The organism is Paraburkholderia atlantica (genome assembly GCF_009362785.1).
Taxonomy (GTDB): domain Bacteria; phylum Pseudomonadota; class Gammaproteobacteria; order Burkholderiales; family Burkholderiaceae; genus Paraburkholderia; species Paraburkholderia atlantica.
Genome location: NZ_WHNQ01000044.1, coordinates 1 through 42758, shown reverse-complemented (window position 1 = coordinate 42758; position 42758 = coordinate 1). Strand labels below are relative to the sequence as shown.

Sequence of the window (42758 nt, the reverse complement as noted above, 5' to 3'; positions counted from 1 at the left end):
CATGCGTTGCTCTATGAGCCGCAAAGGAAATTGCTGGGACAACGCGCCGACGGAGAGCTTCTTCAACAGCCTGAAAAATGAACGGGTTCATGCAGCGCGCTATCGCACGCATCGCGAAGCCGCAGCGGACTTGTTCGAATACATCGAAGTGTTTTACAACCGCAGTCGTCGTCATTCGTCGCTCGGCTTTGTGTCGCCGGCCCAGTTCATGCGAGACTGGCTCGTGGCTCAGCAGGCAACGGATGTAGCTGCATAACCCCGGGCCTCTGGAAGGCGAAAAACAGAGGGAAGGTCAGGCATCTTGCAATCCAATTGCCTATCCTCACGCCGCGGCAACCTTCGGTGCTCGAGCAATATGTCGCCAGCGCGCGCGCAATGGACATCAGGATCGCAGCCCCCTACAACCGACGTTGCGAATTAACGCGAGACCCCACGCGTTTCACGCTTGCCAAGACAGATTGCGGATCATAGTGCAGCGAAGAAGATGCGCATCAATTTCAGACAGAGATAATTTGTCGCTACACGCCTCGTGGTTGCGCTTTCGACAACGCAGATGCGGTGGGATGGGCCGCGTTCGTTGATCCTGTAGCGTCGTAGCTCGGGAAGAAACAAAGGCTCAATTGTCTCAAGCGTCCGACTGATGCCGCTGGCCCTCAATGACCGACCAGCCTACGCATGTCGAGCTCTATTCGACGCAGACAGGCTCCGACGCGCGAACGGCTACCCAAAGCGCATCATATTGCGCCAACTGCGGACCTAACCGCATCAACGCCTTAATTCATTGGATGACTCATATCGGCCAGGAACCCGCCTCGCACACCTCGTTGCCCACGGTGATTGGGCTACGGGAGATGTCAAATTTGGCCCTTCAGCGGTCCGCTTCCAAGTGCTAGCGGCATTTCACCTTGCCAGCAGCCGCCAATCTTTGCCATGCAGAAAGCAGCGACGAAGGGTGTTGAACCAGTCCGCGAGGAATCCGCCTAATGGTAGCCGTCAAAGAGATGGTCCGGATCGCTGCTCGGAACGAATATTGGGGGATATGCTACCTGACCACCGTCGGGAATCGGGTCATTGTTCCCGCGCGTTCTATTTCGGAACTAATGACCGCCCGACGAACGGGTGGGCGACTGGCAAGGACAGCCGGGACACAGAAAAAAAGTGACCCATCGGAGTCATCTATACTCTGACGGGTCGTCTAAAGTCCCCACAGTAGGTCGAGCGAGACGGTTCGACCCGCTGCAACACAAGTGTACGGGACGAACGCACGGCAACCCTTGATCAAGGTCAGACCTTTCTTGCATCAGGTAAGTAGCCAACATGGTCATCAATTGCTGGCAGCATAGGCTACGCGATGGAACGAATTCAGTGAGGACGCCCCGCCCAAATTGCCAACCGGCGCTGACGCCGTTGAAAGATTTCGTCTCTGACTGTTATCCGGGCGGTTTGAAGGATACGGAAAAGGATTTTTACTTAGAGTTGCCTCCTGTCATGAGCCACTTTTGTCATAGCGTCAAAGTGCCAGCCAATCTTTAGCAAGCCTGGCATTCGACGAAGAACGTCATTGGCACGGTTGCGCGGGGATGTGCCCTACCGCCCTCCTCAAACGCAAATTGAATATTTTCATCGCAACCGCTCGATTCATGAATACAAAATCAGCGTAACCCACGACCCACAGCGTTGAGCAATATTCACCCCTTGCCGTGATAGATATGAACGACGGCCTCAATAGAATGGGCTGTAGAATCATTGCAGCGTGAGAGGCGCCGCACCGCACCGGGCAAAGGGGCGCCGGTTCGACGGCTTTCCGGTTCTGTCACTTGGCCACGAAGACATCGACAAGCGGGGAGCTTGCTCCTCGTGCGCGAATGCCATTGTCATGCGCTGTGTCTGACAAGGGATACCTTCGAGGCTCAAATGCATGATCACGTGATCAAGAAAAGTTGACATGCATTAAGGCGAAAGACGAAAGTCGTGAATAGTATGAAAGGACAATATCCGACGAGCGCACGCATGCGCCCGGCCCGTTCGCCTCTTTTGCCGACGCGACGGCTTCGGTGCGCATCAACTGGCGAGCGATCCGCAAACGTCGGTCGACCCCAATCCCAGCCATGAGTGGATACGTCGATACACGTTGCTTGCCTCGATTTCACATGTCAATTTTTCTGCAATATCGTGAGCATGACAAATTACGACCTACCGAAAGACATAGCAAACCGTCTGGTTGATCCGCAGTCGTATACAAACCTCGACGGGCTCCATGAGATATACGCGTGGGCGCGTGCAAACAACCCAGTTGGACGAGCAATGGCGGACGCGCATGACCCATTCTGGGTGGTAACAAAACACGCCGACGTCTCAATGATTTCCCGGAACAATGCCCTGTTTCGCAACGGCGATTATTCCGTCGTCTGCCGTCCGCAAGCATCTATCTCGCATGTTATAGGGGCCACCGGTAGTCCAAACATCGTCCGTTCGCTCGTCCACGTCGACGGCGACGAACACAAGAGTTTGCGCGCACTGACACAGTCGTGGTTTATGCCGAACAGTATCGTTAAGCTTGAGGCTCGCATCCGATCATTGGCACATTTGATGATCGGGGAACTTCTGCAAAAGAGCGGCTCCGTAATTGACTTTGCGAACGATTTCGCCTCGCACTATCCGCTGAACGTGATCATGGATATTCTCGGAGTTCCGCAGGAAGAATCTCCCCGTATGTTGAGACTCACACAGGAGATGTTTGGAAGCGAGGATGCCGAATACAAGCGCGATATCAGCCGCCAGGGCGACGCCGGAAGAGCGATCGGCAAGGCGCTGCTGTCAGTTGTAGCAGACTTCAAGGGTTACTTTGATCGCCTGACCGAAGATCGCCGCAAAAAACCGCGTAACGACATCGCCACCTTGCTCGCCAACGCGGTTGTCGATGGACAGCCTATTGATGAGGCAACCCGACTCGGCTACTACGTGATTATCGCGGCCGCCGGACATGACACCGTCTCGTCTTCCATATCGGTTGCGATGTGGGCATTGTGTCAATTCCCCCAATTGCTGCCGCGGCTTAAGGCTGACCCGTCGCTCATTCCGCAATTCATCGATGAGAGCCTCCGCTACGCATCGCCAGTGCGTCATTTCATGCGTACGGCGGCAGCCGACACGAATTTGCGAGGCAGGACTATCCGCAAGGGCGATTGGCTGATGCTCTGCTACGGGTCGGCCAATCGCGATGAGGAAGTTTTCCCCGACCCTTTCATATTCGATATCGACCGAAGGCCGAATCGGCACATTGCGTTTGGGGCAGGTGCTCACGTATGTCTTGGTCAGCATCTCGCAAACATGGAGATGCGGGTCCTGTTCGAGGAACTGGTCCCGAAGTTGCAGTTCGTCGAACCGGTGGGAGATATCGAATTCACGACGTCTAATTTCGTAAGTGGGCCAAAGCACCTCCCAATACGTTGCGTGTTGCAATGATCGCATCTATGTAAAATTCGAACGCCACAAAATGACCTTGATCGGGACCGTGCTTTCGTCTACAAACTCACACATGTAACATGTGACTGCCAAACATTTCCCCGGTTGCAGCCCCCAGTTACTATCTTCCCGCCTCGATAATTGAAGCTTTGGCCAGCCAGGCCCGGCATGATTCTCGCCCCCAGTCGCAGTTTCTGATCCGGGGGGTGTTGTCACCGGGCCTGGTGGGTGGCAGGTGATCGCTAATAGGGACTCGGCTGGGATATTCCAAGGCCGTCCGTAACGTGGATGCCGAGATTTGCCACCGTTGTCGCAGGCCCACTCGAATTCAAGACCCATGGCCGTCTTCTCTTCGTTGTCGACCAGCCCGCCACCATCGGCGCATTGCCGCTGGCCGTCGCACGCGATGAAGGCGTTCTGCTTGCCGATCTGCCCGGACTGGCGATGCGCCGCATTGCCGACCTGCATGCCGGTGAGGCCAAGACAGACGCCCGCGACGCCGCAATCATCGCCGAGGCCGCCGGTTCGATGCCGCATACGCTGCGCTCGCTTCGGTTAGCTGATGAACCGCTCGCCGAGCTGCCCATGCTGTGCGGCTTCGACGACGATCTCGCCGCTCAAATTACCCAAACCAGTAACGGGATTCGCGGCCTGCTCACCCAGATCCATCCCGCGCTTGAGCGCGTTCTCGGACCGCGCCTCGAGCATCCCGCCGTGCTCGATCTACTCGAGCGCTACCCGTCTCCAGCCGCGCTTGCAGCGACCGACGAGAAGACGCTTGCGAACCGCCTGACCAAGCTCGCGCCACGCATCGGCACGGGATTGGGGCCGAAATCGTTCAAGCGCTGGGCGAACAGGCCGTGAGGGTGCCCGGCACGCAAACCGCCACCATCGTCATGCCGGGCCTGGCTCAGCAGCTCGCCGCCTTACGCAGGCAGCGCGACGAAATCGCCGCCGAAGTAGAGCGGCTGGGCTTGCTCACCCTCTTTGGCCGGTCCTGACCAGCATGGCGGGGAGTCGGCGTCAGGACCGCAGCCAGACTCCTCACCGAGGTCGCGCACCACGCCTTCGCTTCGTCAGGTCACCTGGCGGCCTACGCTGGCCTCGCACCAGTTACCCGGCGCTCAGGCTCATCTATCCGTGGCGAGCACCCGTCCAAGCGCGGCAACAAGGTACTCAAGCGCGCCTTGTTCCTATCGCCTTCGCGGCCTCGCGAGACCCCCCGATTCGCGAGCGTATTACGCACGCAAGGTCCAGCACGGCAAGCGACATAACCAGGCACTCATCGCGCTGGCACGGCGACGCTGTGATGTCCTGTTCGCCATCCTGCGCGATGGCACCTTTTACGAACCCAAGTCAGCTCCAAACCCAAGTCAGCCCCTAACGCTTGACGAATTAGATAGGGGCCCCCATATGATGGCGTGCCGGAACCGGCCGAGGAACTCTCGAATTGGGCTCACGTTTCAGGATGAGCCCCAAAAAAAGCAGTACCAGGTGTGTGGACCGCAGGTCAACGCCGACGTGGTCTTCGCATGCCCGTGCATTGTGGGCGTCCCCATGATCACTTTAGAACTTTCAATCTACCTTCGATAGCCCTTCTGGCAGCGATCCGCAGCCGCTACAAGCATCTCAGTTGCGGTCTCGCATAGCATGCGTGACCGATTTCACCGATGCATGAAACCCCCGCCCCGCATTCGTCGTCTTATCGAGCTTGCCGCCGGAGTGGCAACGACAATAGTTGCGCTGGCCGCTCCACACGGCGCACGTCATCATGTCGTGGCTTCATTTATCTTAGGGCGCCGTGCCGACGGCACCGGCCTTCGGTGTCACGTCGCGACGGCAGTGCACTTTGAGTGCAGTGCATGCTATGCCTTCGACCACCTCTTGAGTCTGTATTGAGAAAGTCATTTGTGACGCGAATGCGTCTTATCCAAACAATTGATTTTTGCGATTTCAGAAAATGGCGGATAGTGATGATGCTGCCGCGGCACAGTCACCGTGTTGGGGCGCCCTCAATAGACACCTTGCACGATCTTGTGGCGTGCAACGCCCATCGCCACGGATATCGATTGGCCCCCCGAGTTACTACATTGGTGTCCTTCTTAAGTCACGTAACTGCATGACACCCATGAAGAAGCCGGCCATTTTGACAAGCAGCTTTTCGACCCGAGATCTCCGAATTCGATCGGCTCACCGGAGCAAACAATGAATGCTGTCGATATCCACCAGATGGTCCAGTTCGCCGTCCAATCGTTCAAACTGCTTGCGATTTTTGCCACGATATGTGCAGCTCTTGAGATCGCCGTTCCGGCTTATCGATACAGCTTCGCATCGTACCTTCGCGGCGCACGGAACTGGGCGATTCGGATTGGATGCGGCGCGCTAATCTGGCACTTGTACGCTGTGGGCTTGCAATGGTTAGGCGTCAAGCCGCTCCTGACGGTCAATCTTTCAACAGTGTTTCACTCTGGCAACGCAGTTATCAAGACGGCTTTCGCCATCCTTTCAGGCGTTTTGGTCGCAATTGCCGGTGACTTCTTTTACTACTGGATGCACCGAGCACAGCACGCCGTGCCATTCCTGTGGCGCTTGCACGCTACACATCACTCGATTCGCGAACTGACAGCGTGGAATTGCAATCATCACATTTCCGAGCCGGTTATCTACGCCTTGTTTGTAGCATTACCGCTCGCGCTGATCCACTTCGAGTCTGGCGTGGTGCCGGCTGCTGCCATGACCCTCATTACCTTTCAGGCGCACCTCTCACACTCCAGCACGCGCATCAACCTTGGGCCTCTGCGATATATCATCGGAGACGGTCAGTTCCACCGAATTCATCACTCAACTCAGTCGCATCACCGGCACCGGAACTATGGGTTCTTTACGACCATCTGGGACACGATCTTCAGCACGGCATACTGGCCGAAACGGGACGAATGGCCCGAAGTTGGCCTTCGCAATCAACCCGAGCCCCTCACCGTGCGCGACTACTTTATGTTTCCGTTGGAACAAAATCGCTGGTCCAAAGCGAAATCTGACAGCATAACGCAGGAGAGTTGACGAGGATTGGGCGGGGCATTCGCTTGAATTGAGCGGCACCGCTAGACAAAACATTTGCCAATACAACGTCGCATGAAACCATCGACGGTGAAGGCGAATCGCGGGTCGTCGAACTATAGCGGTAACGCTGAGATCGGTATCACTTGGCCGTCTCGTGCGGCCTAACGGCGCAAGATTTTATGCTCGTGTTCAAGGACGGTCCGTGTACATGCGCTCTCTCGGCAGTGCTATGGAGATACCTGACATGAGCACCCACAGACGAGATGAACCCGCCCCAGTCTAAGAGTACGTCGCCCCACGCACGGTTTCTCTCTCGATCGGAAGGTTGCCAAAGCCGCTGACCTTCACCGATGCCCACCAACCCTACCACCTGACAGGAGATCAGAAGACCATGCCTCGAATCTTGATCCGCGCGACCCGTGCTGCCACTGCCACCGCCGTGCTGATGCTTTGGACTGCCAGTGCGCAGGCCCAGACGTGGTCTGCTACTTCCCCCGAGACCTCATCCTGCTCTCCGGAAAAAAACCTCTTCGCTTCGCGGATCTACGGTAGGTACACGATCAACAACGACGTCTGGTCACCCTGCAGTAATGTCACCGCGGGTCCCCAGACAATATGGGCTAACAGCGCGCTCGACTGGGGCGTTACTTCAGATCAACCCAACACCAGTGGCATCAAATCCTATCCGCACATCGGATACAAAGTCAACAAGACCATCGGCTCACTGAACTCGCTTTCCGCCATCATCTCGGCTACTACGCCTTCTGGCGGCGCTTGGGAGTCAGCGTTTGATATCTGGGCCGGTGGTAAGGCGCATGAAATCATGATATGGCTTAACTACACCGGAACTGCGGAAGGTTGCGGCAATGTCAAGCCCATCTCCTACAACTGGACGCAAGCCGGATGCGCAATTCCACTTTATCGAAATGTATCGCTGTCCAACGGAAGTTGGAACGTGTACGTGGGCACCAACCGCAGCAATATCGTCTACACGTTCGTCAGCACGACGAAGACTGACAACGCCGCGATCGATGTGCTGGCGTTCATGAAATATCTGCGGTCGCTCAACTATTTTGATGATAATCTTGAAATCGGCGACCTGCAATACGGGTTCGAAATTACCTCTTCGCGTGGCAACCTGAGCTTTGCGTCCAAAAATTTCACTGTGACTGCCGAGTGATCCCTTTCATCGCGTCGGGTAGAGAGCCGTCCATGAAGGTGCCCTTAAATGCTCCGCCCACATCACGAAAGGCCAACCGAAGAAAATGCGCCGCATGAGGGTACGCGTGATCAGTTGCTCAAGGAAAATGAGCATCTGCGCGCGGGCGTGGGGTACCTAAAAAAATCTCGACCCGTCTTCAGGCGAAGAAACGGGCGGCGCAAGAGAAAAACGCAAATAGTGCTGCAACTGCGGCGGCATCACCGGCTACCCGCGCTGCTCGAGGCGGCGGAGTTGGCGCGCAGTACGTTCTACTATCAGTCGAAAGCTACGGGGATCTTATTGTGCGGATCGAGACAGTGCGGACTTCATTACGCGGTCCAACTCGACTTTCGTGGCAGCGCGCCTGCGCCACCGATCGCATTTCAAATCGCGTCACATCGATCATTCTCTGGGGGGCGCCATCAATTGCGCGGCGCACTTTTATGTTAGGGTTCGGCCGAGGCAGCCTAGTCTCCAATTCAGCTTCGAGTGCCCGTTGATACTTAGACTTTCCGTGCTGGTGCGAGGGATTTGGCGAAAAGCATCACGCACCGAATAACAGTCGGCCGCATGCAACCGCTGCCAATAGCTGTCTTTAATTCTCCATGGCGACGAAATCCTCTACATCCAAGACTGCATTGACGAACTATCTCATGATTTCTCGGAGGTCCTCCAGAACCTTTTCTGCTTCGAGGCGATCGGTGTACATGTCAGTCCGGTACTCTTCTGTTACAGCGTTTCCTGCCCACGTGGCGCCCTTCTCCGGCAAGGCGCCCTCAAGCAGATAGTCTGCGAAATAGCCGCCAATGCATTCGCTGCCAGAAAAGAATGCACCATGGTCGTACGTCGTCTCCTGAACTACAAGTCTTGAATTTTTCAATGTGGCTGCAGTGGCGCGCGCTCCAGGCAGAGGGGTTGGACCATCGTCCTCATCCTGCAGCATGAGAATAGGTAGCGTCGCGGCACTGTCGAACGACGGCAGCCTGCGCGTGCTAAACGGCCGGTAAAGACAGGGCTGACCGGAAGATAACCCCCCCCCCACCAAGCGGCGCAGACATGGCGAGCGAATTTCCATGATCTGCCCAGTACTCCTCGCTTGAGTGGATCAAGGCTCCATCATTGCAGATCACGGACACTTGGGCCGCCTCCGGGTCCTCCAGGGACCTTGTGCTACCGGAAACTACTTCAGCATATCTTGCGACCGCCTCTCCGGCAATCTTTTGCGTGGCATTTTCCACGGCTCTGTTCCAACTCGGAAAGAAAGGCAGCGAGACTACCTCGCGATGAAGGTCATTAGGGGAAATCTGCGGGTTTTCTGCCAAAACCCTCTCTATTCTTTTGGCCACTGCCAACTTTTCTACCACAGCATCAATTTGCCATTGAGCATACAGTGAATCAAATGGTTCGGCCAAGCCAACTTGTGAGCCAAGGGGACCGTTCCTAGTAATCTCTTTGACATCGTCCGCGTTCGAACCGAGGCCGAAAAGCTCGTTTTGTGCGGCGACATAAGGAGCAATGATGCCATCAAATGTGCGCTGAAATGCTGGAGCCTGAGGGCCGACCTCGGCAAACGGAAGGGTGATATCTACGACGCTATCGAGAACCAGACGACCTGTGCGACCGGGAAACAGGCTGGCATAGCGAGCCCCAAGAGCCGTACCATAGTAGTTCAATTTGTCGTATCCAAGCGCCGCACGTATCACCTCCATGTCACGAGCTGTGTATTCGGTGTTAATGTAGGGCGTCATGGGCGTGCCACCACAAGCTGATGCGAGGTCGCGGCTTTCGATCATCTGTGCCCTGACTCCAGCGGGGGACCTGTCGGTGAAAGAAATTGCTCTCGCCGGGGCGCTAGAACTGCATACCAACTGGGCGCTTGAACCGACGCCGCGTGGATCGAATCCGATCAGATCGTAGGCATCCGACAATTGCAAGAGCTTTGACCTACAGGATTTGCCGAATTCACAAGCAGCCATAGCGTCGACAAGCCCAAAGGCATCGCCAGCCCTCTCCGACCGGGCCCACCAGGATTCATCCATATGCCACCAGCCGGTTTGCAGGCTTACCGGCAATCACTCGCAGTACGCCAATGCCGACGCTACCTTTGGAAGCATCATCGTAATCCAACGGCACCTTTCCCGTCGTACAACTAGCCCTAGTCGATAGCGGACCCAGCAGGTCTTTGTTGACAATTTGAAAATTGTCAGATCCGCAGGTATGCCAAGTTATTGACTGGACGTAGTATGGCGTTAGTTCATCATCCGCGCTGGAACCAACCGACGCGTGAGTCGGGTCGGTGACTGAACCGCCGTCCGAGCCACCGCAACCATTCAGCGCGACCGCAATCAAAAGAGCCCCTAAAACGCGAATCTTTTTTAATGTTTTCGTCATCATGTCTATGTTCAACAAATGTATCGATTCTTCATCGTCCGGCTAGCAGAATGGTGCGGCTGTCATTTAGGAATTTGAATCAGATTGACATTGATCAGGAATCAATACTCGCAGCAATAAAAGCGCAGATACTCGCAAAGGTTCCATCAACCTTCCTTATGCACACTTAAACAATATCGAGTCATATCGCGCGTACGAATGCCGTTATCATCTCCCCGACAGCAGAGGGATGCGCAGACGAGCTGGATCGTTCTCATGTTAGCCTTTTGGCGACATGCTCGAAAGGTCACACACTCTATTGCAATTGAGCTGAACAACGACCTTGCGATTGCTGTTCCTGCACCGGCGACCAGTCAGCTATTTTCCGTTGAAATAGTCGATGTAAAGGATGCAGACACGCGTTACTGAGGGTAGTTGTGGCCATAACGGTGGCTTAGTTTTGTTGGCCGCAATGAGCCCGACGAGGCTTCGCTGTCGACATCCCCGTTATGCAACAAGATGCGAGAACGAAATGATTCTACCGCTGCCCGCGACAGTCATCGGTGAGCAGTACATGCGGCCAAGCTACGTGTTGGGAATATTGCAGCGATGGACGTTTGAGGACGTCGGCCTTGGTGTACAGTCGACCCGCCGGCACAAGCGAGCAGCAGCAGATTGAGGTCGCCGGGCACAACCGCAACGTCCGAGCTGGTCGACCAGCTCGACGCATTCTCGAAAATAGTGGCACCACTGCCGGATCGCAATGTTCGCCGATGCCTAGTCCACCGTACCGCCGCATCCTACGCCTGATCTTTGCCTACGACGGCGACGCGCTATCGCTCGCCTCAAAGCATCTGGTCGAAATGACCCTGCCACCCTCGCATGAGCTGTGCAGCTCCGAAGGCAAGGCGGGGTTCTGGTTCGAATTGCGCGACCCCCACGGCCGGCCGTTATACCGACGGATCCAGCATGATCCGATGCCGCGGTATCGCGAAGCGCATGCGCCCGGCGCGACCCCAACGCACGTTACAGCTCTGCGGCGCGGCGTTTTCGAAATTCTCGTGCCGGCCTATTGGGAAGCGGCGACACTGGTTCTGTTGGCGACAGAGCACCCGCCGGTCGCACCATTCGGCACGATCCGCGCCGAACGAGCGCGCAGCGGTGGCCCGCGGGTTGGCACGGGTGCGGCGCGCGAAATCGCCCGATTCAGTTTGGATGATATCCTGAAATGACTACCGCAGATGGCGCCGTCATCGGCGTCAGCAAGATCATCGACCACGGTCCTGATGTATCGCGTTGGAATCTTGTGATCCTTGGCGACGGCTACCAGACGGCCGAACTGACGACCTATGCGACCGACGCGCGGAACTTCGCAAACGCTGTCGCCGGTACCGCGCCGTTCAACGAGATGTGGTCGGCCGTCAACGTACACCGCGTCGAGGTTTCCTCGACCGACAGCGGCGCTGACGACCCCGCGGGCGTGTGCAACGGTACCGGCGCGACGGCGCGCACCTATTTCGACGCGACGTTTTGCGAAGGTGGGCAAATACGGCGGCTGCTCAGCGTCGACGCCGCTACAGCGTTGAACGTCGCGCGCACGCAGGTGCCACAGACGAACATGACGGTAGTGATCGTCAACAGCACCATCTACGGCGGTTCCGGCGGGCCGGTCGCGGTGTTTTCGAAAGCAGACGGCGCAGAGCAAATTGGTATCCACGAAATGGGGCACACGGCATTCGGCCTCGCCGACGAATATTCGACGTACGCCGGTTGTTCAAGCGGTGAAACTGGCCACGACACCTATACGGGAACCGAGCCGGCGCAACCCAACATAACCGCCAACACCGACCGCGCGACGATCAAATGGGGCGCACTGATCGCTGCGGCCACTGCGCTACCGACCACCGTCAACGCTAATTGTACGCAATGCGATACCCAAGCATCGCCTGCCCCGGCCGCTACGGTTGGTGCATTCACAGGCGCAGGGTATTTCCATTGCGGATTGTATCGTCCTCAATACGACTGCCAAATGCGTACGCTCGGGAAACCGTTCTGCGCGGTCTGCCTAGAAGTCATCAGGAACACGCTTAAGCCATTCCTGCCGCTGCCGCCTGTCACGAGCCACTTCGCCCCAACTTCTGGCAACCCCGGTGGCGCGAACGTTGATGCAACGACAGCGGATTCGTCGGCCTGACTGCGGTCTGCGCGCGGCGTCGGTAGTAGCGAACTTCGTTATCGAGTCCGGCCCGCGGATCAGCACGCGGTTCCTAATTAATCTGAACCCTGAGACAAACTTGTCCGTTGCCAGAAGAGACCGCCGTATGGAACGTTGCTTGTAGTTCGTACTTCTCCCATCGGGCATGACTGCTTGTCGCTCATTTGGCTCTTGCATCGTCGTTGTAGCGTAGCCAACCACGCCGGCGATGATAGCTCAGGCGGTTACTCCTCAATCGTCCAGCAAGTGCACGCGGCACATCAGCGATCATCTCAAATTGGCACTGACTGCCGAAGTGGAATTGCCGAACACTGGGCATGCTATTTGAGCCACGATTCTGCTGGCGCCTAGAGTCCCATTTGCTGGAAGTAATACAGCGTTGGCCGTGCAGGTTGACGTTCATCAAGGCATATGTGATCGCGCCTGCCACAATAGAAATAAGCGTAGGCCAATTGCAACCAGAAAATTCCATGTGCACTATGAAGTACTATGTGAGAACTTAGCTTGGTGCATCTGCGCGTTACTGCACAACTGGCACCGCGTAGCGCTTCCCAGCGCGGGCAAACACAATGAGGTTGACTTGTCGGCTTCGACCCTATACCGAACATGCCGCCATGGACGGTATCATTGGCCTCCGCCTGGTAGACCTGACGTTCGAGTAGCGCTGATGACTTGTTACTTCTGCCCGCGACGAACGAGGCCTTGGCGCCCCATCCCTTTGCGCTAGTGACTGGTGTACCTACGCCGATAAGGCACAGCACGCTCCCTGCCTAGGGAGCAGTTCGTCTGCGCTTCCGCATCTACACGACGCACGTCTACGACAGAGTAACGTCAGACCATCATTGCGATGTGTGGCTCCTCGCGATCGCGAAACGGCAACCGAAGACTTTCTACCCATTGCTCGAGGACAAGGGCTATGACAATGCTACACGCCGAGCGTTACCACGAGATCTCATGCGGTCACCGACTAGTGGACCATGAAGGCACGTGCAAGAACCTGCATGGGCACAACTACCGCGTTCATTTTGTTTGCGAAGCCTCCTCACTCGACGATCTCGGGCGCGTCATCGACTTCGCGGCGATCAAGACACTGCTTTGCAATTGGGTCGAGGATCACTGGGATCACCGCAACTTGCTATGGATCGAAGATCCGTTCTATGCTGGCTTGCGCGACCTCGATCCGTCGGTGGTCGGCATGCCCTTCAATCCCCACCGCTAAAAACTTGGCGCAGTGGCTGATGACCAAGCTCGGCCCGGAGATCCTTCAGGGAACCGGCGTCCGGTTGGTCGAAGTACGAATCGAGGAGACGCGCAAATGCAGTGTGACGTATCGGCTCTAACTGTGCCGCCCGTTGACATCTATCCCGTCAACGAGATTTTTGAATCGTTGCAGGGCGAAGCCAGCTTCACCGGTACACCGTCGGTGTTCATCCGCCTGCAGGGGTGTCCGGTCGGCTGTCCGTGGTGCGACGCCAAGCATACGTGGAAAATGGTCCCGGAGCGCGCGATCAGCGTGGCCGCGATGCGTCTGAAAGAAGCGTCACCTTGCGACAGCTATGCGTGGTACGGCGTACAGACGCTGGCCGATATAGTGCGGGCGGCAGATGCTGAGCACGTAGTCATCACGGGCGGCGAACCCTGCATCTACGATCTGCGCCCGCTGATCACGAAGCTCGAGGCGTGGCATCACCGGGTCCAGGTCGAAACCTCCGGCACTTACGTACCGCTCGTCACGCCGAGCACCTTCCTCACCGTCAGCCCCAAGTACGCCATGCCCGGCGGCCGCCCGGTGCTAGATGAAGCGCTGTGGCGAGCCAACGAGCTCAAATGCGCGATCGGCAAGCAGCGCGACGTTGGCATCGTGCTCGAGAAACTTGACCCGATCCATCAAGCGCGGGACATACCGATCTGGTTGCAGCCGCTTAGCCTGTCATCTCGAGCCACGGATATCTGCATTCGGGCCGCGCAACACTACGGCTGGCGCGTATCGTTGCAGACGCATAAACTCATCAACGTCAGATAGCATCGCCCTCTTGGTCTGGCAACGTGAGGTGAAGGCCCTCCCAGTTAATCAAGAAAAAGAGGACGTCATCAGTTGCGTAAAGCCAGCCGGAACCTCGTCGGGGCGTTCCGCCATGCTCTCCGGGCATCGCGAGCGCGCCCGTTTGTAATGGCGGAACTTTAGGCTGAAGTGCGCTTACACGCCTGCCACGTCGAGGTAGTTGTCGAGACGCGTTGGCACGCGCGTCGAGAACGCCGCGCAAAGTAGACGTGCGAACGGATCGCGCGCTATCGGACCACTGCGTGACTTACTCGCGCGGCGGGCAGCATGCGGTGAAAACGACAAGCGCATGAAGGGGGGGTGCGGACGAAAACTTGGACTACCTGGAGGTAGTTCATGTTCTCATACGAAGATCGCATTCGAGCGGTCCGACTCTACTTGAAGCTGGGTAAGCGCCTCGGGGCGACCATCCGGCAGTTGGGCTATCCAACAAAGAATTCTCTCAAAGCCTGGCATCGCGAATACGAACAGTGCCATGATCTACGGGCCTGCTATGTCCGTTCGAGGCCGAGGTATTCGGCCGAACAGAAGAAGGCGGCTGTCGGTCATTATTTGAGCCATGACCGCTGTGCTGCCGCAACCTTGAGGGCTTTAGGCTATCCGAGTCGCGAGACGCTTGCAGCCTGGATCGAAGAACTGCATCCCGAAATCAGAAAACGCGTTGTCGGCAGAGCAACTGGCAGTGTTCCGAAATCGCCGGAGGTGAAGCAGGCTGCAGTCATCGAGCTGTGCACCAGAGAGGAAAGCGCGCGCCTGGTTGCCCGGAAAGCAGGTGTGAGCAGGCCGACGCTTTACAATTGGAAGAACCAGCTACTCGGTCGTGACGCCCCAGCATCCATGAAACGCCAGAAGAAGCCAGCACCGGACGACGAGCGTGCGAAACTGGAGCAGGAGGTCGAAACGCTTCGACGCGACATCCGGCAACTGCCGCTCGAGCACGACATCCTGAAGAAGGCGAACGAACTGATAAAAAAAGGAATGGGCATCGACCCGCAACTCCTGAGCAACCGGGAGAAGACGATGCTGGTTGATGCCCTCAAGCAAAGCTATCCGTTCCCAGAGCTGTTAGCGGCTTTGGGGCTTGCCCGCAGTTCCTACTTCTATCATCGTGCACGTCAGCTCGTTGCTGACAGGCACGCTGACGCGCGTCGCGTCATCGCGGATATCTTCAAACTCAATCACCGTTGCTACGGATATCGCCGGATCCACGCGGCGCTGGGCAGGCAGCAGATCGTCATCTCGGAGAAGGTGGTGCGACGTTTGATGCGACAGGAAGGTCTGGCCGTTGCCACGACCAGGCGACGTCGCTACGGCTCCTATTGCGGAGAAATAAGCCCTGCGCCGGAGAACATCATCAATCGTGACTTCCGCGCCGCTGCCCCGAATCAGAAATGGCTCACGGACATTACCGAATTCCAGATTCCGGCCGGCAAGGTGTATCTGTCGCCGGTGATTGACTGCTTCGACGGTCTCGTTGTGAGTTGGTCAATCAGCACGCGGCCGGATGCCGAACTCGTCAACACCATGCTGGATTCGGCGATTGAGTCGCTGGCTGCCTGCGAGGAACGGCCTGTGGTTCACTCCGATCGCGGTGCACACTATCGCTGGCCGGGGTGGCTCTCACGGATGCGTAATGCAAGACTGATTCGTTCGATGTCGCGCAAAGGATGTTCGCCGGATAATGCAGCGTGCGAAGGTTTCTTCGGGCGTCTCAAGACGGAGTTATTCTATCCTCGTGACTGGCGGGCCACGACCGTTGATCAATTCATTGAAGTCGTTGACTCGTATATCCGCTGGTATAACGCGAAGCGTATCAAGGTCTCGCTCGGTGCCCTCAGCCCTATCGAATACCGGCAAAGTCTTGGAATTGCGGCGTAAATCAGTCCAAGAATTTGTCCGCACCCCCTAAAACCCATCTTGCTCTCGCGCTTGGATAACGTGCAACGCAGGCCGGGTTTCGCACCCGCTTCATCACTGCCGCCGATCTGCTGATGCAATTGACGACAGCGTTGCACCGCAACCAGCTCGAGGAAACCATCAAGCGGATCACGAAGCCCTACAAGCTTCTCATCATTGACGAGATGGGATACCTGCCCATGGACCGGGAGCAGGCGAACCTGCTCTTCCAGGTGGTCGCCAAACGATACGAAACCGGCAGTCTCATCCTGACCAGCAATCTGCCGTTCGGCCAGTGGGACCAGACCTTCGCTGACGATGCAACGCTCACGGCGGCGCTCCTCGACCGGCTTCTTCATCACGCACACGTCGTGCCGATCTCCGGCGACTCGTACAGGTTGAAGGAAAAACGTCAGGCCGGCATGATCAACCGCATGCCACCACCGCACCTAAACGACGCAGACGACATCAAACGCAAACGCAATTCGAAGGAGGCAGCCCCTAGTCATTAACCGCATGAGCGGGTGTATCAAATTACGATTGCGTTTGCGTCCGAAGCTGTATCAACTTGAGATTGCGTTTGACAAAATCGCGGAATTCAAAGCGCTGGTCCATCGTCGGCACCTGACGGCGGAATTGCACCTGTACAATCGGTGCGAACTTGGCCCGTGTTACCAACAAGATGTCGACCGCGTGACGGCTTTACGCAAGCACCCTCTCAGTCATCCGCTCAGCGAAGTTGTCTTGGAGCGAGAGCCTGTCCCGGTGCTCCTTCGACGATAGCGACTTTTGCACCAGTTCGAACATATCGGCAAACGTCGTGCAGGTCCATTGATTTTTCAATGCAAGCAGTTTCCCAACGCTCACCACTGCCTTGTTGCCAAGCTCAAAGAGGTAATCAAGCGTTACGTTTTGGATTGCGGCAATCTGTTCCCGGTTCATTATGAAGCTCCAGTGTGCGCGTTCCGGACACGAAGCCGGCGCCTCCAGATCTTGCGACAGAGATCGCACAGTGGGCCACAAACGCGCGCCGGATGTGGTGCGCGTCAGAATTCTCCCAGTCCGGAGACCCGTCGCTCCAGCCAGACCGGCTCTCTTGTCCAGAGCATATCCGGCCCTTCTCGATTGATTTTTATCTGCTTGAATGTGTCTTGACCGCCATCAAGGATCTTAGGTGGAGACTTCTCGGGGCCCACATTCGTCGGTACAGACGACGAAGCGACCGTCCATGGGGACACTTCGCCACACGTGAAGACGAACTTTCGCCTGTCCGCGTGGCCCTCCTTAAAATGGGCCGCCCGACACGTTCTCGATCGCTGTGGGTCCGCTTCCGTGATGAACGTGGGCAGCCCCAAGAGCGGGGACGTTCCGCAACCTCCCTGCGAAAAAGGTGCTCCAAAAACAAGCGACGACGCGCCTTATGGGCGGCCCTAACTCGTCGTCAGGAGAAGAATGGTGATCACAACCGCGCGAACTGCGTGAATCCAGCGTGCCGGTAGCCCGAAGGTCCTAGCCTTCCGATGCCGCAACCGGGAAAGCATCAGGTAGTCTGCGTACCAAGGCCCTTGGTCTGAGCCGGTCAGAGTCCGCTCGTTCTAGAGAATCACTATGTCTTTCAACCCGACTTTTCCGTCGAAGATCGGTTACGTGGCGTCCAGCATCGTTAAAGCCGCCGATGAGGACGTTGCGAATCAAACGCCCGCTAGTCTGGCCGCGTATCCAGTCCTAAGAAACGGTTTCAAAAAGGCTGCGTAGGGGCTGTTAACCCGCAACACAACCTGTAACCTCGATCGTCGTGACAACAGGATCGAGGAGATGGGCAAACCAATCATCGACGACGAACTGTGGACACTGATCGCGCCACTGCTACCACCAGCGAAGCCACGCCGCTTCAAGTATCCGGGCCGCAAGCCGGTTCCGGATCGGGCTGCGCTGACGGGCATCTTGTTTGTGCTCAAGACTGGCATCCGGTGGCGAGATTTGCAAGCAGAGATGGGATGCGGCTCTGGCGTCAGTTGCTGGCGAAGGCTACGCGATTGGCAACAAGCCGGCGCATGGGATCGATTACACGCAATGCTTCTGGCGAGGTTGCGAGCGGTGGACAAGATCGACTTCTCGCGCGTGGTCGTGGATTCGTCCTCGATTCGTGAAATTGGGGCGGGCGAAAAACTGGTCCGAACCCCACCGATCGAGCGCGACCTGGGTCCAAGCACAACCTCGCCACCGACGCCAACGAAACGCCCATCGCGGCAATCCTGACGGGTGCCAATCGTAACGACGTCACCCAACTCGTTCCGCTGATTGAGGCCATCGTGCCGATCGGCGGCAGGCGCGGGCGGCCTTTGAGCCGTCCTCGCCGCGTCTACGCCGACCGGGGTTACGACCACGACAAATACCGACGCGCTCTTCACGAGCGCAGTATTCCCACTAGCATCGCGAGGCGTGGCCACCCGCATGGCAGTGGCCTTGGGAAAGTCCGTTGGGTTGTCGAGCGTACGCATGCCTGACTGCATCATTTCCGTCGTCTACGTATTCGCTTCGAACGTCGCGCTGACATTCACGAAGCGTTCCTCAAACTCGGCTGTTGTTTGATCTGCTGGAACACTCTTCAGCGCGTTCAGCAGTCTTTATGAAACCGTTTCTAAGTGAGCGAAATTGGCGGCATCAGTACTTTGGCGGACTTTCCTTAACAACCGAATCGGACGCTCGCCGGACTCGAACAAGCGCGGTGTGCCCCACGCCCTTCAGCTTTCCGGGTCCGGCAAGCAACGCGCCAAAGATGTGGCAGTCACAATCGCTCGACGCATTTCGCCAAGACCTGTCGATACTCAAGCACGTCCCTTTCGATGCTCCCTAGGTCTGCTCGTGCCGGCACTCATATACCGACCGACCGCCTGAACTCGCGCGTGGCCGCTTTCGCGCGCGCGCTGGCGTCCGGTGCGTCGGGGAGAGCAACACACCACGCCGCGATAGCTTTGTCGGCGAGCGGCTCCCACTTGCTCACCCAAGCCGTCAGCACCGCGCGGTTGTTTTTCTCCTCGAGCGCCATGCGAACGAGTTCGGCAGCCCAACGCCGGTGGCGCTGGGCGTCGATCAACTGCGCATCGGTGATGAGGCCGAGCAGCGTATCGCCGTTGTGCCGCGCAGCCACTCCGAGGCTTCGCAAGACGGTTTCTTCCACCGCGGGGCGCGCGACGAGGTTCAGCGCGGCGAAACTCTCCGCCCAGTCCCATGCTGTGAGTGCGTGCTCGACGAGCTTGCGCCAGCCCTGCCATGCCGGATCGTCCTCCCAGTAGTGCCGCTCGTCAGTACCGAAGCCGAGGTCGGCGAACGTCAGCGACAGTTCTTTGGTGCGATACGCCGTGTGAGTGAGCCAGCGCAGCGTGTCCGCTGTCTGATAAGCGGCGCAGTTTGAGATCGTGGAAGCGGGCGCCATCTGGGTCAGATAAGCCGAGCCCATTTGCAGTGCATGGAACAGGAAGCGCGCGGGCGTGTAGTGGCGCGAGAGTGTACCCGCCCAAGTGCGTGCGAGCATGGTGTCGTGACCGCGTGCTGAGAACTGGTCTAGCAGCCCGAACACATACGTTTCCTGCCCGTCCTGGAGCATGTTGTAGGTGCGGTAGACGAGCTCGTCAGGATCGCGGAACGCATTCCAGTCGGGCTGAGTCAGCGGGGAAGCATTGCGGTTTCGCTTGAACCATTGCGCCATTTCGAAGTTCGGATCGAGCTCGAACGGCGCATCGGGATTGTCGGTCGTGTAGTGCAGATTAGTCGTGACGATCTCGTACTCGCTTGGCTTGCGCCGCCGGGCCGCCAGATGGCTCCATGTTTTCAGTGGCTTGAGTACTTCGGGTCGCGTCATGATTGTCTCCAGTTAAGGAAGGGGCTGCAGAAGTCGCTTTCAGAGCAGGGATCCTCCGCACTCATCGCAGTCTGAACGGCGACGACATTCTTGTGTGGAGATTTCCCGGTAGAGTCACCGGTCAGGCGCCGTGCCGGTGAAAAGTATGGCCGCACCGAACAGATCTTCCGCGTTTCGCAAAGCTCTGCGTATCTTTCATAAATTGCCCAGAGCAGACCGCGTCGTGATCAGGACAGCATTTTTCACCAAACCCATATAGCGGGCCCCCGCATCGCCGAACTGTCGCCTGATGATGGGAAAGGGACTCAACCTTGGCACGGATCTCTGCCTTGAGCCAGTCGATCTGATCGTGAATAGCGTCCAGACGATCGCTCTGCTCCGGTGCACCACGCCGCCGTCAAGACCCTGGAACTCGCGATACAGCACCTCTTCCATTGCAGGGTCCGACAGAGCGAACTCGTGCTGCATAAACCGAATTTTCGGCATCGTCGCGATCGGGAAGAGCGGTCGTCCGTTTTTGCCTAGCGGATAAATGCGGCTCGATCAGCGCAAATCAGCTCCGACCAAGGTACAACACGCCGCATCGCCTCGAGAGATTCGGACTTCCCCTTGGTTGAAAGATCCAAGGAACTGCGACATTACACTTTTACCCAACTAATTCGCGATGCTTCCAAGATAGCTGAACGGGCGTCAATGCCAAGAATTCGGCAGACCTTTGTTAAAGCGTCTTTTCGTAGTAGAAACGCACATACTCGTCGGTCGTCTCGATACGGCCCGCGAACGAACTGAGATTGACTTCGAGTTCGGACATCCTGAACGGCCGACCCAGCGCTTCCTCCAACGTCGCGCGGCATAGGATCAGTTCGCCGTCCGCGTCGATGCGCACATATGCGAGCTTGTCGTCCACGCGGATCGCCTTGCCGGGGTTGTCCTCGTGCGCGGCTTCGATGACGCCGGCCGTGATGCTGCTCGCGCGAAGCACCGGACCCACGCGGTTGTTACGGTAAGCTTCGGCGGTCTTGTCAACGATCATGTTGTGTTCCCCTCCGGACTCAGGAATGGGCAAAGAGCGCATGAACGCCTTCTACGGCAATCAGAACATCGTCGCCTTGGAGCTTCACGAGATATTCGGCGAGACCGCAGTCATCCGGATTGATTCCTTTGCCCGTTTTTGCGTCGAAGGTCCACTGATGAGCCCGGCACGTCAGCACGCGCCCATCGAATTTTCCTTCAACGAGCCTAATGTCGTGGTGCGGACAAATGCCCTGAAAGCCGCGCGGCTCGCCGCCTTCGGGACGTACCAACACTATCACGTGGCCATCCACTTCCACCTCGGCCATCTCCGCTTCCCACAGGTCATCGAGAGTACAAACTCTCCGAAACCTCATGTCGCCCTCAATCATCGCAAAAGATGAATTCCAGCGTTTCCATCGGCTTGATGTCGGTCTCGGCGAGTTTCGCGTTGCGCGGATAGAACTGCTTGCTACCTTGGCGGCGCACGCGGATCACCTTGTCGGGTTGAGGCGCTACTCGCCGGCCCACCGAATGATGAGATGCTGCGGCGGCGATCTCGTCCATGGAATTGTCGGTATCCACGGTTACGAGCTGCAATACAAAGTCATACTGAAAATTGGAAATCAAAGGAACAAGAGCCATATCGCCCTCCATTGAATCGCCGCTTCATGCAGCCTTTTCTTCGTAAAACTTGTCGCAGTACGCCTTGACCCACGCGTAATGGTGCGCGTCATCGCCACATTCGCCCGGGGCGAGTTCCATGTACTTCAACGCACCCTCCAGGTCGGGTGGCTGGATCTGCCCAGCCAGTAAGCGATCAACGAGAGCGAGGTGATTGCGGTAGCGAACGGGATCCTGCTGGAACACCCAGCGATCGATTTCCGAGTTGAAGTGATACGTGCGGCCGTTGTAGTCGAGCGGATGGTCCTTTACATTCCAACCATTGCCAGGAATCGCGCAGATGGGCAGTTGGCTCATGTTGCAGACGATCGGCAGCGTCTCGGAAACGGTGAGCTCAGGCTTGCCGGCCAGCAGGTTATCGATTATGACATCCCAGACTTTGCCGAACGTGTCGTTCCAGCCGGGATATTTTTCTTCAAGCCAGTCGCGGCACTCGGGTGTTATGCCGGCAGCAGGATTCCACCACACGGTAGGCCGCCAGAACCAGATAGCCAATTGATACGCATGGTGCTGGTAGTCGAACTCGCTAACTATCTGTTCCCAGTACCATGGCAGATCGAGTCCGAGGTCGATCAGAGTGCGTTCGAACTGACCTACGATCCACTCCCGCATGAATTCCTTAAACGACTGCTTGCGATGCATGAGTGGCGTGGCGTAATCCATCGAGGAGCCCGTGAGCAGGCAGAACAGACGCCACGCGCGTGCGATGGCGACATCAACGAGCTTTTGAGCTTGCTCTTTACGGCCATTGGCGATCAGGATCTGCAACGCGGGCCCCCCGATTTGCGCATGGCGCGACTCATCTGTCTGAATGCTGGAAATCAGGCTTGCAAAAGTGAAGTCGCCCGCTTCGGCGGCATTGGCCGCGAGGCCAAGAAACTGCATGTTGGTAAAACCCGTTTCGAACGCGAAGGTCAGCATGACCGCGATTTCGATCGCACTGCGCGACATGAACAGGTCATCGAACGCGCTGCGCGCGGCAATCGCACCCCACGCGTTTGTGTGATACGCCTTGTGGGCCCAATCGAACTGACGATCCTTGGGACAGTAGTCGTGAGGGAAGTAAAGCTGCAACTGACCGTGACGATTCTCGTCGAGCATGCCGAAGGTGGCCATATTGCGCATGCCGGGCGCACGGCCGAAACGTACCATTCGGGCCTCGGCGCTCATCGCCGCATATTCGCCGAGCGCAATTGCACCGTAGTGCGCCTTCAGAATGGAGAGCCACCCCGGATCGGCGTCCTCGAACATGCGGCTACGCTCAAGTGCCTCCTTGACCGAATATGCACCAGCATCCTTCTCACGCTGGATGCGCACATACTCGGGATACGACGTCTTGTAGGGCTCGTCGTAGGTTTCCCAACTCGCCATGGGAATGCCTTGCGCACCAGACATGAGATCGGGAAAGAGCTCCGACTCCGTCACATATCTTGAGGTCCAGTTGGTGGCACGTGCAATGTCATACCATGCGGCTCGTTCCAGTAACGCCATCGTGATGCCTCCTTTTGGAATGGGCGATGCGTCTTCCCGGCACGATGCGCACTCCACCGGGCGCCCCTTGAGAACGCAAGATCAATGCCAATCCGCGGCGTTTCTTTCTTAGCGGCCGCCGTCGTCTTCTTGAAACCCTCAAGCTGGGTGAGAAATTGATTGCCGAAGTCGGCCGAGTGGCGAGCGGCATTGAACTCAAGAGCATCACGGTCATGGATGCCGCCATCATCGGTGCGCCAAAATTCGACGAAGAATGAACAGAATTCGCGCTCCCCCAAATGCACCAGACGCGCAAGACTAGCAATGGTACTACGGCGCCAAGCTATACATCGACGAGGATAGCCAGAGTGGCCTGGCGCACGGCGTAGTACCGGCCAACGTGCATGAAAAGCTTCCACTGCCGCAATTGCTGCACGGCGAGGAGCGGACGATCTACGCTGACAGCGCCTACGCCAGCCAGAAGGCTAATCCACAGCAAAGCGGCACACCCACCGCGCGTGTGAAGTCAATACGGTGCAGCGCGGCGAGAACTGCCACAAGTCGAGGATCCGCGCACGCGTGGAGCATGTCTTCGCGGTGGCCAATCGACTGTGGGTTTCACGAAGGTGCCTACCACGGTTGGCGCAGAGTGCGAACCAGGCTTCATAGCTTTGGCGCCCGCCAATCTCTACCTGTCGGGCACGCGATTGATGGCACAAGTGCGTCCGTAATGGACGAAAGGCGGCCCAAAATCCGAGGAGTATGGGGGGTATGGTCGGCGTCACGACCTGGAACACCTCCGCAAGGCCGACACGTCGCAAATTCGGCGACTCTTTCAGCCTAGCCTTAACGTGACAACGCCGACATATGTCGTCGAGAATTGGACAAACAAGACAGGCACTCGAAGAATTTGTCGAGCTTTCTCGGCAATTTTTCTAGTTTCACGCCGTGCGAAAAGGTGGCGCATAGGTTGATTCGTGAACCTCCTCCCAGATATTTTGCTTCGTTCTCTGAAGAACCCGTACTGGCTGACCTCTGTCAAACCAACGGCCCGTCTCCATTACGAGAAGGTTTGTCGGCGCAGCACGTAGTCCTTCCCGCTTCCGCCTCAATTATGGCAAGCGCCGCGGAACATTTTTTTCGTTAGGGATCCGCGACGCAAGGTCGGCACGAATCTTGTTATTTTCAAAACGCTTCACCGACAGTGAGACGCCCGAAGACGCGGTCGCATGTCAGCTTCGCAGGGCCGAACGCCATCAAGGGACCACATAGTGATCGAAACGTTTTATGAAGTCATGCGACGCCAAGGGATCTCGCGCCGTAGCTTCCTCAAATTCTGCTCGCTGACGACAACGTCGCTCGGCCTCGGGCCTGCGTTCATGCCGAAGATTGTCCACGCAATGGAGACCAAACTGCGCACGCCGGTGCTCTGGCTACACGGACTCGAATGCACCTGCTGCTCTGAGTCGTTCATCCGCTCGGCGCACCCGCTGGCGAAGGACGTCGTGCTTTCAATGATCTCGCTCGACTACGACGACCTCTTGATGGCTGCCGCGGGACACCAGGCCGAGGCGATCCTCGAAAACGTGATGACGAAGTACCGTGGCAACTACATCCTCGCCGTCGAAGGCAATCCGCCGCTGAGTCAAGACGGCATGAGCTGCATTATCGGCGGCAAGCCATTCGTCGATCAGTTGCGCCGTGTGTCGAAGGACGCGAAGGCTGTGATCTCGTGGGGGTCGTGCGCGTCGTGGGGCTGCGTGCAGACGGCAAAGCCGAACCCGACGCAGGCGGTGCCAATCCACAAGGTGATCACCGACAAGGCGATCATCAAGGTGCCAGGCTGCCCTCCGATCGCCGAGGTGATGACGGGCGTCGTCACCTACATGCTCACGTTCGACCGGATACCGGAGTTGGATCGCCAAGGCCGTCCGAAGATGTTTTACAGCCAGCGCATTCACGACAAGTGCTACCGCCGTCCGCATTTCGACGCGGGCCAGTTCGTCGAGTCGTGGGACGACGAAGCGGCACGGCGCGGCTACTGCCTCTACAAGGTCGGCTGCAAGGGCCCGACGACCTACAACGCCTGCTCGACCGTGCGTTGGAACGGCGGTACGAGCTTCCCCATTCAGGCGGGCCACGGCTGCATCGGCTGCTCTGAGGAAGGATTCTGGGACAAGGGCTCCTTCTACGATCGGCTCACCCGGATCGATCAGTTCGGAGTCGAAGCGAACGCCGACAAGATCGGCGCTACCGCGGCCGTCGTGGTGGGCGCCGCCACTGCTGCGCATGCAGCCGCTTCGGCAATTCAGCACGCCAGGTCGAAGCAGGGCTCTATGGACGACCGCGACGGCCAATAGCTACACCCGCGTCGGGGTGCAGCCGACAAGCACAGGAAGCCGCAAAAGAAAAGCAACCATGACAGCCATTTCGAACCCAGGATTTCAGCTCGGTAGGAACGGACGCCGGATCGTCGTCGATCCGGTCACACGCATCGAAGGCCATATGCGCGTCGAGGTCAATGTTGATTCGAAGAACGTGATCCGCAACGCCGTTTCCAGCGGCACTATGTGGCGTGGCCTTGAAGTCATTCTCAAGGGGCGCGACCCGCGCGACGCATGGGCGTTCGTCGAGCGTATCTGCGGCGTATGCACGGGATGTCACGCGCTCGCCTCCGTGCGCGCCGTCGAGGACGCGCTCGACATCCGCATTCCGCCCAACGCGCACCTGATCCGCGAGATCATGTCGAAGACATTGCAAGTGCACGACCACGTGGTGCACTTCTATCACCTGCACGCGCTCGACTGGGTCGACGTGTTGTCGGCGCTCAAGGCCGACCCCAAGTTAACGTCCGAGTTGCAACAGCGCATCTCGCCCGCGCATCCGATGTCGTCACAGGGTTATTTCCGCAATGTGCAGACGCGTCTACGCAAGTTCATCGAAAGCGGCCAGCTCGGTCCGTTCATAAACGGCTACTGGGGCAACTCCGCGTACGTGCTGCCGCCGGAAGCGAATCTGATGGCCGTGACGCACTACCTCGAGGCGCTCGACATGCAAAAGGAGTGGGGCAAGATCCACGCGATCTTCGGCGGCAAGAATCCGCACCCGAACTACCTTGTGGGGGGCGTGCCTTGCGCGATCAATATCGGCAGCGACCTAGCGGCCGGCGCACCCATCAACATCGAGCGCCTAAACTTCGTCAAGTCGCTCATCGACGATGCGATCACCTTCTGCCGCAACGTCTATGTGCCCGATCTGCTTGCAATCGGCACGATCTACAAAGCACGCGGCTGGTTGCATGGCGGCGGCCTGGCCGCGACCAACGTGATGGACTACGGCGCGTATCCGCTCGTCAACTACAACCCATCCACCAACCAGATGCCGGGCGGAGCCATCATCAACGGCGACTGGAACAGGCTCCTGCCGGTTGATCCGCGCGACCCCGAGCAAGTGCAGGAATTTGTCGCCCACTCCTGGTATCAATACCCTGACAACTACCGCGGGCTGCATCCTTGGGACGGCATTACCGAACCGCACTACGAGCTCGGACCCAACACGAAGGGCACGCGCACCGCAATCGAGTCGATCGACGAGAGCGCGAAGTACTCGTGGATCAAGTCGCCGCGCTGGCGGGGGCACGCGATGGAAGTCGGACCGCTCGCGCGCTACATCCTCGGCTACGCACACGCGGAGCAGAGCAATCCGCATTGCGGCCGTATGAAGGAACAGATCGAGGCCTCCCTCCTTGCCGTGAACCAAGGCATGCCAAAGCTGCTCGGCTTGCCGGAAAGCTCGCTTGGCGTGAAGCAACTGCTGCCGACCACCATCGGCCGCACACTCGCCCGCGCGCTTGAAGCGGAGTATTGCTCCGAGATGATGGCGGACGACTGGCAAAGCCTCTTACAAAACATCCGCAACGGCGACACCTCGACCGCGAACCTCGACAAGTGGGACCCTTCGACGTGGCCAGCCGAGGCGAAGGGCGTGGGCGCGGTCGCCGCGCCGCGCGGCGCGCTTGGCCACTGGATCAGGATCAGGGACGGTCGCATTGAGAACTACCAGTGCGTCGTTCCGAGCACTTGGAACGGCAGCCCGCGCGACGCGAAAGGGCAGATCGGCGCGTTCGAAGCGAGCCTCATGGACATGCCCGTGGCGAACGTCGAGCAGCCCGTCGAGATCCTGCGCTCGCTGCACTCGTTCGACCCTTGCATGGCTTGCTCGACGCACGTGATGAACGCGGACGGTGCGGAAACGACCGCCGTGACTGTGCGATAACCCCACCAGGCCGCCACAGCGCCTGCGCTCGTCGGCGCCGCGCGGCAGGAAAGGATGATGACAATGCAATCGTATTCTCGACGCGAAAAGGCGGCTGACTTTGTTTCGTCCACCGAGGCAATTTACGTGTACGAAGCGCCGGTACGCGTCTGGCACTGGATCAACGCAGTGTCGATCGTCGTGCTGGCGTTGACCGGCTATCTTATCGGCGCCCCGCTTCTCACACAGCCCGGCGAGGCGAGCACGAATTTTCTGATGGGCTATATCCGCTTTGTGCATTTCACCGCGGCCTACCTGTTCGCAATCGGGCTTGCGGGCCGCGCGTATTGGGCGATTGTCGGCAATCGCCATGCGCGCGAAATGTTCTGGGTCCCGGTATTCTCGCGCGAGTACTGGATGGACATGCTCACCATGCTGCGTTACTACTCGTTCCTCGGGCCCACGCCGCGCCAGTTCAGCGGGCACAATCCGTTATCGCGATTTGCGATGTTTTTCGTGTTCTTGCTGATCTCACTCTTCATGATCGTGACCGGTTTCGCACTGTATGGCGAAGGCGCGCAGGCCGGCTCTTGGCAGCAGATTGCGTTTGGCCAGGTATCCACGTTTATCGGCCAGTCGCAGACCGTGCACACGTGGCATCGCCTCGGCATGTGGGCGATCATGATGTTCCTTATCGTGCATGTCTATATGGCGATCCGCGAAGACATCATGGCCCGCCAGAACATGGTCGGCACGATGATATCGGGCTACCGTACCTTCAGGAAGTGAGGTTGCAATGCTGACTTGCCCACAAACCGGCGTGCCTGCCATCGTCGTACTCGGCATCGGCAACTTGCTGTGGGCCGACGAGGGTTTTGGCGTGCGCTGTATCGAGGCGCTTGAGCAGCACTTCGAGTTCGCCCCGCACGTGAGCCTCATAGACGGCGGCACGCAAGGGCTGTGTCTGGTCCAGTACGTCCAGGCGGCCGACAGTCTGCTCATTTTCGACGCGGTCGATTACGGTCTCGCGCCGGGCACGCTGAAGATCGTTGAGGATGACGACGTACCGGCGTTCCTCGGCGTGCGCAAGATGAGCCTGCACCAGACCGGCTTCCAGGAGGTACTGATGCTCGCGCGCCTGACAGGCCGGTATCCACGCCGCGTGCTGCTGATCGGCTGCCAGCCCGACGAAGTGGCCGATTTCGGTGGCAGCCTGCGACCCGCCATTAAAGCATCGCTCGAGCGCGCGCTCGAACTTGGCCTCGAGCGCCTTGCCGCATGGGGCGGAGAGCCCACGCCGCGCCACACCCCGTTAAATGCCGACGATGCGGTCACGCTGCCGCATCTCGCGCTTTCGCGCTACGAAGGCGAGCGGCCCAGCGAGGCCGATGCGTGCCGCACCGGCGACGTGCGCGTGCTGCTGCGCATGCGCCGCGAGGAGCCGCCGTCGTGTGTATAGGCGTGCCGATGCGGGTGGTCGAGGTGCAGGGCTTGCGGGCGCTGTGCCACGGACGCGGCGGCCACCGCCGGATCGACACTTCGCTAGTTGGTCCATGCAGCGCCGGTGAATGGCTGCTGGTTTTTCTCGACACGGCGCGCGAGAAGCTCGACGGGACACGCGCGGCAGAAATCGACGCGACGCTCTCGCTCGTGGAACTGGCGCTGGAGGGAGATGCCGCCATGGCCCGAGCGAGCCCGAATTTTGAATTGCCGTCTGCGCTCGGCGTGGACGATTTGACCCGGTTGACCTCCAGCGCGCAACCGGCGCATGGCCGTCACGGGTCCTCCGAGGAATCGCCATGACAAATACGAACGGTACCGCGCTTGACGCGACGTCCGTGGCGCAGCGGCTAACTGATGGCAGACACGCCGTGTCCGTGGACGAACGAAAGGTAGACGATTGGATTGCGGACGGCGGCGAATGCGTAGCGCTGCTCACGGCCGACGGGACGCGCTTTCCCGACTTCCTCGACGTGGCCGTGGTGCTGCCCGAGGTCGCGCGCCGCGTGTGGCGGTGGTCGTGGCGGTGGCCGTGGTCCACGTTGCTGTGGCTGCACGCCGGCGCTTATGTCACGAGGATCTCCAGTATGACGGACTGGAATGACTACGTGGCAAACGTCGCACATGCGCTCGGGCAGCCGACTACGCGGACGCCATGGGTCGGCATTCCCGGCCGCACCGTCGGCGCTTCGCCCGGCTGTCACGAATTGTCGATCAATCTTTGGGGTCGTTGATCGTGTCCATGAGTCCATTTGCCATTCCCGTCGCGCCTTTCCGCCCGGGCAACCAAGCCGAGAGCGATGCGGTGCTCGACTATCTGCCGATGCCGCAAGGCATGCGCATCTATCTGGCGCCGACGCTGCGTGAGCGCTGCGATGCGCGGGCACTCGGCGGCGCGCGCGGCGTGCTTCGCAGCGTATTAGGCGTACTGGCGGCATACGAACCTGGTACGCCGTCCGAAGCCATCGATCTGACGCCGTACGATCGAGCAACGCTGCGCGTTCTCAACGACGTGCTGGGCGAGGGCGAGGTCAGCGCGCGCGTCGACGGCGCGCAGCGGAGCGGCGGGCTGATCCAGGAGACTGTGTTTACCGGCCTGTGGCGCGTAGTCGAGCGGAACGGCGCGCGCCCGGTCGACCGGCTCGAGATCGGCGCGGCCCCCGCGATGCTTGCGCCCAAAGACCCGGCGCCGCCGATGATGCCGTTGCCGGACATGCTGCCGCTCGACGTGATGAACGCGCCGTCGATCCTGAGCGAAGTACGCGATTCCGCCGCGCGCTGGCGCGCCGGGCATGCGCCCCACATTGTCAACTTAACGCTCCTGCCATTGTCGCCGGGGGATCAGCAACTGATCGACGCCGTGCTGGGCGAAGGTGCGGTGCAGATCTTGTCGCGCGGCTACGGAAATTGCCGAGTGGGCAGCACGGCGATCGCGAACTGCTGGCGTGTTGCATATTTCAACTCGCAGGACATGCTGATCCTGAACACGATCGAGATCATCGATCTGCCAGAGGTCGTGCGCGCCGCGCCGGAAGACCTCGCGGATTCGCGCGAGCGCTTGACCCAGTTGATCGATTGGATGGGTGAGGCGTGACGATGGACGAGCGAACGAAGCAATTCGAGGGCTGCCATCTCGGCGCCAGCAGCCCAATCGCGACGCACACGTGCCTCGAATGCAAGTTCTGCTGGTGGATCCACCATCCCGAACAAGGCGATCCGGTCTTGCAGATTCCTCCGCACGCGATGTTCGCGGCGCTTCAGGCGCACTGGCGCTGCCGCGTTTATGGCCGCGCGCCGGATCAGGTCATGGTTCTTGTGGGACGCGGATTGACCGTGCGTGCAATCCAGCGAAAGGTCATACACGGCGATCCAAGGATGGCTACGCTTGTAGCGCACTTCGAAACGGCCGCAACCAGTGCGATGCCTGACATACCGGTCGTGAAACTCGCCTTGCGTATCGAGGGGACCGGCTTTGAGCCGGTGCCCGGCGAGACCGGGGCCCGATGCGTTTGGTTCGGGATGCCGATCACGCCATGGTCCATCAGGCCCCTCTCGTTACCCGGCGCGGTGCAGGACTGGGTGGAATGTCCGCGGCCGGCCGGCAAAGCGCACTTGCGCGTTGGCGACGTCGATTTCAAATGGCTCGGCGCGCACGCGCAAGACGTCGGAGCCTATGCGAGCTGCTCGCTCTTTTTGCCGATGCTCGAATTCCCCAGACAGAAGAGCGCCACATCGGGCGGTGTCCCGCGGGTGTCGCGTCATGCGCTCCTGCTGCGGCCGGCCGCGTTCGGGAGCGCTCCATGACCGCGGCGATGCTGGCAGCATTGGCCGCACAATACCGGGTGCGCCCCGGCCGGAACGACAGCATTGCGGGCGGGCGCCCACCACTGGCCGCCGCGCTGCTGCGCGGGCAACCGGTAGCAACCGCTCCGGCGCGGCTGTCGGCGCTGTTCTCGTTGTGCGGACTCGCGCATAGGCTCTGCGCAGAACTTGCCGTCGGCGCAGCGGGCGCTGCAGTGGAGCACAAACGCGACGATGTGACCAACGCCGCTCATGCCGCAATGCTCATGCGTGAGACGCTCGCCGTGCATCTTCGCTGCATGTGGACCGACTGGCCGGTACGGCTGGCCGCCGCCGCGCCGCGTACGCTGCCCGACGTCGAGTCGATTGACTCCTCCGACTGGCTGGAGCGGCATGTTCTGGGCATGCCTGCAAAAAAGTGGCTCGCGCACTGGACGGACGATCCGCGTGGCTGCTTAGCGGCGTGGTGTGCCCGAGCCGCGACTTTCCCGGCCCGGTTGCTGGCAGCCTGCCGCACGCACGCCGATACGATGCGCGCTACGCCGCGGCCGCTCATCATCGACGAAACGCGGTTAAGCGAACTGGCCGTGGCGATTGCCGAGAGTCCGGTCTTCGCGCACGCGCCCGTACAACGCGGCCTGCCCGCAGAGACCGGCGTGTGGACACGTAGCGACGATCCGCGTGCACTGGAATACGACACGCCTTGGCTGCGGATTGGCGCGCGCGTCGCTGAGGTGGCGCGGCTGACAACGGGCGACGGCGGGCCAAGTGCGCTTCGCTTTGGCGCGCGGGCGTCCGCGCCCGGCGAGGCGCTCGGCTGGTGCGAGATGGCGCGCGGCGTGCTGCTCCATTGGGTACGCCTCGCGCCAGACGATGCGGCGCGCATCGAGGACTATCGCGTGGTCGCGCCGACCGAGTGGAATTTCCACGGCCAAGGAACGCTCGCGCGAGCCTTGTCGCGGCTGGACCCGGCGTGCGGCGATGGAACGTTCGCCGCGCGCGTAGGCGCGTGGATGGGCGCGTTCGATCCGTGTGTCGCCTATGTGGTCGACACGGACGGCGCATGAGGACAAGGATGGAGACAAGGCCCCGAATACTGAGCTGAATGGAAGCCAAGGTATGCATGAAGTAAGTCTGGCCGGCGGCGTGCTTGCGTTGGTTGAAGCGGCCGCCGAGCGTGAGAGCTTTGTCCGCGTGAAGGTGCTTAGGCTTGAAGTCGGGCGCCTTGCTGGCGTCGATGTCGAGACGCTGCGCTTCGCCCTCGAAGCGATCGCGCCCGGCACCTGCCTTTGCAGCGCACGCGTCGAGATCGACGAACCTTCGGGAAGCGCGTGGTGCATGAACTGCAACGCGACTGTGGCGCTGGCCACGCGGGGCGCGCCCTGCGCGCACTGCGGCGGCTACTGGCTCCAGCCGAACGGCGGCACGGAGTTGCGCATCGTCGATCTGATCGTCGACGATGCCTGACAATCATCGGATTCGCTCAAGGAGAAGCAACATGTGCATAGTATGCGGGTGCACCACCACCGGCGATCAGCAAAACACCGCTCAGGGGGACGAGTGTGCGCATGCGCAGGGCCAGTCGGACACTCATTCCCACTCCCACCGGACGCCACCGGGCAAAGACCTACACTACGGTCTCGGGCCCGCGGGCCTCACCGTGCCCGGCCTAGACCAGGGCCGCACCATCAAGCTCGAGCACGACGTGCTAGGCGAAAACGATCGCCATGCCGCCGTCAACCGGCGACACTTCGCGCAGCATGGCGTGCGTGCGCTCAATCTTGTGTCGAGCCCGGGCTCGGGGAAAACGACCCTGCTGTGTGCGTCGATCGCCGCGCTGCGCGAGCGCATACCCAGCTTGCCCATCGGTGTGATTGAGGGCGACCAGCAGACGGCAAACGACGCCGAGCGCATCCGCGCGGCCGGTGCGCCCGCGATCCAGGTAAACACGGGAAAGGGCTGCCATCTCAACGCCGCGATGGTCGCCGCGGCCTTCGGACGGCTTCCGTTGCACGATCATCGCCTTTACCATGACCAAAAGCACGAGCGTGAACACGTACCACTCACGCCCGGCGCCCCGTGCAGCGTGCTCTTCATCGAGAACGTAGGCAATCTCGTCTGCCCCGCGCTGTGGGACCTCGGCGAGGAGGCGAAGGTCGTGATCATCTCGGTAACGGAGGGCGAAGATAAGCCGCTCAAGTATCCCGACATGTTCGCCGCCGCGCGCCTCATGATCGTCAACAAGATCGACTTGCTGCCTTATGTACAGTTCGACGTCGAGCAGTGCATCGCGTATGCGCGCCGCGTGAATCCGTCCCTCCAAGTGATCTCGCTCTCGGCCACGACCGGCGAAGGCCTCGATGCGTGGCTCGACTGGATCACGAGTGCGCGCGACTCGATTGCCGAGCGCATTGGCGTGCTGGAGAGCAGCCTTGCGGCGCAGCGTGCGCGAAAGCATCGCGCCGGAGGCGAGGCATGACGGCGCGTGTGCAGAACCTGCCCCATACCCTCGGCGAACAGACGGTGCTCGCCACCGGCGCATGGCTGAAGAACGCTGCGTGCCTGTGCATCGGCGGCGACGTTCACTGGTCGATGCTGCACGGCGATCTCGATGATCCGGAGCACTGTGTGGCGCTCGACACATCGGTGGCGGCGCTTGTTGAGAGCGCCGAGCGCGCGGGGCAGCCCGTGCGCATGATCGCGCACGATCTGCATCCCGACTTCTACAGCACGCGCGTCGCGCTCGAATTGGGTGAGCGGCTCGGCGTGCCGACCGTCGGCGTCCAGCATCATCACGCGCATATTGGCGCGGTTGCGGCCGAGCATGGGCTGCGCGAGCCCGTGATCGGCCTCGTGCTCGACGGCGTAGGCTTCGGCACGGACGGTGCCGCATGGGGCGGTGAGCTGCTGGAGGTGGCGCCCGCCTGCTGGCGGCGCCTCGGCAGTCTCACGCCACTCGCGCTACCCGGCGGCGACGTCGCGGCGCGCGAGCCTTGGCGAATGGCCGCCGCCGCCCTGCACGCGCTCGGGCGCAGCGGCGAAATCGGGCCGCGGCTCTCGGCCGCCGTGGGCGCGACCGCGGCGCGCACGGTCGGCGTCATGCTCGCGCGCGGCCTCAATTGCCCGCCTACCACCGGTGCGGGTCGCTGGTTCGATGCGGCGGCGGGACTGCTCGGCCTGTGCCTGCGCCAGCGCGCCGAATCCGAGGCGGCCATCGCGCTCGAAAGGCTCGCGAGCGGCTACCTCGTCGCGCACGAGGCCCCCGATGTGGCGGGCCTGTGGCGCATCGCAGACAACGGCGAGCTCGACCTTCGTCCGCTCCTTGTCAAGTTGCTCATGCTCGCGGACGCCGGCGAAGCCGCGTGCGGCGCGGCCGTGTTTCATGTTGCGCTGGCCAAGGCGCTCGCCCAATGGGCTGCGCTTGCCGCGCAGGGGCGCGCCGTTCTGTTCGGAGGCGGCTGCTTTGCTAACCGGCTGCTCACTGCACATATAGGGGAGTCGCTCGCCTCGCACGGCGTGCGCACCCTCATGCCCGACACGGTGCCCTGCGGCGACGCCGGACTAGCGCTTGGCCAGGCGTGGGTTGCCGCATATGGTCCGCAGATGTTGTCCATGCCTACGACCGCAAGAGGAGTCAGTCCATGTGTCTAGCCATGCCGGCACAGCTCATCGACCGGTTCGACGCCGAAATGGGCGTCGTCGAGCTCGGGGGCGTTCGAAAGACGGTCTCACTCGCGCTCGTACCCGACGTGCGCCTAGGGGACTTCGTGATCGTGCATGTCGGCTTCGCGCTTGGCATGATCGACCCCGAAGAGGCCGAGCGCACGCTCGCGCTGTTCAGCGAGGTCGCTCGGTCGCTTGGCGACGCACCCATCGTCCAGTCCGGAACGACGCAATGAAGTACGTCGACGAATTCCGCGACGACGAACTCGCCGCGCGCATTGCTGGGCGCATTCATGCAGAGACGCTGACCGAACGCCGCTATCACTTCATGGAGTTTTGCGGCGGTCACACGCACGCCATTTCCCGCTTCGGCGTGGCCGATCTTCTACCCGGTAACGTGTTGATGATCCACGGTCCCGGCTGCCCAGTTTGCGTGTTGCCGATCGGGCGCATCGATCTCGCGATTCGCCTCGCGCTCGAACACGACGTGATCCTCTGCACGTATGGCGACACGATACGCGTGCCTGCCTCGTGCGGTCTATCGCTCCAGCGGGCCAAGGCGCGCGGGGCGGACATCCGCCTTGTGTATTCGCCGCACGACGCGCTGCGCATCGCGCGCGAGCATCCGGAACGCGAGGTCGTCTTTTTTGCAATCGGCTTCGAGACCACTGCGCCGCCTACCGCGCTCGTCGTGAGTGAAGCGGCAGACTGCGGCGCGGAGAACTTTAGCGTGCTGTGCTGCCATGTACTCACGCCCGCGGCGATGACACATCTGCTCGCCGAGCCGTCCGCCGACGCGAACGCGGTGCTGCTCGACGGCTTCGTCGGTCCCGCGCACGTGAGTGTTGTGATCGGCTCGGCGTCTTACGAGGCCTTTGCGCAGAGGTATCGCAAGCCGGTCGTGATTGCCGGGTTCGAGCCGCTCGACGTGCTGCAGGCGATCCTCATGCTGGTGCGTCAGGTCAACGATGGTCGCGCGGAGGTCGAGAACGAGTTCACGCGCGCCGTCACACGCGCGGGCAACGCCGCCGCGCAGGCGCTCATGCAGGAGGTGTTCGAAACGCGGGAGTCGTTCGAGTGGCGCGGCCTGGGCGAGGTCCCATTGAGCGGTCTGCGCATTCGCCCGAAGTACGCGCGCTACGACGCCGAGGTCCGCTATGAACTGGTCTACCGGCCCGTCGCCGATCACCTCAAATGCGAGTGCGGGGCGATCCTGCGAGGTCAAAAACACCCGCGCGACTGCACAATGTTCGGCACGGTCTGCACGCCCGAGAATCCCATGGGCTCTTGCATGGTGTCCAGCGAAGGCTCTTGCGCCGCGCATTATTCCTATGGTCGCTTTAAGGACATTCGAGTCGTCCAAGCATGAGCCCAGTCCACACATCCCCGGTGAAGCCCGCCTACGTGCGGCCCCTAAACTTTCGCGACGGCCGCATCGACATGGGCCACGGCGCGGGTGGCCGCGCATCGGCGCAATTGACCCGCGAGCTGTTCGTCGCGAGCTTCGATAACGAATGGCTGCGCCAAGGCAACGACCAGGCCACCTTCGCGCATCTCGCGCCCGGGCCCGGCGAGCGCATCGTGATGACCACCGACGCGCACGTCGTCTCGCCGCTTTTCTTTCCCGGCGGCGACATCGGCAGCCTCGCCGTGCACGGCACCGTCAACGACATCGCGATGGCGGGCGCACGGCCTTCGTTTCTCAGCGCGAGCTTCATCCTGGAGGAGGGCCTCCCGATGGCGGATCTGCTCCGCATTGTCGAGTCAATGGCTGCTGCGTCGCGCGCTTGCAGCGCTCCGATCGTGACGGGCGACACTAAGGTCGTCGAGCGCGGCAAGGGCGATGCCGTGTTCATCACCACGACCGGGATCGGCGTCGTGCCCTCGGGCATTCACATTGATGGCGCGCAGGCGCGGCCCGGCGACGTTGTGCTGCTCTCGGGCACTATCGGCGAGCACGGCGTGGCGATTATGTCGCAACGCGAGGGCCTGGGCTTCGACACGGAGATCCGCTCGGACAGCGCCGCACTACACACGCTCGTGGCGGACATGGTTGCCGTCGCGCCCGGTGTGCGCGTTCTGCGCGACCCGACTCGCGGCGGACTGGCCACGACCCTCAACGAGATCGCCAGCCAGTCGGGTGTCGGGATGCACATTCAGGAGCGCGCAATTCCCGTGCTGCCGCAAGTCGATGCGGCGTGTGAACTGCTCGGCCTCGATCCGCTTTATGTTGCCAACGAAGGCAAGCTAGTTGCAATCTGCGCACGCGCCGACGCGCCGCAACTGCTCGCCGCGATGCGCGCACATCCGTTGGGCGCGGCGGCGGTTTGCATCGGTGAGGTGGTCGACGACGCCCACAGCTTCGTGCAGATCGAAACGAAATTCGGCGGACGGCGCATCGTCGACTGGCTTTCGGGCGAGCAACTCCCGCGGATCTGCTAATTCGTTTGCGACGATAGGTATCGGGAGACTGAGAGTGCTTTTTGATCGTCAGGTCGCTAGTCGCGTTGCCTTCGCGGGAGCTTTGAATGATCCATCCCCTTACGGCGTCGTCAAGCAATGAGGTCTCCAGTCCCGCCCTCGCTGCAGCAGCCGTCGATCGCGCTCGTGGTCGAGCCTACGCTACATTCAGACTCTATTACGAGGAATGCTTTCCAATTCATTGTTGCCTGAGCGCTTTATCAGCAGCGGACTGTACCCGCCTCTCTTGGCCGGACAATCTCGCCTAACGTCAATGCCCCGCCCAACGGAAAGCTTCTTCATCGGCTCGACGAACGAATATTCACGCCGCCCGAGGGGACGCATCAGGACACGAAGGGCGAACTGTTCGAATACTTGGATGACCGCAGTCATCGCCATTCCTCAATTTGTTTTGTCTCCCAAGAGCAGTTTTCTCGGGATGGTTTCAAAGCTCAGCAGGCCACGGATGCGGTTGCATAACTCAGATCGGCGAGAACGAAAATTCGCACGCGCGGCGTGACAAGTTGGCCGCTGGCAAAATCGCGCGAATGAATCTTATTGCACCTTTGACGACAATATTTTCAGAAAATCCTTACCATCCAGCCCGTGTTGTCAACGAGTAGACTGTACCAACCGAACGCTGCGAGTCGTCACGGTTAATTTAGCTTGGGAGAGACACCTATCTGGGTTGTCGGATAGAGATGCACTATCTTCCCGAATGATTGACCTGATTTATCGTACCGTGCTGGCAATCGATAGCCTTTCGCCCTGTAACCGCCTAACGAAGACGACACAGGGTTTATATCTTGCGTGCCGAAAAAAAGCAGCGTATTTGGCCTGTTCGACGGAGAAAATCAATGCATGTTCTCGATGTCAATCAAATAACCGACTTTCTGTTGAATTCGTTTAAGTTGGTTTCGATCTTCGCGACCGTGTGCAGCGCGCTCGAGCTTTTCTTTCCGGCTTATCGATACAGCTTCGCATCGTACCTTCGCGGCGCAAGGAACTGGACGATTCGGATTGGATGCGGTGCGCTAATCTGGCACTTGTACGCTGTGGGCTTGCAATGGTTAGGCGTCAAGCCGCTCCTGACGGTCGATCTTTCAACAGTGTTTCACTCTGGCAACGCAGTTATCAAGACGGCTTTCTCCATCCTTTCAGGCGTTTTGGTCGCAATTGCCGGTGACTTCTTTTACTACTGGATGCACCGAGCACAGCACGCCGTGCCATTCCTGTGGCGCTTGCACGCTACACATCACTCCATTCGCGAACTGACAGCGTGGAATTGCAATCATCACATTTCCGAGCCGGTTATCTACGCCTTGTTTGTAGCATTACCGCTCGCGCTGGTCCACTTCGAGTCTGGCGTGGTGCCGGCTGCTGCCATGGCCCTCATTACCTTTCAGGCGCACCTCTCACACTCCAGCACGCGCATCAACCTTGGGCCTCTGCGATATATCATCGGAGACGGCCAGTTCCACCGAATTCACCACTCAACTCAGCCGCATCACCGGCACCGGAACTATGGGTTCTTTACGACCATCTGGGACACGATCTTCAGCACGGCATACTGGCCGAAACGGGACGAATGGCCCGAAGTGGGCCTTCGCAATCAACCCGAGCCCCTCACCGTGCGCGACTACTTTATGTTTCCGTTTGATCGACGTCGCTGGTCTGCGGCTAAGATCGCAAACGATGTACAAGAACGTCGACATTAGAGATCGAGCGCAGTGGGAAGGTTATGGTGGAACTCGGTTTGACGAGGTCAGGAACCAGAAAAACACCAAATCATCTCGAAGAACAACCGAAAGATCGGTGAAGCCGCTGAATCCGCTCGTGCCTACCTCGCTTTACGTAGTCGTTGTAATTATGTGCGGTAAAGACACGCGTCGGTTTCGATCAGTGGAAGAACTTCCGAACCTCAGTGTCTGCGTGTACATCGTCTTCCGGACAAGCAGTTTCTGATTGATGATATCGGCATAGCCGAGAGCCTCATAGAGACGATGAATAGCGACTGTGCAGCGTTCATGTGCAAGGCAGATGCAGCGACCATTGTTTGCAATCTGACCGTCGCACTCGAGTGTTGCTTCGATAAATACCCACGTAACGCGCTGAAATTACAATTTATCAACCTTAGTGTGAGGTGGCGTTTGGACGTAAAAGAGAGCACGAATAGGTCGTTGCTCATTGCGATCTTTCTCATGTTTGACCAACCAGCGAAGATAGAGCTCCCTATGGCTTTTCTATTCTGTGTTGAAAGCATCAATCTTTAAGCAACCGCCACGAAGCGTTTAAGCGTCCGGTTACAGAACAGCAAGTCGAGATAAAGGCCATCATCATCGATCTGGAGTCGCTTCTGGCGGGCGAAGAAGGTGAAGCCATCTCTTAGTTCGAGGAGTAACTGTTCCATTCCCCGAAGGACTGCATCGCATTCATGACGAAGCACTGCGACTTAGAAGTCATCTTCCCTACCCCATCCGCAGCTGCACCCGCCGAATTTCGCTAGTGCCTTCTCCTCCTATCGGAGCGACGCATGCGAAGGCGTCGGTATGCCACGGCAGTTCGGCCATCGGCACGGCGGAGGGAAACAGGCAACCGAGGCCACGGATTGGATCTCCAAAGACCCGCAACGCTTCGCCGCCAACTGAGTTCGGATGGTGCCACATGGTTAGGTGCAGGTACCAAAGGAAAGGCAGCAATAAACTGATACTAAAGATTATATTGTTTGCGAGCATTTCTGGATTTTAGTGGTGGGCGTACGCGATATGGGGTCAACGAACCTTGGTGTGCCGGCACGGGATTGATTCACTCTAGCCAGACCAAAGGCAGAGACGGCCTAATATTTTTGTCAAGCAAGCGGCAGCCGTTCGGGCATTGGATTCCTGTTGTGGAGTATTTCCGACAGCACATTCACACGCCTCCTGGCAAGAGCGATGATGATCTGATGATGGCGCTTCGCTTCTTTACGTTTGAAGGCAGCGCTCTTTGGACAGCGTATGGATGCAAATGCCGACTGATAGAAGATCCGCTTCAAACGGTTGTCGCCCCTTCTGGGGCCGTTTAAGCCAAACTGGATTTCCCCGTGGGGCCAACCTAGAACATTGCTACTCCCGATGTGTCGAATGAATTCCCATAGTCGGGTGGGCGTTCGACACGTCTGCGCCTGCGTCCTCGTACTGCGCGATAAGAGACGGAAACGTGACAAAGTGTCGTCAGCCACCATATATTCGCGAGCGGCCGCTAACCTGCATGCGGGAAAAAGAGCCGGCTGCAAGCAGACGAACCAGGTATTGTCTGAGGCGCAGCGAGATACGCGCGATAGCCACCGTTCCGTCAAGCCGGATCTTTGGGTATTTGAGATGGCCCGTGAAATCACTGAATGACAGCACGAGACTTCACTAGACGGCATTGAGGTACCGCGTGATCGCGGTGAGCCGCCGATTTTCCAGACACTGTCCGGAAAATCTCTCCCTCGGGCGAGGCGAGATGGAAGTCGCGCATGCTAGGCAGATTGGCCCGGCCGATCTCGCGGCCAAAGCGGCGTGTTAAGTCTTCGGCGAGGTATGCGATGATCACTTGCCTCTAGCCAGCGCGCGCCCAGCGGAAAATCGTTCGGCATGGATTTAGCTGTCAATGCTCCTATATCGGCGAACGCGTTGCCATCCCATATGATCGCCACAAGCGCAAACACAGTGCAAGTCGCCGACCTGAAGAGCGAGATCGAGGCGCTTCCGAAGCCCGCGAGAGGCTATCGCCAAACTGCCCATGTCGACGAACGAATTAGCGCTGAAAGCGCTTCAATCGGGCAATGCCGTTGACGCAACTGCAACGCTAAGACGGCTTTTCGCGCCGATCCGTCCGACGTCGAATTCAGGAACAATCTCGCGCTTGAGCGTAAGCGGTCCATCTTTGTCCTCGTTACCGTGTAGATTTCGTCGTTGAATTTGGCTACTTTGGTGCGCACCAAATGAATGGACGGCCCCCAGAAGTTGGACGGTTAGATGGCTACGCCTGACCGCATTGAATCGCTTGGATTTCTTGGAAAGTGCCGAGCGTTGGTTTCGGTCTTTTATGAGACTACGGCCGAAGGCTGTATTGCCCGGCGAACTCGCCCGGTGTCAAGCCGTTGAGCGCCACGTGAGGCCGGGTGTCATTGTAGTCCCGCCGCCAGGCCTCGATCTCGCCTTTCGCCTCCGCCAGAGATTCGAACGGCACTGTCACGTTGGCGAGGTAGTCACGTAAGATGTCACGATGAAGAAAAGAAAATCGCTTTATCACGGCCACCGGTTCCCGGCGGCAATCATTAGTCTCGCGGTTCGGTGGTATTTCCGGTTCCAACTTAGCCTGCGTGATATTGAAGAACTGCTGTTCGAGCGCGGTGTCGTTGTCAGTTACGAGACGATCCGCCGCTGGGGCGACAAATTCGGCGCGGGCTTCGCACATCGCGTCAAGGCTGCTCGCCGCAAACCTGGCCGCACGTGGCATCTTGACGAAGTCTTCGTTACGTTGCGCGGTGAGCCTTATCTGCTCTGGCGGGCAGTCGACCAGCACGGCGCCGAACTCGACATCCTGCTGCAGAAACGTCGCGATAAGGCCGCAGCACAGCGCTTCTTCAACCGCGTGCTGGCCGCCTGTGCCGACGCGCCACGAAGGATTGTCACCGATCAGCTTCGCAGCTACCCGGCAGCCAAGGCCGACATCCCCGAACTGGCGAACGTCAAGCATGTGTTCGTCAAGGCTGCGGCCCGGGTGAACAACCGGGCAGAGAATAGTCATCAGCCTACGCGTGAACGTGAGCGGCGCATGCGCGGATTTCGTGACCCGAAGCGCACGCAGGCTTTTCTCTCCAGCTTCGGCCTGATCCGGCAGCACTTCGCGCTCAAGCGACATTTACTGCGTGCCTCACTCTATCGCAAACAGCTCGCCGCACGCTTTGCCGGGTGGCATCGCTTCACAGGGCTCACCCAAGATCCGTCCAATTTCTGAGTGCGTATTTCGGACGAACGTGACCGGCCGTTTCGGGATGGTGACCGGCGATTTCGGCAACGTGACCGGGCATTTCGGGAACGTGACCGAGCGGACCGGAAGGCAGGATTGGCGTTGCGCATGACATCAACTACGCAGGCTATGCTCGCCGGCTTTTGCCGGAGAGAGCATGCCCGCGCACCGGATGAACATGCGCATGATCAAGGACGTTTTACGACTTAAATTCGACGGCGGTTTCTCGCACGATCGGATCGCCGCGTCACTGGGCATATCCAAGGGCGTGGTCACGAAGTACATA

General features: G+C 59.3%; 38 protein-coding genes and 5 pseudogenes. 31 read left to right on the top strand and 12 right to left on the bottom strand.

Going from position 1 to position 42758, the window contains the following annotated elements:
• The 5 genes and pseudogenes from GCT19_RS35375 to GCT19_RS35355 all read left to right on the top strand — a co-directional run.
• Nucleotides 1-256 (top strand): IS3 family transposase (locus GCT19_RS35375; RefSeq protein WP_152854487.1); only part of this gene is annotated, 256 nt, incomplete at its 5' end.
• A gap of 1916 nt (nt 257-2172) precedes the next feature.
• On the top strand, nt 2173-3465 hold the full coding sequence (locus GCT19_RS35370) for a cytochrome P450 (RefSeq protein WP_026229232.1): 1293 nt from the start codon (nt 2173-2175) through the stop codon (nt 3463-3465).
• Nucleotides 3466-3789: 324 nt separating this feature from the next.
• A pseudogene (locus tag GCT19_RS35365) lies at nt 3790-4833 on the top strand (IS110 family RNA-guided transposase); the annotation flags it as partial.
• Nucleotides 4834-5670: 837 nt separating this feature from the next.
• On the top strand, nt 5671-6525 hold the full coding sequence (locus tag GCT19_RS35360; RefSeq protein ID WP_018435825.1) for a sterol desaturase family protein: 855 nt from the start codon (nt 5671-5673) through the stop codon (nt 6523-6525).
• Between the two features lie 391 nt (nt 6526-6916).
• Nucleotides 6917-7705, top strand: a complete 789-nt coding sequence (locus GCT19_RS35355) for a GH12 family glycosyl hydrolase domain-containing protein (protein WP_035491339.1) — start codon at nt 6917-6919, stop codon at nt 7703-7705.
• Between the two features lie 667 nt (nt 7706-8372).
• Here GCT19_RS35355 and GCT19_RS43805 read toward each other — a convergent pair.
• The 3 genes from GCT19_RS43805 to GCT19_RS43795 are packed head-to-tail and all read right to left on the bottom strand — an operon-like array spanning nt 8373 to nt 10120.
• Nucleotides 8373-8801, bottom strand: coding sequence for an alpha/beta hydrolase (locus GCT19_RS43805; RefSeq protein ID WP_227749404.1), 429 nt, complete (start codon nt 8799-8801; stop codon nt 8373-8375).
• Nucleotides 8719-9702, bottom strand: a complete 984-nt coding sequence (locus GCT19_RS43800; RefSeq protein ID WP_227749405.1) for an alpha/beta fold hydrolase — start codon at nt 9700-9702, stop codon at nt 8719-8721. The genes GCT19_RS43805 and GCT19_RS43800 overlap by 83 nt, the downstream gene beginning before the upstream one ends.
• Before the next feature lie 55 nt (nt 9703-9757).
• Nucleotides 9758-10120 carry a hypothetical protein gene (locus GCT19_RS43795; protein WP_227749403.1) on the bottom strand — a complete coding sequence of 121 codons (363 nt, stop codon included), beginning with the start codon at nt 10118-10120 and terminating at the stop codon, nt 9758-9760.
• Nucleotides 10121-10869: 749 nt separating this feature from the next.
• Here GCT19_RS43795 and GCT19_RS35345 point away from each other — a divergent pair.
• The 7 genes and pseudogenes from GCT19_RS35345 to GCT19_RS35320 all read left to right on the top strand — a co-directional run.
• The gene (locus GCT19_RS35345) at nt 10870-11328 is read left to right on the top strand and encodes a hypothetical protein (RefSeq protein WP_018435822.1); all 459 of its coding nucleotides are present in this window, start codon (nt 10870-10872) and stop codon (nt 11326-11328) included.
• Complete coding sequence (locus GCT19_RS35340; protein WP_018435821.1) at nt 11325-12290, top strand: M64 family metallopeptidase; 966 nt, start codon at nt 11325-11327, stop codon at nt 12288-12290. The genes GCT19_RS35345 and GCT19_RS35340 overlap by 4 nt, the downstream gene beginning before the upstream one ends.
• Before the next feature lie 937 nt (nt 12291-13227).
• Nucleotides 13228-13530 carry a 6-pyruvoyl trahydropterin synthase family protein gene (locus GCT19_RS35335; RefSeq protein WP_217709393.1) on the top strand — a complete coding sequence of 101 codons (303 nt, stop codon included), beginning with the start codon at nt 13228-13230 and terminating at the stop codon, nt 13528-13530.
• Nucleotides 13469-13651 (top strand): 6-carboxytetrahydropterin synthase, encoded by a 183-nt coding sequence (locus GCT19_RS44880; RefSeq protein ID WP_408582408.1) that lies wholly within the window; start codon nt 13469-13471, stop codon nt 13649-13651. The genes GCT19_RS35335 and GCT19_RS44880 overlap by 62 nt, the downstream gene beginning before the upstream one ends.
• A gap of 47 nt (nt 13652-13698) precedes the next feature.
• Complete coding sequence (gene queE / locus GCT19_RS35330; protein ID WP_260332432.1) at nt 13699-14334, top strand: 7-carboxy-7-deazaguanine synthase QueE; 636 nt, start codon at nt 13699-13701, stop codon at nt 14332-14334.
• 375 nt (nt 14335-14709) lie between these two features.
• Nucleotides 14710-16251, top strand: coding sequence for an IS3 family transposase (locus GCT19_RS35325; protein ID WP_018435818.1), 1542 nt, complete (start codon nt 14710-14712; stop codon nt 16249-16251).
• Between the two features lie 29 nt (nt 16252-16280).
• Nucleotides 16281-16781 (top strand): annotated as a pseudogene (locus tag GCT19_RS35320) (ATP-binding protein); the annotation flags it as partial.
• Nucleotides 16782-16971: 190 nt separating this feature from the next.
• On the opposite strand, the gene GCT19_RS35315 reads toward GCT19_RS35320, so the two are convergent.
• Complete coding sequence (locus GCT19_RS35315; RefSeq protein WP_018435815.1) at nt 16972-17211, bottom strand: phasin family protein; 240 nt, start codon at nt 17209-17211, stop codon at nt 16972-16974.
• Between the two features lie 873 nt (nt 17212-18084).
• On the opposite strand from GCT19_RS35315, the pseudogene GCT19_RS35310 reads away from it, so the two are divergent.
• Nucleotides 18085-18902 (top strand): annotated as a pseudogene (locus tag GCT19_RS35310) (IS5 family transposase).
• Nucleotides 18903-19144: 242 nt separating this feature from the next.
• On the opposite strand, the gene GCT19_RS35305 reads toward GCT19_RS35310, so the two are convergent.
• From GCT19_RS35305 to GCT19_RS35280, 6 genes and pseudogenes are all read right to left on the bottom strand, one after another.
• Nucleotides 19145-20131, bottom strand: a complete 987-nt coding sequence (locus tag GCT19_RS35305; protein ID WP_018435814.1) for an aromatic/alkene monooxygenase hydroxylase subunit beta — start codon at nt 20129-20131, stop codon at nt 19145-19147.
• Between the two features lie 384 nt (nt 20132-20515).
• Nucleotides 20516-20757, bottom strand: a pseudogene (locus tag GCT19_RS43785) (IS5/IS1182 family transposase); the annotation flags it as partial.
• A gap of 92 nt (nt 20758-20849) precedes the next feature.
• A complete protein-coding gene (locus GCT19_RS35295) occupies nt 20850-21164 on the bottom strand; it encodes an MmoB/DmpM family protein (protein WP_018435813.1) in 315 nt (104 codons plus the stop codon).
• Between the two features lie 19 nt (nt 21165-21183).
• Nucleotides 21184-21519 (bottom strand): Rieske 2Fe-2S domain-containing protein, encoded by a 336-nt coding sequence (locus tag GCT19_RS35290; RefSeq protein WP_026228763.1) that lies wholly within the window; start codon nt 21517-21519, stop codon nt 21184-21186.
• Nucleotides 21520-21526: 7 nt separating this feature from the next.
• Nucleotides 21527-21787: a toluene-4-monooxygenase system B family protein gene (locus tag GCT19_RS35285; RefSeq protein WP_018435811.1), complete on the bottom strand. Its 261-nt coding sequence runs from the start codon at nt 21785-21787 to the stop codon at nt 21527-21529.
• 24 nt (nt 21788-21811) lie between these two features.
• A complete protein-coding gene (locus tag GCT19_RS35280; RefSeq protein ID WP_026228762.1) occupies nt 21812-23317 on the bottom strand; it encodes a ferritin family protein in 1506 nt (501 codons plus the stop codon).
• A 119-nt stretch (nt 23318-23436) separates the two neighbouring features.
• On the opposite strand from GCT19_RS35280, the pseudogene GCT19_RS45115 reads away from it, so the two are divergent.
• From GCT19_RS45115 to GCT19_RS35200, 17 genes and pseudogenes are all read left to right on the top strand, one after another.
• Nucleotides 23437-24027, top strand: a pseudogene (locus GCT19_RS45115) (transposase); the annotation flags it as partial.
• A 543-nt stretch (nt 24028-24570) separates the two neighbouring features.
• Entirely contained in the window at nt 24571-25656 is a 1086-nt protein-coding gene (locus GCT19_RS35275) for a hydrogenase small subunit (protein ID WP_026228761.1), read from the top strand.
• Between the two features lie 58 nt (nt 25657-25714).
• Nucleotides 25715-27571 (top strand): nickel-dependent hydrogenase large subunit, encoded by a 1857-nt coding sequence (locus GCT19_RS35270; protein ID WP_018435806.1) that lies wholly within the window; start codon nt 25715-25717, stop codon nt 27569-27571.
• Between the two features lie 57 nt (nt 27572-27628).
• Nucleotides 27629-28339, top strand: a complete 711-nt coding sequence (gene cybH / locus GCT19_RS35265; protein WP_152854485.1) for a Ni/Fe-hydrogenase, b-type cytochrome subunit — start codon at nt 27629-27631, stop codon at nt 28337-28339.
• Between the two features lie 7 nt (nt 28340-28346).
• Complete coding sequence (locus tag GCT19_RS35260; protein WP_018435804.1) at nt 28347-29009, top strand: HyaD/HybD family hydrogenase maturation endopeptidase; 663 nt, start codon at nt 28347-28349, stop codon at nt 29007-29009.
• 8 nt (nt 29010-29017) lie between these two features.
• Entirely contained in the window at nt 29018-29353 is a 336-nt protein-coding gene (locus tag GCT19_RS35255; protein ID WP_018435803.1) for a HypC/HybG/HupF family hydrogenase formation chaperone, read from the top strand.
• A complete protein-coding gene (locus tag GCT19_RS35250) occupies nt 29350-29784 on the top strand; it encodes a thioredoxin domain-containing protein (RefSeq protein ID WP_018435802.1) in 435 nt (144 codons plus the stop codon). Before GCT19_RS35255 ends, GCT19_RS35250 begins: the two co-directional genes overlap by 4 nt.
• A gap of 8 nt (nt 29785-29792) precedes the next feature.
• Complete coding sequence (locus tag GCT19_RS35245) at nt 29793-30644, top strand: hydrogenase expression/formation protein (protein ID WP_026228759.1); 852 nt, start codon at nt 29793-29795, stop codon at nt 30642-30644.
• Nucleotides 30645-30646: 2 nt separating this feature from the next.
• Nucleotides 30647-31354 (top strand): [NiFe]-hydrogenase assembly chaperone HybE, encoded by a 708-nt coding sequence (gene hybE / locus GCT19_RS35240; RefSeq protein ID WP_018435800.1) that lies wholly within the window; start codon nt 30647-30649, stop codon nt 31352-31354.
• Complete coding sequence (locus tag GCT19_RS35235; protein ID WP_018435799.1) at nt 31351-32418, top strand: nickel-dependent hydrogenase large subunit; 1068 nt, start codon at nt 31351-31353, stop codon at nt 32416-32418. Before hybE ends, GCT19_RS35235 begins: the two co-directional genes overlap by 4 nt.
• A 52-nt stretch (nt 32419-32470) precedes the next feature.
• Nucleotides 32471-32818 carry a hydrogenase maturation nickel metallochaperone HypA/HybF gene (locus tag GCT19_RS35230; protein ID WP_018435798.1) on the top strand — a complete coding sequence of 116 codons (348 nt, stop codon included), beginning with the start codon at nt 32471-32473 and terminating at the stop codon, nt 32816-32818.
• A gap of 31 nt (nt 32819-32849) precedes the next feature.
• Nucleotides 32850-33830 carry a hydrogenase nickel incorporation protein HypB gene (gene hypB / locus GCT19_RS35225; RefSeq protein ID WP_084598374.1) on the top strand — a complete coding sequence of 327 codons (981 nt, stop codon included), beginning with the start codon at nt 32850-32852 and terminating at the stop codon, nt 33828-33830.
• Complete coding sequence (locus tag GCT19_RS35220; RefSeq protein WP_018435796.1) at nt 33827-35002, top strand: Kae1-like domain-containing protein; 1176 nt, start codon at nt 33827-33829, stop codon at nt 35000-35002. The genes hypB and GCT19_RS35220 overlap by 4 nt, the downstream gene beginning before the upstream one ends.
• A complete protein-coding gene (locus GCT19_RS35215; RefSeq protein ID WP_026228757.1) occupies nt 34993-35250 on the top strand; it encodes a HypC/HybG/HupF family hydrogenase formation chaperone in 258 nt (85 codons plus the stop codon). Before GCT19_RS35220 ends, GCT19_RS35215 begins: the two co-directional genes overlap by 10 nt.
• Nucleotides 35247-36383 (top strand): hydrogenase formation protein HypD, encoded by a 1137-nt coding sequence (gene hypD, locus GCT19_RS35210; protein WP_018435794.1) that lies wholly within the window; start codon nt 35247-35249, stop codon nt 36381-36383. Before GCT19_RS35215 ends, hypD begins: the two co-directional genes overlap by 4 nt.
• On the top strand, nt 36380-37456 hold the full coding sequence (gene hypE / locus GCT19_RS35205; RefSeq protein WP_035491315.1) for a hydrogenase expression/formation protein HypE: 1077 nt from the start codon (nt 36380-36382) through the stop codon (nt 37454-37456). Before hypD ends, hypE begins: the two co-directional genes overlap by 4 nt.
• An 875-nt stretch (nt 37457-38331) precedes the next feature.
• Nucleotides 38332-39192: a sterol desaturase family protein gene (locus tag GCT19_RS35200; RefSeq protein WP_018435791.1), complete on the top strand. Its 861-nt coding sequence runs from the start codon at nt 38332-38334 to the stop codon at nt 39190-39192.
• 551 nt (nt 39193-39743) lie between these two features.
• Here GCT19_RS35200 and GCT19_RS43775 read toward each other — a convergent pair.
• Entirely contained in the window at nt 39744-39884 is a 141-nt protein-coding gene (locus GCT19_RS43775; protein ID WP_018435789.1) for a PDDEXK nuclease domain-containing protein, read from the bottom strand.
• Nucleotides 39885-41551: 1667 nt separating this feature from the next.
• Nucleotides 41552-41752, bottom strand: a complete 201-nt coding sequence (locus GCT19_RS44485) for a transposase (protein WP_265102391.1) — start codon at nt 41750-41752, stop codon at nt 41552-41554.
• Between GCT19_RS44485 and GCT19_RS35185 the strand changes: the two genes are divergently transcribed.
• On the top strand, nt 41726-42460 hold the full coding sequence (locus tag GCT19_RS35185; protein ID WP_084598373.1) for an IS6 family transposase: 735 nt from the start codon (nt 41726-41728) through the stop codon (nt 42458-42460). The genes GCT19_RS44485 and GCT19_RS35185 overlap by 27 nt on opposite strands.
• Nucleotides 42461-42758: the final 298 nt, after the last annotated feature.

Bases quoted from the DNA above. Each gene is read 5' to 3' on its own strand.
- GCT19_RS35235 (WP_018435799.1), top strand. From the start codon at position 31,351: ATGACCGCGGCGATGCTGGCAGCATTGGCCGCACAATACCGGGTGCGC.
- GCT19_RS35220 (WP_018435796.1), top strand. From the start codon at position 33,827: ATGACGGCGCGTGTGCAGAACCTGCCCCATACCCTCGGCGAACAGACG.
- GCT19_RS35345 (WP_018435822.1), top strand. From the start codon at position 10,870: ATGCCTAGTCCACCGTACCGCCGCATCCTACGCCTGATCTTTGCCTAC.
- hypD (WP_018435794.1), top strand. From the start codon at position 35,247: ATGAAGTACGTCGACGAATTCCGCGACGACGAACTCGCCGCGCGCATT.
- GCT19_RS43775 (WP_018435789.1), bottom strand. From the start codon at position 39,884: ATGGAACAGTTACTCCTCGAACTAAGAGATGGCTTCACCTTCTTCGCC.
- cybH (WP_152854485.1), top strand. From the start codon at position 27,629: ATGACAATGCAATCGTATTCTCGACGCGAAAAGGCGGCTGACTTTGTT.
- GCT19_RS35355 (WP_035491339.1), top strand. From the start codon at position 6,917: ATGCCTCGAATCTTGATCCGCGCGACCCGTGCTGCCACTGCCACCGCC.
- GCT19_RS35215 (WP_026228757.1), top strand. From the start codon at position 34,993: ATGTGTCTAGCCATGCCGGCACAGCTCATCGACCGGTTCGACGCCGAA.
- GCT19_RS35245 (WP_026228759.1), top strand. From the start codon at position 29,793: ATGAGTCCATTTGCCATTCCCGTCGCGCCTTTCCGCCCGGGCAACCAA.
- hybE (WP_018435800.1), top strand. From the start codon at position 30,647: ATGGACGAGCGAACGAAGCAATTCGAGGGCTGCCATCTCGGCGCCAGC.
- GCT19_RS35270 (WP_018435806.1), top strand. From the start codon at position 25,715: ATGACAGCCATTTCGAACCCAGGATTTCAGCTCGGTAGGAACGGACGC.
- GCT19_RS35290 (WP_026228763.1), bottom strand. From the start codon at position 21,519: ATGAGGTTTCGGAGAGTTTGTACTCTCGATGACCTGTGGGAAGCGGAG.
- GCT19_RS35185 (WP_084598373.1), top strand. From the start codon at position 41,726: ATGAAGAAAAGAAAATCGCTTTATCACGGCCACCGGTTCCCGGCGGCA.
- GCT19_RS35340 (WP_018435821.1), top strand. From the start codon at position 11,325: ATGACTACCGCAGATGGCGCCGTCATCGGCGTCAGCAAGATCATCGAC.
- GCT19_RS35360 (WP_018435825.1), top strand. From the start codon at position 5,671: ATGAATGCTGTCGATATCCACCAGATGGTCCAGTTCGCCGTCCAATCG.
- GCT19_RS43795 (WP_227749403.1), bottom strand. From the start codon at position 10,120: ATGATGACGAAAACATTAAAAAAGATTCGCGTTTTAGGGGCTCTTTTG.
- GCT19_RS35230 (WP_018435798.1), top strand. From the start codon at position 32,471: ATGCATGAAGTAAGTCTGGCCGGCGGCGTGCTTGCGTTGGTTGAAGCG.
- GCT19_RS43805 (WP_227749404.1), bottom strand. From the start codon at position 8,801: ATGGAAATTCGCTCGCCATGTCTGCGCCGCTTGGTGGGGGGGGGGTTA.
- GCT19_RS35250 (WP_018435802.1), top strand. From the start codon at position 29,350: ATGACAAATACGAACGGTACCGCGCTTGACGCGACGTCCGTGGCGCAG.
- GCT19_RS44880 (WP_408582408.1), top strand. From the start codon at position 13,469: ATGCTGGCTTGCGCGACCTCGATCCGTCGGTGGTCGGCATGCCCTTCA.
- GCT19_RS35260 (WP_018435804.1), top strand. From the start codon at position 28,347: ATGCTGACTTGCCCACAAACCGGCGTGCCTGCCATCGTCGTACTCGGC.
- hypB (WP_084598374.1), top strand. From the start codon at position 32,850: ATGTGCATAGTATGCGGGTGCACCACCACCGGCGATCAGCAAAACACC.
- GCT19_RS35305 (WP_018435814.1), bottom strand. From the start codon at position 20,131: ATGACGCGACCCGAAGTACTCAAGCCACTGAAAACATGGAGCCATCTG.
- GCT19_RS35325 (WP_018435818.1), top strand. From the start codon at position 14,710: ATGTTCTCATACGAAGATCGCATTCGAGCGGTCCGACTCTACTTGAAG.
- GCT19_RS35285 (WP_018435811.1), bottom strand. From the start codon at position 21,787: ATGGCTCTTGTTCCTTTGATTTCCAATTTTCAGTATGACTTTGTATTG.
- hypE (WP_035491315.1), top strand. From the start codon at position 36,380: ATGAGCCCAGTCCACACATCCCCGGTGAAGCCCGCCTACGTGCGGCCC.
- GCT19_RS35335 (WP_217709393.1), top strand. From the start codon at position 13,228: ATGACAATGCTACACGCCGAGCGTTACCACGAGATCTCATGCGGTCAC.
- GCT19_RS35295 (WP_018435813.1), bottom strand. From the start codon at position 21,164: ATGATCGTTGACAAGACCGCCGAAGCTTACCGTAACAACCGCGTGGGT.
- GCT19_RS43800 (WP_227749405.1), bottom strand. From the start codon at position 9,702: ATGGCTGCTTGTGAATTCGGCAAATCCTGTAGGTCAAAGCTCTTGCAA.
- GCT19_RS35315 (WP_018435815.1), bottom strand. From the start codon at position 17,211: ATGAACCGGGAACAGATTGCCGCAATCCAAAACGTAACGCTTGATTAC.
- GCT19_RS35200 (WP_018435791.1), top strand. From the start codon at position 38,332: ATGCATGTTCTCGATGTCAATCAAATAACCGACTTTCTGTTGAATTCG.
- GCT19_RS35280 (WP_026228762.1), bottom strand. From the start codon at position 23,317: ATGGCGTTACTGGAACGAGCCGCATGGTATGACATTGCACGTGCCACC.
- GCT19_RS35255 (WP_018435803.1), top strand. From the start codon at position 29,018: ATGCGGGTGGTCGAGGTGCAGGGCTTGCGGGCGCTGTGCCACGGACGC.